Source organism: Rhizobium croatiense (genome assembly GCF_019793465.1).
Classification (GTDB): Bacteria; Pseudomonadota; Alphaproteobacteria; order Rhizobiales; family Rhizobiaceae; genus Rhizobium; species Rhizobium croatiense.
On sequence record NZ_JAILYJ010000018.1, the window covers coordinates 1 to 55,688 of the forward strand.

The 55,688-nt window shown below is 62.1% G+C and carries 53 protein-coding genes and 2 pseudogenes (1 of these 55 running past the window's edge); 27 read left to right on the top strand and 28 right to left on the bottom strand.

Going from position 1 to position 55,688, the window contains the following annotated elements; translation table 11 throughout:
- Positions 1-103: pseudogene (locus K6M89_RS24860) on the top strand (IS110 family transposase); the annotation flags it as partial.
- A gap of 105 nt (positions 104-208) precedes the next feature.
- On the opposite strand, the gene K6M89_RS24865 reads toward K6M89_RS24860, so the two are convergent.
- Positions 209-1,225 (bottom strand): extensin-like domain-containing protein, encoded by a 1,017-nt coding sequence (locus K6M89_RS24865; protein WP_313141809.1) that lies wholly within the window; start codon positions 1,223-1,225, stop codon positions 209-211.
- 8 nt (positions 1,226-1,233) lie between these two features.
- Here K6M89_RS24865 and K6M89_RS24870 point away from each other — a divergent pair, with 8 nt between their 5' ends.
- The 7 genes from K6M89_RS24870 (at position 1,234) to queF (ending at position 8,758) form a co-directional block, all read left to right on the top strand.
- On the top strand, positions 1,234-1,389 hold the full coding sequence (locus K6M89_RS24870) for a hypothetical protein (protein ID WP_222141355.1): 156 nt from the start codon (positions 1,234-1,236) through the stop codon (positions 1,387-1,389).
- Positions 1,390-1,490: 101 nt separating this feature from the next.
- Positions 1,491-3,716 carry a TonB-dependent hemoglobin/transferrin/lactoferrin family receptor gene (locus K6M89_RS24875; RefSeq protein ID WP_313141812.1) on the top strand — a complete coding sequence of 742 codons (2,226 nt, stop codon included), beginning with the start codon at positions 1,491-1,493 and terminating at the stop codon, positions 3,714-3,716.
- Between the two features lie 269 nt (positions 3,717-3,985).
- The gene (locus tag K6M89_RS24880; RefSeq protein ID WP_222141357.1) at positions 3,986-6,175 is read left to right on the top strand and encodes an anthranilate synthase; all 2,190 of its coding nucleotides are present in this window, start codon (positions 3,986-3,988) and stop codon (positions 6,173-6,175) included.
- 98 nt (positions 6,176-6,273) lie between these two features.
- On the top strand, positions 6,274-6,513 hold the full coding sequence (locus K6M89_RS24885) for a hypothetical protein (RefSeq protein WP_097578972.1): 240 nt from the start codon (positions 6,274-6,276) through the stop codon (positions 6,511-6,513).
- A 14-nt stretch (positions 6,514-6,527) separates the two neighbouring features.
- Entirely contained in the window at positions 6,528-7,196 is a 669-nt protein-coding gene (locus tag K6M89_RS24890) for a DUF2161 domain-containing phosphodiesterase (protein WP_097578534.1), read from the top strand.
- A 183-nt stretch (positions 7,197-7,379) separates the two neighbouring features.
- A complete protein-coding gene (gene emfA, locus K6M89_RS24895) occupies positions 7,380-8,294 on the top strand; it encodes a CDF family cation efflux transporter EmfA (RefSeq protein WP_222141358.1) in 915 nt (304 codons plus the stop codon).
- A complete protein-coding gene (gene queF / locus K6M89_RS24900) occupies positions 8,294-8,758 on the top strand; it encodes a preQ(1) synthase (protein ID WP_064684379.1) in 465 nt (154 codons plus the stop codon). The genes emfA and queF overlap by 1 nt, the downstream gene beginning before the upstream one ends.
- A gap of 123 nt (positions 8,759-8,881) precedes the next feature.
- Here the strand turns inward: queF and K6M89_RS24905 are convergent, their stop codons facing one another.
- Positions 8,882-9,664: a DUF2076 domain-containing protein gene (locus tag K6M89_RS24905; RefSeq protein ID WP_222141359.1), complete on the bottom strand. Its 783-nt coding sequence runs from the start codon at positions 9,662-9,664 to the stop codon at positions 8,882-8,884.
- Between the two features lie 229 nt (positions 9,665-9,893).
- Between K6M89_RS24905 and K6M89_RS24910 the strand changes: the two genes are divergently transcribed.
- From K6M89_RS24910 to leuA, 4 genes are all read left to right on the top strand, one after another.
- Positions 9,894-10,478 carry an ATP-dependent Clp protease proteolytic subunit gene (locus tag K6M89_RS24910; protein WP_097578538.1) on the top strand — a complete coding sequence of 195 codons (585 nt, stop codon included), beginning with the start codon at positions 9,894-9,896 and terminating at the stop codon, positions 10,476-10,478.
- A gap of 169 nt (positions 10,479-10,647) precedes the next feature.
- Complete coding sequence (locus K6M89_RS24915) at positions 10,648-11,847, top strand: benzoate/H(+) symporter BenE family transporter (RefSeq protein ID WP_222141360.1); 1,200 nt, start codon at positions 10,648-10,650, stop codon at positions 11,845-11,847.
- Positions 11,848-11,951: 104 nt separating this feature from the next.
- Complete coding sequence (locus K6M89_RS31520; RefSeq protein WP_010027714.1) at positions 11,952-12,077, top strand: hypothetical protein; 126 nt, start codon at positions 11,952-11,954, stop codon at positions 12,075-12,077.
- Positions 12,078-12,234: 157 nt separating this feature from the next.
- Complete coding sequence (gene leuA, locus K6M89_RS24920; RefSeq protein WP_222141361.1) at positions 12,235-13,959, top strand: 2-isopropylmalate synthase; 1,725 nt, start codon at positions 12,235-12,237, stop codon at positions 13,957-13,959.
- Positions 13,960-14,317: 358 nt separating this feature from the next.
- On the opposite strand, the gene K6M89_RS24925 is transcribed toward leuA, so the two are convergent.
- The 4 genes from K6M89_RS24925 to K6M89_RS24940 form a co-directional block, all read right to left on the bottom strand.
- Positions 14,318-15,160 (bottom strand): anti-sigma factor family protein, encoded by an 843-nt coding sequence (locus tag K6M89_RS24925; RefSeq protein WP_097578544.1) that lies wholly within the window; start codon positions 15,158-15,160, stop codon positions 14,318-14,320.
- A 1-nt stretch (position 15,161) separates the two neighbouring features.
- Entirely contained in the window at positions 15,162-15,671 is a 510-nt protein-coding gene (locus K6M89_RS24930) for an RNA polymerase sigma factor (RefSeq protein ID WP_097578546.1), read from the bottom strand.
- Positions 15,672-15,857: 186 nt separating this feature from the next.
- On the bottom strand, positions 15,858-16,418 hold the full coding sequence (locus K6M89_RS24935; RefSeq protein ID WP_222141362.1) for a tetratricopeptide repeat protein: 561 nt from the start codon (positions 16,416-16,418) through the stop codon (positions 15,858-15,860).
- 159 nt (positions 16,419-16,577) lie between these two features.
- Positions 16,578-17,486, bottom strand: a complete 909-nt coding sequence (locus tag K6M89_RS24940) for a metallophosphoesterase family protein (RefSeq protein ID WP_097665560.1) — start codon at positions 17,484-17,486, stop codon at positions 16,578-16,580.
- Positions 17,487-17,556: 70 nt separating this feature from the next.
- Here K6M89_RS24940 and K6M89_RS24945 point away from each other — a divergent pair, with 70 nt between their 5' ends.
- Positions 17,557-18,036: an NUDIX domain-containing protein gene (locus tag K6M89_RS24945; protein ID WP_222141363.1), complete on the top strand. Its 480-nt coding sequence runs from the start codon at positions 17,557-17,559 to the stop codon at positions 18,034-18,036.
- Positions 18,037-18,078: 42 nt separating this feature from the next.
- Here K6M89_RS24945 and K6M89_RS24950 read toward each other — a convergent pair whose 3' ends face one another.
- The gene (locus K6M89_RS24950) at positions 18,079-19,086 is read right to left on the bottom strand and encodes a glutathione S-transferase family protein (RefSeq protein WP_222141364.1); all 1,008 of its coding nucleotides are present in this window, start codon (positions 19,084-19,086) and stop codon (positions 18,079-18,081) included.
- Between the two features lie 172 nt (positions 19,087-19,258).
- Between K6M89_RS24950 and K6M89_RS24955 the strand changes: the two are divergent.
- A pseudogene (locus K6M89_RS24955) lies at positions 19,259-19,912 on the top strand (GNAT family N-acetyltransferase).
- On the opposite strand, the gene K6M89_RS24960 reads toward K6M89_RS24955, so the two are convergent.
- From K6M89_RS24960 to K6M89_RS24980, 5 genes are read right to left on the bottom strand one after another with little or no spacing between them, the layout of a single operon-like run.
- Entirely contained in the window at positions 19,913-20,329 is a 417-nt protein-coding gene (locus K6M89_RS24960; RefSeq protein WP_222141365.1) for a GNAT family N-acetyltransferase, read from the bottom strand.
- A gap of 4 nt (positions 20,330-20,333) precedes the next feature.
- Positions 20,334-22,406, bottom strand: a complete 2,073-nt coding sequence (locus K6M89_RS24965) for a hypothetical protein (protein ID WP_097578557.1) — start codon at positions 22,404-22,406, stop codon at positions 20,334-20,336.
- A 1-nt stretch (position 22,407) separates the two neighbouring features.
- On the bottom strand, positions 22,408-25,224 hold the full coding sequence (locus K6M89_RS24970; protein ID WP_222141366.1) for a DUF4159 domain-containing protein: 2,817 nt from the start codon (positions 25,222-25,224) through the stop codon (positions 22,408-22,410).
- Positions 25,221-26,141, bottom strand: coding sequence for a DUF58 domain-containing protein (locus tag K6M89_RS24975; RefSeq protein WP_222141367.1), 921 nt, complete (start codon positions 26,139-26,141; stop codon positions 25,221-25,223). The genes K6M89_RS24970 and K6M89_RS24975 overlap by 4 nt, the downstream gene beginning before the upstream one ends.
- A gap of 13 nt (positions 26,142-26,154) precedes the next feature.
- The gene (locus K6M89_RS24980; RefSeq protein WP_222141368.1) at positions 26,155-27,165 is read right to left on the bottom strand and encodes an AAA family ATPase; all 1,011 of its coding nucleotides are present in this window, start codon (positions 27,163-27,165) and stop codon (positions 26,155-26,157) included.
- Positions 27,166-27,323: 158 nt separating this feature from the next.
- On the opposite strand from K6M89_RS24980, the gene K6M89_RS24985 reads away from it, so the two are divergent.
- Genes K6M89_RS24985 through K6M89_RS24995 form a run of 3 tightly spaced genes read left to right on the top strand, consistent with a single transcriptional unit; the run spans position 27,324 to position 29,861 of the window.
- Positions 27,324-27,950 (top strand): DUF1285 domain-containing protein, encoded by a 627-nt coding sequence (locus K6M89_RS24985; RefSeq protein ID WP_222141369.1) that lies wholly within the window; start codon positions 27,324-27,326, stop codon positions 27,948-27,950.
- Positions 27,943-28,593: a CoA pyrophosphatase gene (locus tag K6M89_RS24990; protein WP_097578565.1), complete on the top strand. Its 651-nt coding sequence runs from the start codon at positions 27,943-27,945 to the stop codon at positions 28,591-28,593. Before K6M89_RS24985 ends, K6M89_RS24990 begins: the two co-directional genes overlap by 8 nt.
- Positions 28,590-29,861 (top strand): CCA tRNA nucleotidyltransferase, encoded by a 1,272-nt coding sequence (locus K6M89_RS24995; RefSeq protein ID WP_222141370.1) that lies wholly within the window; start codon positions 28,590-28,592, stop codon positions 29,859-29,861. Before K6M89_RS24990 ends, K6M89_RS24995 begins: the two co-directional genes overlap by 4 nt.
- Positions 29,862-29,931: 70 nt before the next feature.
- On the opposite strand, the gene K6M89_RS25000 is transcribed toward K6M89_RS24995, so the two are convergent.
- The 3 genes from K6M89_RS25000 to hemF form a co-directional block, all read right to left on the bottom strand.
- Complete coding sequence (locus K6M89_RS25000; protein WP_010029983.1) at positions 29,932-30,117, bottom strand: DUF1059 domain-containing protein; 186 nt, start codon at positions 30,115-30,117, stop codon at positions 29,932-29,934.
- A gap of 113 nt (positions 30,118-30,230) precedes the next feature.
- Positions 30,231-30,494: a hypothetical protein gene (locus K6M89_RS25005; RefSeq protein WP_064684361.1), complete on the bottom strand. Its 264-nt coding sequence runs from the start codon at positions 30,492-30,494 to the stop codon at positions 30,231-30,233.
- A gap of 102 nt (positions 30,495-30,596) precedes the next feature.
- On the bottom strand, positions 30,597-31,508 hold the full coding sequence (hemF, locus tag K6M89_RS25010) for an oxygen-dependent coproporphyrinogen oxidase (RefSeq protein ID WP_097604566.1): 912 nt from the start codon (positions 31,506-31,508) through the stop codon (positions 30,597-30,599).
- 176 nt (positions 31,509-31,684) lie between these two features.
- On the opposite strand from hemF, the gene K6M89_RS25015 reads away from it, so the two are divergent.
- Positions 31,685-31,945, top strand: a complete 261-nt coding sequence (locus K6M89_RS25015; RefSeq protein WP_010029910.1) for a hypothetical protein — start codon at positions 31,685-31,687, stop codon at positions 31,943-31,945.
- A 3-nt stretch (positions 31,946-31,948) separates the two neighbouring features.
- Here K6M89_RS25015 and K6M89_RS25020 read toward each other — a convergent pair whose 3' ends face one another.
- Positions 31,949-33,595 carry a Na/Pi cotransporter family protein gene (locus K6M89_RS25020; RefSeq protein WP_222141371.1) on the bottom strand — a complete coding sequence of 549 codons (1,647 nt, stop codon included), beginning with the start codon at positions 33,593-33,595 and terminating at the stop codon, positions 31,949-31,951.
- 196 nt (positions 33,596-33,791) lie between these two features.
- Complete coding sequence (locus tag K6M89_RS25025; RefSeq protein ID WP_222141431.1) at positions 33,792-34,253, bottom strand: tRNA (cytidine(34)-2'-O)-methyltransferase; 462 nt, start codon at positions 34,251-34,253, stop codon at positions 33,792-33,794.
- A gap of 386 nt (positions 34,254-34,639) precedes the next feature.
- On the opposite strand from K6M89_RS25025, the gene K6M89_RS25030 reads away from it, so the two are divergent.
- Entirely contained in the window at positions 34,640-36,496 is a 1,857-nt protein-coding gene (locus K6M89_RS25030) for an ABC transporter ATP-binding protein (RefSeq protein WP_222141372.1), read from the top strand.
- Positions 36,497-36,590: 94 nt separating this feature from the next.
- On the opposite strand, the gene K6M89_RS25035 is transcribed toward K6M89_RS25030, so the two are convergent.
- Positions 36,591-36,821: a CopG family transcriptional regulator gene (locus K6M89_RS25035; RefSeq protein ID WP_097578977.1), complete on the bottom strand. Its 231-nt coding sequence runs from the start codon at positions 36,819-36,821 to the stop codon at positions 36,591-36,593.
- A gap of 161 nt (positions 36,822-36,982) precedes the next feature.
- Between K6M89_RS25035 and K6M89_RS25040 the strand changes: the two genes are divergently transcribed.
- Positions 36,983-38,896, top strand: coding sequence for an ABC transporter ATP-binding protein (locus K6M89_RS25040; RefSeq protein ID WP_222141373.1), 1,914 nt, complete (start codon positions 36,983-36,985; stop codon positions 38,894-38,896).
- On the opposite strand, the gene K6M89_RS25045 is transcribed toward K6M89_RS25040, so the two are convergent.
- Positions 38,852-39,784: an endonuclease/exonuclease/phosphatase family protein gene (locus K6M89_RS25045; protein WP_222141374.1), complete on the bottom strand. Its 933-nt coding sequence runs from the start codon at positions 39,782-39,784 to the stop codon at positions 38,852-38,854. The genes K6M89_RS25040 and K6M89_RS25045 overlap by 45 nt on opposite strands.
- Before the next feature lie 285 nt (positions 39,785-40,069).
- On the opposite strand from K6M89_RS25045, the gene petA reads away from it, so the two are divergent.
- From petA to K6M89_RS25065, 4 genes are all read left to right on the top strand, one after another.
- Complete coding sequence (petA, locus tag K6M89_RS25050) at positions 40,070-40,648, top strand: ubiquinol-cytochrome c reductase iron-sulfur subunit (protein ID WP_097578574.1); 579 nt, start codon at positions 40,070-40,072, stop codon at positions 40,646-40,648.
- A 14-nt stretch (positions 40,649-40,662) separates the two neighbouring features.
- On the top strand, positions 40,663-41,943 hold the full coding sequence (locus tag K6M89_RS25055) for a cytochrome b (protein ID WP_097578575.1): 1,281 nt from the start codon (positions 40,663-40,665) through the stop codon (positions 41,941-41,943).
- 25 nt (positions 41,944-41,968) lie between these two features.
- Positions 41,969-42,850 carry a cytochrome c1 gene (locus K6M89_RS25060; protein ID WP_183843294.1) on the top strand — a complete coding sequence of 294 codons (882 nt, stop codon included), beginning with the start codon at positions 41,969-41,971 and terminating at the stop codon, positions 42,848-42,850.
- 262 nt (positions 42,851-43,112) lie between these two features.
- Positions 43,113-43,655, top strand: coding sequence for an adenine phosphoribosyltransferase (locus K6M89_RS25065; RefSeq protein ID WP_097578578.1), 543 nt, complete (start codon positions 43,113-43,115; stop codon positions 43,653-43,655).
- 23 nt (positions 43,656-43,678) lie between these two features.
- Here K6M89_RS25065 and K6M89_RS25070 read toward each other — a convergent pair whose 3' ends face one another.
- Entirely contained in the window at positions 43,679-44,146 is a 468-nt protein-coding gene (locus K6M89_RS25070; protein ID WP_222141375.1) for a MaoC family dehydratase, read from the bottom strand.
- Complete coding sequence (locus K6M89_RS25075) at positions 44,143-44,631, bottom strand: MaoC family dehydratase (RefSeq protein ID WP_222141376.1); 489 nt, start codon at positions 44,629-44,631, stop codon at positions 44,143-44,145. Before K6M89_RS25075 ends, K6M89_RS25070 begins: the two co-directional genes overlap by 4 nt.
- Positions 44,632-44,825: 194 nt before the next feature.
- On the opposite strand from K6M89_RS25075, the gene K6M89_RS25080 reads away from it, so the two are divergent.
- On the top strand, positions 44,826-45,905 hold the full coding sequence (locus K6M89_RS25080; protein WP_222141377.1) for a hypothetical protein: 1,080 nt from the start codon (positions 44,826-44,828) through the stop codon (positions 45,903-45,905).
- 19 nt (positions 45,906-45,924) lie between these two features.
- Here K6M89_RS25080 and ychF read toward each other — a convergent pair whose 3' ends face one another.
- Positions 45,925-47,028, bottom strand: a complete 1,104-nt coding sequence (ychF, locus tag K6M89_RS25085) for a redox-regulated ATPase YchF (protein WP_097578583.1) — start codon at positions 47,026-47,028, stop codon at positions 45,925-45,927.
- Between the two features lie 325 nt (positions 47,029-47,353).
- Here ychF and clpS point away from each other — a divergent pair, with 325 nt between their 5' ends.
- Positions 47,354-47,665 (top strand): ATP-dependent Clp protease adapter ClpS, encoded by a 312-nt coding sequence (gene clpS / locus K6M89_RS25090; protein WP_222141378.1) that lies wholly within the window; start codon positions 47,354-47,356, stop codon positions 47,663-47,665.
- 9 nt (positions 47,666-47,674) lie between these two features.
- Here clpS and K6M89_RS25095 read toward each other — a convergent pair whose 3' ends face one another.
- The 5 genes from K6M89_RS25095 to K6M89_RS25115 form a co-directional block, all read right to left on the bottom strand.
- Positions 47,675-48,136: a GNAT family N-acetyltransferase gene (locus K6M89_RS25095; protein ID WP_222141379.1), complete on the bottom strand. Its 462-nt coding sequence runs from the start codon at positions 48,134-48,136 to the stop codon at positions 47,675-47,677.
- Positions 48,133-48,864, bottom strand: coding sequence for an aminoacyl-tRNA hydrolase (gene pth / locus K6M89_RS25100; RefSeq protein WP_222141380.1), 732 nt, complete (start codon positions 48,862-48,864; stop codon positions 48,133-48,135). The genes K6M89_RS25095 and pth overlap by 4 nt, the downstream gene beginning before the upstream one ends.
- 77 nt (positions 48,865-48,941) lie before the next feature.
- Positions 48,942-49,655 (bottom strand): substrate-binding periplasmic protein, encoded by a 714-nt coding sequence (locus K6M89_RS25105; RefSeq protein ID WP_097578587.1) that lies wholly within the window; start codon positions 49,653-49,655, stop codon positions 48,942-48,944.
- A gap of 24 nt (positions 49,656-49,679) precedes the next feature.
- Complete coding sequence (locus tag K6M89_RS25110) at positions 49,680-52,031, bottom strand: EAL domain-containing protein (RefSeq protein ID WP_222141381.1); 2,352 nt, start codon at positions 52,029-52,031, stop codon at positions 49,680-49,682.
- Between the two features lie 236 nt (positions 52,032-52,267).
- Positions 52,268-52,876 (bottom strand): 50S ribosomal protein L25/general stress protein Ctc, encoded by a 609-nt coding sequence (locus tag K6M89_RS25115; protein ID WP_097578590.1) that lies wholly within the window; start codon positions 52,874-52,876, stop codon positions 52,268-52,270.
- Between the two features lie 402 nt (positions 52,877-53,278).
- On the opposite strand from K6M89_RS25115, the gene K6M89_RS25120 reads away from it, so the two are divergent.
- Complete coding sequence (locus K6M89_RS25120) at positions 53,279-54,829, top strand: hypothetical protein (protein WP_222141382.1); 1,551 nt, start codon at positions 53,279-53,281, stop codon at positions 54,827-54,829.
- Positions 54,830-55,187: 358 nt separating this feature from the next.
- Here the strand turns inward: K6M89_RS25120 and K6M89_RS25125 are convergent, their stop codons facing one another.
- Positions 55,188-55,688, bottom strand: the 3' portion of a protein-coding gene (locus tag K6M89_RS25125; RefSeq protein WP_010035373.1) for a ribose-phosphate pyrophosphokinase. Its footprint extends 432 nt past the window's final position; the window shows 501 of its 933 coding nt (coding positions 433-933); the start codon falls outside the window, past its right edge; it ends in the stop codon at positions 55,188-55,190.

The window sequence follows — 55,688 nt, forward strand, 5'->3', positions numbered from 1 at the left end:
GGCCGGCAAGCCCAAGATCGTCGCAACCGTCGCCACCATGCGCAAGCTGCTCACTATCCTCAATGCCATCATCAGGGACGGACGACCATGGCAAAACGCTTGACAAAAAAGACAGTCGCTCTCCCCGCCGCTGGGGAGAAGAGGATATGCCACCGTCTCGGTTCCACGCCAGCTCCCGCCTGATGACATGTTTCAAGCGCTTGAATCATCAATGGCAGTAGCGATAGCCGCCCTTCCTTTCCATCACATCGAGATGGAAATGGGTCTCGTGGGCGGCGTCGCTTTCGGGGTCCAGCACGGTGGTGAAATAGATGCAGCCGGCTGCGCTGACGGTGCGCTGGAAGGCGCCGGTCAGCGTCGGGTCCTCGCGGCGGGAGCGGACGGCGACGTCTTCGCCTTTCTCGAAATGGAAGCTGGCAATGTCGATGGCATTGCCGCGGGCATGCTCGGAGATCTTGCCGGTTTCAGCGCCGTTGCGCAGACGGCACATATAGGATGTTGCCTGGTTGACGGTCGTGAGGCGCCCCTGTTCCGGCAGGGCGGCGGAGGCGGCCGGGATGACGCTGTCTTTCAGCCAGCGGGCGAGGGCGAGTGCAGCCGGGCAGCGGATCGTCGCCTCCGGCTTGAGCGCAATGCCGGGCAGGGCTTCGGAGACGATGATCGGTTTGTCGATGCCACAGCCGTTGCCGTCGTCGATGCGCGGCGTGTCCTTGAAGACGACGCCCAAAGCTCGGAGTGCGGCCGTGCATTCTGCGTGTTCGGGGTCGCTTTCGGGTTCGATCGTCAGATGCTGCTCTTCGAGCGTCTGCTCGGCAGGCGGCTTGTTCTCTTCCGCCGGCGTCTGCGGGCTTTTTAGCCCGCCCGGCGGCAGCGGCGGGCCTTGCATCGGTTCTGCCGGTTCCGGCTTTGCCTGTTCTGGCTTTGCCGGTTCGGACTTTCCTGGTTCGGTTTGGGGCGACGCTGGCTGGTCCCGCGCCGGTGTCTCCGGCTCCTTCACATCGGGCTTCGGCTGCGGTGCCGGCACATCCGCCGGCGCGGGTGGTTCAGTCTTGTCGGGAAGCGGAGTAGGACTGGCTGCAGCCCCGGTGTCGGGTCGAGGTTGGGGTAAAGGACCATGCGAGGGCAGGCGGGCGCCAGCAAGAAAGGCGGTAGCGGCGAGAAGGATCGCCAGTATCGAAAGTTTTCTCAACGCATCCGATTCCCTGGTGTTGATAGCGGAGGGGATAACGCATTATGGCGGTTTTCGTTGCAATTGCGCAACGTCCTGGAAGATCATTAAAACTTGAAAATAATGTTCAACATAAATTGGTCGATTATGTTGACAATGTTTCTCATGTTTTTTATGCGGCAAAAAGAAGGCGGATTTCTGCTCCGTCTTATCCGAAATAGCCCAGCCAGCCCATCGAGCGTTCGACGCGCCACGACCAGCCAGCCCGGTAATCATCATGAGAGGGTAGGTTATGATCGTCCGGCATTGGCGCTCGCTTCTATTGGTCTGCACGGCAGTTGCAGCGGTTCTTCCTGTTTCGCAGTCTTTCGCGCAGAGCGCTCCGGCCACCACGCCGGAAGCGGCGGCGGATGACAGCACCGTGCTGCAGAAGATCGTCGTCAAGGGCAAGCGCGTGGCGCCCGGCAGCGTCGCCGATACGCCGCTGGCGACCGAGGTCACCCAGAAGCAACTGGAAGAAAAGCAGGTCACCAATTACGACGATATTGGCCGCAGCGTCGATGCGGGCGTCAACTATTCGCGTGCCGATGCGGGCTTCAACCTGCGCGGCCTTTCCGGTGCTCGCATCCTGACGACGATCGACGGCATTCCGATCCCTTATATTTCGAATAGCTCGCGCCAGGGTGCTTTTGCGCCTGCCAACGCCAATGGCGGCGGCGACACTTTCGATTTCGATTCGCTGTCTTCGCTCGATATCGTGCGCGGCGCGGATTCGAGCAAGGGCGGCTCCGGCGTGCTCGGCGGCGCCATTGTTCTCAACACGCTGGAGCCGGAGGATCTCATTCCTGAAGGCCGTGATTGGGGTGCGGTCGTGAAGTCGACCTATGACAGCGAAGACAGGAGTCTTTCCGGCTCGGCTGCCGGTGCCAAGAAGATCGGCGGCACCTCGATCCTGTTCCAGGGCGGCTACCGCAAAGGCCATGAGCGGGCGAACATGGGCAACAATGACGTTTACGGGGCTCTTCGCACCGAGGCGAACCCGGCTGATTTCGACCAAAACAACCTGCTCTTCAAACTGCGCCAGGAGCTGGAAGGCGGTCATCGCATCGGCCTGACGGCGGAACGCTTCCGCCGCGACCTAGAAACCGACCTGCGCCACCTTCAGGGAGGAACCAGCCCTCGCAACTTCATGATCGACAATTATGACGGTCGCGAACAGCGTGACCGCGATCGCGTATCGCTCGACTACGACTATGAAGCGCAGTCTTCCGACGCGTTCTTCAGCAGTGCGCGCGCTACGCTTTATTGGCAGGATTTGAAGAAGGAAGCGGGCAGCGGGGGCCGTACGGCCGCCAATGTTGCCTATGGCCGCAACAACGAGGTCGAAAACGAAACCTGGGGCTTCAGCGGCACCGCGACGAAGGATTTCGAATATTCCGGTCTCAGCCACTCCGTTCGCGTCGGCCTTGACGTCGGCATCTCCAGCTGGAGCCAATATAGCTGGGCTCTGTGCCCCACGTCGACGACTTGCCCGTCGCTGAACAATCAGGCGGAAGTGCCTGACGTCGACAGCCGGAACCTGGGGCTAGTTGTCGAAGACAAGATCGAGATCGGCAATACCGGCTTCACGCTGACGCCCGGCTTCCGCTTCGACTGGTTCAACTACGATCCCTCGACCGGCGACGGTTTTTCCAACAATACCGGCCTTACGCGTTTCGGCGATCTTCGCGACCGGACGGAGGCCGCCATATCGCCGAAGATCCTTGCGACCTACGATCTGACGCCGGATGTAGCGCTCTATATGCAGCTGGCGGTCGGCTTCCGCGCGCCCACCGTCGACGAACTTTACAGCCGCTTCTACAACCCCACGGGCCGCTACGCCCAGCTCGGCAATCCTGATCTGGAACCGGAAATCGGCCGCGGCATCGAAGTCGGCGCCAATTTCGACACGGGCGATGTTACCGGAAGGGTCGCGCTTTTCCACACCCGCTATCAGAATTTCATCGAGACGGTGACGAGCGTCGATGCGACAGGCTTTACTGAGTTCAACTACACGAACGTGGCAGCGGCGACGATCTCGGGGATTGAAGCCAGCGCCGTCAAGACTTTCAACAACGGAATCAATCTGCATGCTTCGCTTGCCTATGCCTATGGCAGGAACGAAGAGACCACGCAGCGGCTGCGCTCGGTGGCGCCGTTCAAGGCGATCATCGGCGGCGGCTGGAGCAATGAGACCTTCGGCTTCGACCTTTCCTCGACGCTTTCGGCCGGTATGCTGACCGACCACCTCAATACCGTCGGCACGACCCCCGATACGACCTTCGATGCGCCTGGTTATGCCATCGTCGATTTGACCGGCTGGTGGACGCCGGAACAGCTGCCGGGCCTGCGCGTTCAAGCTGGTGTCTACAATATCTTCGACCAGGAGCACTACAACGCGCTCGCCGTGCGCGACGTCAATATCAACTCGGCGACGGCGTCGCAGCCGCGGGAGTGGTATTCCGAGCCGGGCCGCACCTTCAAGGTCTCGCTCACCAAGACCTTCTGATTGTCGATACGCCTTCAAGGCTGGGGGAGGGGCGGCTTTCGGGCCGCCCTTTTCATTCGTGCGATCGCCTCTTGCGCGGCGGCTGATCTCAGGCTAACAATTTTCCCCATGATCAAGTCTTTGAACATCGCTGTTTGGTGGTGGGCTCGCTGAGGCGGCCTCGACCAATCGTGTCCAAAGACGACGACGAGTGAGCCGCCCGAAACTTCGAGGCGGCTTTTTTGTTTTATCGCCGCCTGTTGTCCGGGCCCCGATAACGGAGTGGAACTATGGTAACGATCCTGCGGGATGATGGTGCGGAAATCTACGAGACCAAGGGCGGGATATCGGTCACGCGGAAGCGGCGGGCGATCCCCTACAGCGACGCGGTCTCTTCCTATGTCGACAAGCTCGATGAGCGCCGCGGCGCGGTGTTCTCGTCGAACTACGAATATCCGGGCCGCTATACGCGCTGGGATACCGCCGTCGTCGATCCGCCGCTCGGCATCTCTTCCTTCGGGCGCGACGTCTGGATCGAAGCCTATAATGAACGCGGCGAGGTGCTTCTCGGCTTCGTCACCGAGCGGCTGCAGACGGTGCCCGACCTCGTGCTCGGTACTTCCTCGGCCCGCCGCCTTGACCTTTCCGTCAAGACGCCGGACCGGGTGTTCACCGAGGAGGAGCGCTCGAAGATGCCGACGGTCTTTACCGTGCTGCGCGCCGTCACCGACCTCTTCTATTCGCAGGCGGATGCGAGCCTCGGGCTCTACGGTGCCTTCGGCTACGACATCGCCTTCCAGTTCGACGCGATCGATCTGAAGCTGAAGCGGCCTTCCGACCAGCGCGACATGGTGCTCTACCTGCCGGACGAGATCCTCGTCGTCGACAATTACGCCGCCAAAGCCTGGATCGACCGCTACGATTTCGAGAAAGGCGGCGTGACGACCGAGGGCAAGGCCGAGCAGATCGCGCCGGAGCCTTTCCAGCATACGGATGCCATTCCGCCGAAGAGCGACCATCGGCCGGGCGAATATGCCGAACTCGTCACCAAGGCGAAGGAAAGCTTCCGCAAGGGTGATCTGTTCGAGGTCGTGCCCGGGCAGAAGTTCATGGAGCGCTGCGAAAGCAAGCCTTCCGATATTTCCAAGCGGCTGAAGGCGATCAATCCGTCGCCCTATTCCTTCTTTATCAATCTCGGCCATCAGGAATATCTGGTCGGCGCCTCGCCCGAAATGTTCGTGCGCGTTTCGGGACGGCGCATCGAGACCTGCCCGATTTCGGGTACGATCAAGCGTGGCGACGATCCGATCGCCGACAGCGAGCAGATTCTGAAGCTTTTGAATTCCAAGAAGGACGAGTCCGAGCTGACCATGTGCTCGGACGTCGACCGCAACGACAAGAGCCGTGTGTGCGAGCCGGGTTCCGTCAAGGTGATCGGCCGCCGGCAGATCGAGATGTATTCGCGCCTCATTCACACCGTCGATCATATCGAAGGCCGGCTGCGCGACGACATGGACGCCTTCGACGGTTTCCTCAGCCACGCCTGGGCGGTCACCGTCACCGGCGCGCCGAAGCTCTGGGCGATGCGCTTCATCGAGAGCCATGAAAAGAGCCCGCGTGCATGGTATGGTGGGGCAATCGGCATGGTGGGCTTCAATGGCGACATGAACACCGGCCTGACGCTCCGCACCGTGCGCATCAAGGACGGCATTGCCGAGGTGCGCGCCGGCGCAACGCTGCTCAACGACTCCATTCCGGAGGAAGAAGAAGCCGAAACCGAATTGAAGGCCTCTGCCATGCTTTCCGCCATCCGAGACGCCAAGACCGGCAATTCCGGCAAGATCCAGCGCGACGTCGCAAGCGTCGGCAAGGGCGTCAGCATCCTGCTCATCGACCACGAGGACAGTTTCGTCCACACGCTCGCCAATTATTTCCGCCAGACGGGGGCGACGGTTTCGACCGTGCGCACGCCGGTGCCGGAGGAGATTTTCGACCGGTTGAATCCGGATCTGGTCGTGCTGTCGCCCGGGCCTGGAACGCCGAAGGATTTCGACTGCAAGGCGACGATCAAGAAGGCGCGGGCCCGCAACCTGCCGATCTTCGGGGTGTGCCTTGGTCTGCAGGCGCTTGCCGAAGCCTATGGCGGAGAACTGCGCCATCTGGTGCTGCCGATGCACGGCAAGCCCTCACGCATCCGTGTGCTGGAGCCGGGCATCGTCTTCTCCGGCCTCGCCAGGGAGGTGACGGTCGGCCGCTACCACTCGATCTTCGCCGATCCTTCGACGTTGCCGGCTGAATTCATCATCACGGCAGAGAGCGATGACGGCACCATCATGGGCATCGAACATGCCAAGGAGCCGATCGCCGCAGTGCAGTTCCATCCGGAATCGATCATGACGCTCGGCGGCGATGCCGGCATGCGGATGATCGAGAACGTCGTGGCGCATCTTGCGCGCAAGGTGAAGACCAAGGCTGCCTGACGGCTATTCTCTCCGCCCTTCCCGCCAGCGGGAAGGGCGGGTTGACTTTATCGGACAAATCAGAACATTTCCGGAACGATCAACCGGGATATGTCGCCGTGGCTCAAGCCGAGAAGTTCATCGTCCTTCCTTACCGCAAGAACCGTGGCAATCTCGTGCCCGGCGAAATGCGGCAGGCATCGAATGCCGTCAGCGCGGAAAAGATCGCTTCGGCGATGGCCGAGCGTTTCGTCGGCGTTGCGGCCTATGCCGTGATCGTCGACGAGGAAACCGGCGACATGACCTCGCCGCGGCTGCTCGCGCGATATGGCGAGATTGCCGATCTCAACGCTGCCTGAGGCGCGATTTTCCGATGGAGACGTCGCTCTACCTGCCGGTGAAAGCGTTCCTGGAAGCGGCCGGTTATGTGGTCAAGGGTGAGGTCGGCGGATGCGATCTCGTCGGGCTGAGCGATGGTGAGCCGCCGGTCGTGGTCATCTGCGAACTCAAGCTCTCCTTCAATCTCGAACTGCTGCTGCAGGCGGTCGACCGGGCGGCGATGAGCGACGAAGTCTGGATCGCGGCGCGCGTTTCGGCCAAGGGACGCGGCCGAGAGGCCGACAAACGCTACCGCGACCTCTGCCGGCGGCTCGGGATCGGCATGCTCGGCGTCTCCGATGGCGGCGAGGTCAGCGTCATCGTCAGTTCCGTCTCGCCGATGCCGCGCACCAATCCGAAGCGGCGCACGCGTCTCGTCAAGGAGCACCAGCGCCGTCGCGGCGATCCCGCTGTCGGCGGCGGCTCACGTGCGCCGATCATGACCGCCTATCGCCAACAGGCGCTGCTCTGCGCGGCGGCGCTCGACCAGGGCGTGGCGCGGCCGCGGGATATGAAGGCGCATACACCCAATGCCGGCCGGATCCTGCTCGACAATGTCTACGGATGGTTCGAGCGCAAGGAGAAGGGCGTCTACGCGCTGACGACGGCCGGGCAGGCCGCTCTCCTGCGCTGGCCGCAGCCTGTCGCCGATCCCGCTCCCTAGAGCTGAAGCCGGATTCGCGTATCCGACGGCAACAGCTGTGAGGGACGCGTCATTCTCTTTGACAAATCCTGCATCATCGCCCATATCACCCTCAACTGGACCGCCTGCGCGACATTCGCGTGGGCGGTTTTGCATTTCAATGGCTTGGATCCTGCAATTCATTCGCAACCGCAGGAGGACGATATGAGCGACGACGGCGATCTTACGGTTCGGAAGCTGGCGATGTGGGGGATCCCGTTGTCGCTCGGCGTCATGGGGCTGAAGATGGCGGCCTGGTGGGTCACCGGATCGGTCGCGCTGCTGTCGGACGGGCTTGAATCGACGGTGAATGTCTTTGCCGCCTTCATGGCCTTCTTCGTCATCCGCTACGCGCAGAAGCCAGCCGATCACGACCATCCCTTCGGCCATCACAAGGCGGAATATCTGTCCGCCGTCACCGAGGGCGTGCTGATCGTGGTCGCGGCGCTGTTGATCGTCAACGAAGCGATCGGCTATCTCTCCGAACCGCGCATGCTCGATGCGCCGGTACTCGGCCTTGCGATCAATTTCGCGGCCGGCATCGTCAACACGGTCTGGGCGCGGCTGCTGATCCGGGCGGGCCGCAAACATCGCTCGGCGGCCCTGGCGGCGGACGGCCAGCATATCATGTCCGATGTGGTCACCTCGATCGGCGTGCTTGTCGGCCTGCTGCTGGCGCTGGCGACCGGCTATGCGATCTTCGATCCGGTGCTTGCCATTCTCGTTGCCGTCAACATCCTCTATCAGGGCTGGAAGGTGATCTCGCAATCGATCAGCGGCCTGATGGACCAGGCAGTCGATCCGCTGGAGGAGGAGGCGATCAAGCAGGCGATCGCCACCCATGCGGCGGGCTCGATCGGCGTGCATGATCTGAAGACTAGGCGGGCGGGTACCGTCACCTTCATCGATTTTCACATGGTGGTGCCGGGCACTATGTCCGTGCGGCAGGCGCATGATATATGCGACCGCCTTGAGGATGCCATCAGGACAGTGCATGAGGGCGCCAAAATAGCCATTCATGTGGAGCCGGAGGGCGAAAAGGCCCATGGCATCCGCGTCAAAGTCGTCAAGGAGGCATGATGCCGAATACCGATGTTTCCAGCCTGTCGATGCTGGGCCAGCAGACCGAAACCGCCCATTCGCCGGAGGAGGCGGTGCTTGAAAAAGTGCCGTCCAATCATGCCGGCACCGACTACGTCGTGCGCTTCACCGCGCCGGAATTCACCTCGCTCTGCCCGATGACCGGTCAGCCGGATTTCGCCCATATCGTCATCGATTACATTCCGGGTGAATGGCTGGTGGAATCGAAGTCGCTGAAGCTCTTCCTGCATTCCTTCCGCAACCACGGCGCCTTCCACGAGGACTGCTCGATCTATATCGCAAAGCGCATCGTCGAACTGCTCGATCCCAAATGGCTGAGAATCGGTGCCTACTGGTATCCGCGCGGTGGCATTCCGATCGACGTCTTCTGGCAGACGGGCAAGCCGCCGGAAGGCGTGTGGCTGCCGGAGCAAGGCGTCGCCACCTATCGTGGACGTGGGTGAGCTGCGGTCGGGCGCAGCCCGAGCAATCGATCCAGTGAATCGATTTCAGCAGCGAACGCCCTGAGCTTAAGCGAAGGGCCGGGATACGGTGCGGCAACCACTGCCGGTCTCCAAGGCCAAGCCTCACACATCCGTCACGTCGTCGCCCGATGAGTCATTGCTGTAATCGTCGCCATCGTCGTAATCCGCCTGCTGCACATCCCCGTCGTCATTATCATTACCGGCATTGTCGGACGCTTGGCGGGTGTCGTCATTGCCGAAAAAATTGTTGATGACGGTTTCCTCGGTGGGCGCGCTGGCATTGCCGAAAGGATTGGCGCCGAAGGGCGAGCCCCAGCCGAGCGAGGACATGTGGTTGCTGAAGATGCCGCTCAGCGAATTGGCAAGCAGCATGCCGCCGGCAACACCCGCTGCCGTGCCGAGCGCGCCGCGCAGGAAGCTGCCGCCTGCCGATGGCGCATAGGCCTGCTGGCTCCAGGGGCCGGTCGGCTGCTGCGGCATCTGGCGAGTGCTGCTGTCGTAGCCGCGGGGTTCGTCATAGGCGCGGGAGGGCTGGCCCCAGGGACCGGGATTGGCCGGACTGGACGGAACCGGAGCGGGCTGCTGCGTCTGGGTGTTGCCGAAGATCGAGCTCAGGAAGCCGCCGCCCTGTTCGGCCTGGCGGTGTTCGCTCGCGCCGGCTTCCAGCTGGCGGACGTGTTCCTCGAGTTCCTTGATATGGTTGGCGGCCGCCTCCAACCCCTTTTCCTGAACGATCACGGCCTGAGCCAGATAATAGGTGGCGGAGGGCTGTTGCCGCGTCGCCTGGTCGATCAGGGCCTCGGCCTCGCTGTCGCGCGGCGTGGCCGCAGCGGTGCGCACGCGGTCGAACAGGGCGGTCAGCAATTGGCGTTCTTCGGGTGACATGTCTTGTCTCCTGTTATTTCGTACGGCTTTGCCGCGTGAGGGGTGAGGTAGGAAGCGATTCAGGCTTTTCAAAGCCTTTCACCGTTACATTTCAGTAAGGCTTGCGGAACGGCGCGCGGCTTCTTAAGGATATCTCCACCGCTTCGGTGCCTTGTGTTTTTCCCACATTGTTTTAGGCATTGAGTCGCACTATGTGCGAGGAACCCGAATTCATCTCCGAGAGGTTCGAATGAACGACGAAGAACAGGACGACAAGACGAAGGAACTGCCGCTCGGCAAGGAAACGGAGGCGAATCTTTTCAAGTCGCGTTCGATCTTCATCTATGGACCGATCAATCAGGAACTGGCGCAGAAAGTCTGCTCGCAGCTCGTGGCGCTTGCCGCAGCCAGCGACGAGGACATCCGCATCTATGTCAATTCGCCCGGCGGCCACGTCGAATCCGGCGATTCCATCCATGATATGGTCAAGTTCATCAAGCCGAAGGTCTGGATGATCGGCACGGGATGGGTCGCCTCGGCCGGCGCCCTGATCTATGTCGCGGCTCCGAAGGAACGGCGCATCTGCCTGCCGAACACGCGATTCCTGCTGCACCAACCCTCGGGCGGCACGCGCGGCATGGCGTCCGACATCGAGATCCAGGCACGCGAGATCATCAAGATGAACGAGCGCCTGAACAAGATCATGGCGGAGGCCACCGGCCAGCCGCTCGACAAGATCGCCAAGGATACCGATCGCGACTATTGGCTTTCTGCCGAAGAGGCGAAGGACTATGGCCTCGTTTCGCGGATCGTGACGTCACAGGCCGATATCTGAGTTTTCTCAGCCAAAGCCGTCAAAACGCCCTTGCCTGCAGCAGCAGTCGAGGGCGTTTTTATTTCGCCGGCATGAGATGCGGGTGCTGGACGGAAAGGGCTTAGTCCGGGCTTGCGTATACGACGGCCATCATGCTCCATGCGCCATTCCCGCAGCTCGCGAGTCCGGCATGCTCAAAGATTTTTCCGTCCAGGCCCTGTTCATGGGGCTGCTGACCGCCTTCGTCGGCTCCGCCAGCTCCTTTGCCGTCGTCCTCCACGGGCTGCGGGCGGTCGGCGCGACGGAGGCGCAGGCGGCCTCCGGGCTGATGGCGTTGTCGATCTCCATGGGCGTCTGCGCGATCGTGCTCAGCGCCGTGACGCGACTGCCGATCAGCATCGCCTGGTCAACGCCCGGCGCCGCATTGCTGGCAAGCACCGGGGCGATCGAGGGCGGCTTCGATGCGGTGGTCGGGGCGTTTCTCATCTGTGCCGCGCTGATCGTCATCGCCGGGCTGTTCAAGCCGCTTGGCCGCGCGGTCGCCGCCATTTCGGCGCCGCTCGCCAATGCGATGCTCTCCGGCGTGCTGATCGGCCTCTGCTTTGCACCGGTGAAGGCAATCGGCTTCAATCCGTTGTTCGGCCTGCCGATCGTTCTCGCCTGGATCGTCGTTGGCGCCTTCAAGCGCCTCTGGGCGGTGCCGGCGGCATTGGCAGCCTTCGTGCTGGTGCTGACCTTCGGCGTCGACATTCCCGATGGTGCGCTCAGTTCGCTCGAACACTCGCTGGTGCCGGCGGCGGAAATCATCCGGCCGGTGTTCAACCTTGCCGGTTTCGTATCGATCGCGCTGCCGCTCTTCATCGTCACGATGGCTTCGCAGAACATTCCCGGTATCGCGGTGCTGAAGGTCAACCACTACGACCCGAAGCCCGGCCCGCTCTTTGCCGTCACCGGCTTCTTTTCGCTGCTGTCGGCGCCGTTCGGCGGTCACGCCGTCAATCTGGCGGCGATCACCGCGGCCATGTGCGCCGGGCCGGATGCCCATGCCGATCCGAAGCGGCGCTATTGGGCATCGCTAGTCGCCGGCGTCGGTTACATCGTTCTCGGGCTGCTTGCCGGCGCGGTGACGGCCTTCGTCGCCCTGGCGCCTCCCGTTCTGATCGAGGCGGTGGCGGGGCTGGCGCTGGTCGGTGCCTTCTCGTCCTCGGCAATGTCGGCCTTCCAGGCGCCGGAATCGCGCGAGGCGGCAGCGATCACCTTTCTCGTCACGGCATCCGGCGTGTCCTTCGGCGGCATTTCCGGCGCCTTCTGGGGCCTGGTCGCGGGCGGGCTGATGCTTGCGCTGTCGCAGCTGGTGAAGGCCTGGAGAGACCGAACCCAGCCAGGATAAGGCAAGGTGTCGCATTGCTGGACAAACCAACCCCGGTTCGGGAGCGACCAAAAGCCGGGGGCGAGGTCTTGCCAGCTCTGCTGCTCAAGGTTATAAGCACGGCCATGAAGACCTCAGGCGCCAAGATTTCCGACACCATTGCAAGCGGCCGCATCGCTTTGCGTGACGTGTCGCGCGCCCTGACCTCGCTTCTTCTCCTCGGCCTTACGCGCGGTTGCCGGGTCCTTTGAGGAGCGCCCGGCGGCCGAAAGCCCGCCCGGCCATCGCTCCTCGCGACTCACTTTCAAAATTGACGTAACGACCGACGAAGGTCCGCATTTTGTTTATCGCCAAGCCCGATGCGATCGGCTAAGAGGCGGACAAATGCCGGGACGAGGAGACAAGACAATGGACAACACCACCAGCCGATCCTCCGCAGGCGCCAAGGGCATGCCCGATGCCGCGGTGAAGTACCGGCCCTATCCGCAGGTAAGCATTCCTGACCGCACCTGGCCGACGAAAACAATCACCAAGGCGCCTGTCTGGTGCTCGGTCGACTTGCGCGACGGCAATCAGGCGCTCGTCGATCCGATGGGCCATGACCGCAAGGCGCGCATGTTCCATCTGCTGCTGGAGATGGGCTTCAAGGAAATCGAGATCGGTTTCCCCTCCGCTTCGCAGACCGATTTCGACTTCGCCCGCTGGTGCGTCGAGGAGGGCAATGTTCCCGCCGACGTCTCGCTGCAGGTGCTGGTGCAGTGCCGGCCCGAGCTCATCACCCGCACCTTCGAAGCGCTGGAAGGGGCAAACCGGCCAATCGTTCATTTCTACAACTCGACCAGCGAGCTGCAGCGCCGCGTCGTCTTCGCCAAGGACGTCCACGGCATCAAGCAGATTGCCGTCGACGCCGCCAAGATGATCACCGACATGGCAGCCAAGGCCGGCGGCGGCTACCGTTTCGAATATTCTCCGGAGAGCTTTACCGGCACTGAGCTGGAAGTGGCGCTGGAGATCTGCAACGCCGTCATCGAGGTGGTGAAGCCGACGCCCGACAACAAGCTCATCATCAACCTGCCGTCAACCGTCGAGATGGCGACGCCGAACGTCTATGCCGACCAGATCGAATGGATGTGCCGCAACCTCGACAACCGCGAGAACCTGATCGTCTCGCTGCATCCGCACAACGACCGCGGCACCGGCATTGCCGCTGCCGAGCTGGCCTTGCTGGCGGGCGCCGACCGCGTCGAAGGCACGTTGTTCGGCAATGGTGAGCGCACCGGCAATGTCGACGTGGTGACGATGGCGCTGAACATGTTCACGCAGGGTGTCGATCCCGGCATTGACTGCTCGAACATCGAGCGCATCAAGGAGGTGTTCGAATATTCGAACCAGATGGCGATCTCCGAGCGTCACCCCTATGTCGGCGAACTGGTCTATACGGCCTTCTCCGGTTCGCACCAGGATGCGATCAACAAGGGCATGAAGGCTGCACAGGTCGCCAACCATCCGATCTGGGAAGTGCCTTACCTGCCGATCGATCCGCGCGATGTCGGCCGCTCCTACGAGGCGATCATCCGCATCAACTCGCAGTCAGGCAAGGGCGGCATCGCCTATATCCTGCAGCAGGATTATGGGCTCAACCTGCCGCGCAACCTGCAGGTCGAGTTCCGCGAGGACATTCAGCGCATCACCGACGTCGAGGGCAAGGAGCTTCCCTCGAAGCGCATCTACGACCGCTTCATCGAGCGATACGTGACCCAGCCCGAAGCGCGTCTCAAGTTCGTCGATCACCACACCTATCCCGATACGGAGCGCAAGGGGCAGCGGATCGTGGCGGCCGAGATATCAGACAATGGCGAGATCAGGCGCATCGAAGGGCGCGGCAACGGCCCGATCGACGGCTTCATCAACGCGCTGTCGCATTATCTCGGCATCGAGATGTCGGTGGAGGACTATTCCGAGCATTCGCTGCAGCACGGCTCGAACGCGGCGGCGATATCCTATGTCGAGACCTCCTATCCCGGCGGCAAGCTCTTCGGCGCCGGCATCAATACCAACATCGTCGCGGCCTCGCTCGAGGCGATCGTCTCGGCCGCCAACCGCGTGCTCGATGTGAAGGCCGGCAAGGCCTGATGCCGAAACGGGCCAGTCCGCGATCGTCTTGGTACGACGCGGCCTGACGATGCAGTCGGCGATCTTGTTACCGGCCTCGCAAGATTGCCCGTCGCTTGCGCTTCGGGCATCCACTCCTATCGTCGCTTACCCCCGCATCCGCCCTACGGGCACCAGCCTGGGCGAGCCGCGGGTCTCGCCCGTCCTTCGGACCCCCGCTGGGGAAGAGGGAATCGAGACGTTGCCGCATTTCTCTTCTCCCCTCGGGGAGAAGGTGCCGGCAGGCGGATGAGGGGGCGGCTGATGCTGATGGTCGATTTTGCCATTACCACCTCAGCTCCGCTGGCGGTAATCATTCGACCGATGTGCTAGTCGGCGGTCAGATCGCCGTGGCGATCTCCATGGCGAGCTGGCCGAGTGTCGCTTCGGAGGAGGGGCCGGCAAGCACGTAGGAGGTGCCGGCATTGTGCCAGGTGACGAGGCCGACCTCGTCCCTGATCGTCTCCTTGAAGTCGTCGGTCTCCGGCGGCTGCGCGTCCTTGCGGAAGCAGATGGAGATGATGTCGCCGTCGGTGTTGGAATAGACGAGCTGCCCGACAGGGCGGTTGTCGCCGAGAATGACGCGGGCGCCCTGGAACGTCCAGGCCTTGGCGCTGAGATCCGGCACGCGGAAGGGCACGCCGATCGCGGTCGTCAGCCAGCTGGAGATTTCCTCGGCCTGTGAGGCCGGCACTTCGACGAGGTGACGGGGCTGACGGATCAGCAGGCGCTGATAGGCGGTGACATCGCCCAGCCAGTCGCTGGTATTGGCCGGCGCCGTCGACGAGCTCGTGGTGGCGACCTCGTCGACCTCCGGTCCGATGCCGACGAAATAGCCGAGGCCGCAGCCGAGCACGAAGAGGATGAGGGCGGCAGCCAGCGCCTGCGGGCCGGTCGGCGCCAGCTTCACCTGCGGGCGCGTGGCGCGCTGGGCGATCGGCGTCTTCGGCGGCTGCGTGCTCTTGATCGAGCGGACGAGGGCCAGCGGCACCGGCTCCTTCAGGACGTCGTCGAGGCGGCGGCGTCCGAAATCGGCGCCGTGGCGCAATTTTTCGTGCAGCCGGCGCGCATTCTCATCACTTGCCAGGCGCTGCTCCAATTCGTGACGCTGTTCGGGCGAGACTTCGCCATCGAGGAGGGCGGTGAGCTGGGCTTCGAGCGACAATTTCCTGAGATCGAGCAATTCAGTACCTGTGGATCGGGTGGGTGTCGGCAAGCTCGGCGAAATGCAGCCTTGCGGTGGCGAGCTGCGAGGCGACGCTCGCCGCCGGAATGCCCATGATGTCGGCCGCCTGCTGGTAGCTGTGGCCTTCGACGTCGACGAGCAGGAAGATCGAGGAAACGCCGTCCGGCATATCGGCGATCATGCGATGGATGGCGTCGGGATCGACCGCGGCCGAGCGTTCGCGCGCGGCCTCACGAATATCGGTGACGTTGCCGCGGGCGGAGGCTTTCGGCTTGCGCTTGCGGCTGTCGTCGGCCCATTGCTGGCGGGCAAGCGTATACATCCAGCTTTCCAGCCGGCCTTCGCCGCTCCACTGATGACCCCTGGAGATCGCCCGCTGACAGACGGCCTGGACCAGCTCGTCGGCCGCAGTCGTCTCGCCCGCGAGCGTGATCGCGAAGCGGCGAAGGCGAGGCAGAAGGCCGACGAGATCACGGCGGAGGTCGATGGTCGTTGCGGGCTGACGCATTTTCTATCCAGAAGCACTCACAGTGGTTTCGCGGACGAAGCTTCCGCCATCGGACGCAAATCCGGCTTTATTGCCGCCGGTAATGCATGCGCTTTATGGAACAACTCTCCTCCACTTCGCAAGCATCCGGCCGTTTCCAGTCCCCTTTCCCAGGGAATTTTCGTAATCTAGCCCGCAAAGCTTGCGTCAATATGTTCTGTGGCCGTTCAAGCTTTGCAGCAGAGCGCGGTAGGCCCAGGTGCCTTCGCCGCCGCGATCACGGATTTCGACGAGCTGGACGCGGGCGCCCTGGATATCTCCCTGCTCGACCAGCGCCATGCCCATGTAGGAGCGGGCAAGAATATAGTTCTCATCGGCATGCAGCGCCTTGCGGTAATAGGACATGCCGAGTTCCATGCGGCCGGCTTTCCGGTTGGCGTAGCCGAGATAGTTCAGGATGCGCGGGTCGTTTTGATTGCGGGCGAGATTGAGCACGGTGATGGCGTTCTCATATTGGCCGGCATAGGCAAATTCGCGAGCGAAATTGTAGAGGTCATCGTCGTTGAAGCTGCTCTTCTTCGGGGTGACGCATTCCTTCCTGGTCTTGTCCCAGACCTTGCCGCCGGTGCAGGTCTTGGTCGTCTCGGTCTTCGGCGGCGGGTTGGTGTCATCGTTGCCGCCGCCGGCCGCGAAAGCGGCCGTGGCGATGCCGAAGGCAAAGCCTGCGGCAAGCGAGATTCTGCCAAGGCGATGGAAGGAGAAAATCATGGGCGGGCTCCATTCTGAGGCGATGCAGTTGCGCGGATTGTACGCTTACCGCCGAAAATACCAAGAGGGTAAGAAATCTCTATGGCAAATGTTGCGACGATCACTCGATGTCTTCGCAAATCGATTCAAGTGCTGGATGAAAGGAGTCCGGATACGTCGCTAAGGCGCGAAAATATCAACACTTTCCTGAATCACCGCATCGCCGGCCCGGTTCAGGCTGAAGCGCTCGCCACTCAGTTCCCAGGCACCGGGAGAGCCGTCGATGGAGAAGAGGTTGTAGGCTGCGGCCGGCTTGATGCTGCCCGGTCCCTGCGAGGCCGATGCAATGCCGACGACAGGCACCGGTTGCACCTGGCCACGCAGCCAGTGCAGGGTGTTCAGGTGTGTGTGGCCATGCAATACGAGTTCGGCACCGCCGGTGGAAATTACGGCGGCGAAGCGGCGGATGCCGATCATCCGCTTGTAGAAGGTCGTGGCGCCGCGGATCGGCGGATGATGGATCATGACGACACGAAAGAGACCGGCTTCGCCGGCCGCGCGCAGCATGTTCACCGTGTCGCGGGCCTGACGGGCGCCGAAGAAGCCGGAGGCCGCGAAGGGAGGGGTGGCGACCGCCGTCGAGCAGCCGACGATCGCGACCTTGTCGCGGACGCGCAGATAGGGAAAGATGTGGCGGTCTTCCTGCCATTGCGGCGGGGCGAGATCGCCACGGACGTAGTCGTACCAGGCGCGCATCGATTTCTCATAGGCGCCCGGCACATAGGCGTCGTGATTGCCGGGAACGACCGATGTATCGGCGGGATCGCCGAGCGCGCGCAGCCAGGCGGCGGCGGCGCGGATCTCGATGCCGCTCGCCAGATTGACAAGATCGCCGGTGACGGCCAGATGATCGGCCTGATGGGCGCGGATGTCATCAAGCAGCAGATCGAGCGTGCTGCCGAAAAGGTGCTTGCGCCGATTTCGATGCCAGTTCACAAAGCCCGTTATGCGTTTTGAAAACAGCTCTTGGATGGAAAGACGGGGCAACGGCCCGAGATGGACGTCGGAGATATGCGCGAGCTTGAACATGCTACGAGACATAGACCAGCTTATTGACAAATCAAACACATCCGGCGCGATGAAAAGCTGAAACGGAGCGATGGTGGATAAAGAAAACCGGCCCCTTCATATCAGGGCGGCCCTGCGCCTTTTGCATGTCTATTTCTCTTTCGCCCGGAGCATGACAATGGGAGTCAGAGCCGCCTGCTTTGATGCGCAGGGGCGGATTTTTCTCGTGCGTCACAGCTATGTCGGCGGCTGGCATATGCCCGGCGGCGGCCTGGAACGCAACGAGACGGTCGAGGAAGCGCTGGCCAAGGAGTTGCGCGAGGAGGGCAACCTCAGGATCATCGGCAAGCCGCAGCTGATCCAGGTCTATTTCAACACGTCGACCACACGGCGCGACCATGTCGTGTTCTATCGGGTAACCGTCGAGCAGACGGCACCACGTCCGCCAGACTGGGAGATTTCCGACAGCGGCTTCTTTTCGATCGACAGCCTGCCCGCGGGCACGACCGAGGCGACGCATCGCCGTCTTGCCGAACTTCGCGGCGAGCAACAGCCCGACCATCGCTGGTGAGGGCTGCACAGTTTTTTAGGCCGCGGCAAGCTATTTCAAGGCCTACAGCGTCCTCGCGTCTGAAAAGACACGCGGCGCTGTCGCACGTCCATGCGGGCTGACGAGATCGAGCGCCGGGCCGACGGGAACGATGCCGGTCGGATTGATCGTCTTGTGGCTGCGGTAATAGTGCTGCTTGATGTGCGTGAGGTTCACCGTCTCGGCAATGCCTGGCGTCTGGTAGAGATCTCTTAGGTAACCGGAAAGGTTGCGGTAATCGGCGACGCGGCGGATGTTGCACTTGAAATGGCCGACATAGACGGGGTCGAAACGCACCAGCGTGGTGAACAGGCGCCAATCCGCTTCGGTCAACCGATCTCCGAAAAGGTAGCGGCCCTTGCCCAGGCGTTCGTCGAGCATGTCGAGCGTTTCGAACAGCTTGCCGACATTCTCCGCATAGGCCTCCTGGGTGGTGGCAAAGCCTGCCTTGTAGACGCCGTTGTTGACGGTGTCGTAGACGATGGCGTTCAGGGCATCGATGTCGGCTCTGAGATGCTCCGGGTAGAAATCTGCCTTCGACCCGGTTAGCCCGTCAAAGGCGCTGTTGAACATGCGGATGATCTCGGCGGATTCGTTGTTGACGATTGCGCCGGTTTTCTTGTCCCAGAGGACGGGCACGGTCACGCGGCCGGAATAGTGTGGATCCGCTTTGACGTAGATCTGCCAGAGTGTCGCCGCGCCGAAGAGGTGATCCCCGGTGGCCCCGTCACCGATCTTGAACTCCCAGCCGTTCTCGACCATCAGCGGATCGACGACCGAAACCGAAATCAATTCCTCCAGCTTCTTCAGCTTGCGGAAGATCAGCGTGCGGTGCGCCCAGGGACAGGCAAGCGAGACGTAGAGATGGTAACGGCCGGGCTCGGCCTTAAAGCCGCCGCTGCCGGTGGGGCCGGCCGCGCCGTCTGCCGTCACCCAATTGCGGAACTGCGAAGGCAGCCGCTTGAATTCGCCCTTGCTCTCCTTCGTGTCGTACCAGACATCATTCCAGACGCCGTCCACCAGCATTCCCATGATCTTCATTCCCTGATTGCGTGTCGAGCCGAAGTTAGCTGAGATAGCGGGGCTTTGCAGGTGGTAAAGGTTGAACACTGCGTCACGCCGTTCAGGCGCTGCATCAATCAGAGTGCTGCAGCGTCCTCTGCGCGTTTGAAAAGAGGCGGGGCGCTGTGGTGTGCATTTTGCGTTGGACGGCGGAAATTTTTCCTGCTATCGGCCTTTTCACGATTTTAGGATCCCTGCTTGATGTTCATTTCCAGAAACCCGCGACGACGCTGATGCTCCGAACGCCGAAGGCGTGTTCGAGACCCATCAATCTGTCCATCCGGTTTCTGTCATCATGTACAAGCACGATCTCGTCTACCTCACCGAAGACGCGTCACACGACGCCGCCATCGAACACATCAACGAAGAAGCCTTCGGTCCCGGCCGCTTCACGCGGGCGGCCGCACGCATTCGCGAGCAGGGGCCGCATGATCTTTCGCTTTCCTTCATCTGCGCCGACGACGGCGAGACGATCGCCTCGGTACGCATGACGCCGGTGATGGCCGGCACGGTGAAGGGCCATCTGCTCGGCCCTCTCGCGGTTCGCCCCTCGCACAAAAATATAGGCATCGGCCGCGAGCTGGTGCGGATCGCGGTGGAGGCGGCGCGGCGTAAAGGCTCGGAAGCCGTCATCCTGGTCGGCGATCCGCCCTATTACGGCCCGCTCGGTTTCGAGAAGGTCGCCTATAACGCGCTTACCTTTCCGGGACCGGTCGATCCCGGCCGCGTGCTCGTCGTTCCGATCGCCGAGAATGTGCACGAACGGCTGAAGGGCACGATCGCCTGGCGCGCGTGATCAGAGCTTCTTCCGGAGAAAGCTGCGCATGCGGCCTTGCGGAAAATCCTCGAGCTCACCGAAGACCTCATAACCCCGGCGGAGATAGGCGCGCAGGGCCCGCGGGCTGAAGGTGTCGATCCAGGCGCCGTGGCAGCCGCGGGCTTTCGCCTCCTTCTCTGCCTGTGCAAGGATCCTGCCTGCAATGCCGGCGCCGCGCAGCGTCTCGGGAAGATAGAGCATCTGGACGAAGAGCCAGCCCCAGGCGGTAAAGCCGGACAGGCCGCCGGTCACCTTGCCGTCGGCATCGCGGATGAGGATGGCCAGCGGCCGGCGATCCGACGGACCGACATCGCCGGTGTTGAAGGCCGAAAGCGCATCGGTGATCGCCGCCAGTTCCTCCGGTGAGGGCGACGCCGTGAGCTCGAATTCCGCCACGCGATTATCGCCCCTCCCGCCACCACATTGCGCCGAAGGCGAGCAGCAATATGCCGACGCCAGCAAAACCGGCAAAGAGCGGCAGCGTGTTGATGCCCTTCAAGACCGTCTCGCTGGTCATGCGGATCATCATGCGGTCATTGTCGGAGACACGGACCTGGCCGCGCACCGGCAGGATCGGCGGCACGGTGATCGCGCCCTTTTCACTGGCGACGCGGGTCACGAGACCTTTGCTCCTGTCGACGACAGGTTTCAGTACATTTGTCGTCGAGATCATCGCTTTGAATTCCGGCGCATCGACAGCGCCGATATGGACAAGGGTCGACAGTTTGCCGTTGCGGACTTCGAAGAGGCCGATCTCGTCCATCCGCTTCTCCGCCTTGTAGAGGCCGGGTTCGGATTGGGTGAGCGGCAAGGTTTCGGTCTTGCCGGAGGGGTAGCGCACGGTGGCGTTGCCCGGATTGTCGCCGATCGTCTGGCGGGTGATTTCAAGGGTCCGGCCGGAGGCGCGCGCCGTCAGCGCTTCTTCCTCGAGCGCCGGCTCCTTCATCAGCCAATGGGCGATGCGGCGATAGAGCGAAACGTTCGGACCGCCGCCTTCGAAGCCGCGGGCCCAGAGCCAGCCCTGATCGGAGAGCAGCATGGCGACGCGGCCCTGGCCGGCGCGGTTCAGCACCAGCAGCGGGTGGTTGTCGGCGCCGAGCATGATCGTCTCGCCCTGCGGCCGCTCGACGTCGACGCTGCGGAACCAGCGCCCCCAGTGCGGCGGGTCCTCGCCCGAGCCGTCGAGGCCGCGCGTGACGGGATGCTTGCGGCCCTCCTCGGAGAGGCGGGGGTAGAAGGCCTTCTCGATCATCCGGCCGGTCGGCTCTGCCGGCAGCACGGAGGCGAGCGGCGTCATCGCAATCGATTCCGGGCTTGCATGTTCCGGACCGGCGGCGATCAGCAGCGCTCCGCCGTTCTCCACATATTGGGCGATGTTGTCGTAGTAGAGCATCGGCAGCACATTCGCCCGGTCCTGATAGCGGTCGAAGATGATCAGGTCGAAATCCTTGATCTTGTCGATGAACAGCTCGCGTGTCGGGAAAGCGATCAGCGACAGCTCGTTGATCGGCGTGCCATCCTGCTTTTCCGGTGGGCGCAGAATGGTGAAGTGGACGAGATCGACCGAGGCGTCGGATTTCAAGAGGTTCCGCCAGGCACGCTCGCCGGCATGCGGCTCGCCGGAGACAAGCAGCACGCGCAGATTCTGGCGGATGCCGTCGATGACGTGGACGGCGCGGTTATTGGCCGTCGTGACTTCGCCGGGAAGTGCCGCGACCGAGAATTCGAGCACGTTGCTGCCGCCCCCCGGCACCTTGAAGGAGAAAGGCGTATCCCGGCCGGGTGTCGCCTGCAGGGTGGCGATTTCATCACCGTTGAGCTTCACCGTGACGTCGGCGGTGCCGCCGGGGCTCGGGCCGTCGTCGAAGACGCGCAGGACGACCTGTTGCTCCTCGTTGACGATGCCGAAGCGCGGCCCCTTGACGACTTCGATGCGGCGATCGAATTCGTTGGCCTTGCCAGTGATGAGGCCATGGATCGGCGCATCGAAACCGAGCGCCTGATTGGCGGCCGGAACATCATGGACTTCGCCGTCGGTCAGCATGATGGCGCCGCCGATGCGCGACGGCGGGACATCGGCGATGTTGGCCGCCATCGCGTCGAACAGACGGGTCGACGGCACGTCAGAATTGACGTCGCCTTCGACATCGATGAAGCGCGGCTCTATCTGGGGAAAGCGGGCGAGCTGGCCCTTCAGGGCTGCCAGCGCATCGTCGGTCATCTTGACCCGGTCGGGCGTCTGCTGGCTCTGGCTGCGGTCGACGAGAACGGGGACGATCGTCGACAGCTGATCCCGGTCCTCCTGCAGCAGCACGGGATTGGCGAGCGCGGTCAGCAGGGCGAGTGCCGCCAGCGTCCTGATCCAGGCGCCGCGGATGCCACGCCAGATCGCGAAGGCGGCGATGACCGCGCCGACGGCGGCCAGCGCGGCCAGAACCGGCCAAGGCAGAAAAGGTGAAAAGTCGAAGGTCATCTCATTGTCCTAACCGTTCAAGGAGGTCGGGAACATGAACCTGGTCGGTCTTGTAGTTGCCGGTCAGCATATACATCATGATGTTGACGCCGGAACGATAGGCATATTCGCGCTGACCTTCGTCGGAGGGCACGGTCGGCAGAATCGGGACGCCGTTGTCGTCGACCGCCCAGGCGCCGGCGAAATCATTGCCGGTGATCAGGATCGGCGAAACGCCGTCGGCCGTCGCCGCCGATTTTTCCGTCGTTTCACGGCCGCCGCCCTGCCGGGCCTCGATCCAGAGAGGGCTGCCGGCATAACGGCCGGGAAAGCTCGACAGAAGGTAGAAGGATTTCGTCAGCACGTGATCTGATGGCACCGGCTCGAGCGGCGGAATGTCGAGATTGGCGAGAATCGCCTGCAGCCTCTGGCCGTTGGCGCTGACATTGCCGCCATTGTCCAAAGCGCTGATCTGGTCGCGCGTATCGAAAAGCACGGTGCCACCGTTGCGCATATAGGCGTCGATGCGGCTGATCGCCGCCGTCGACGGCATCGGCGCCGTTGCCGAAACCGGCCAGTAGATGATCGGATAGAAGGAGAGTTCGTCCTTGGTGAGGTCTAGTCCGACGGGCGGCGCCGGCTCCAGCGTCGTGCGGAAGGTCAGGAACTGGGTGAGGCCCTCGAGGCCGCGCTCGGATATGTTGTCTACCTCCTGTTCGCCGGTGACGACATAGGCGAGGTGGGTGTTGTCGAGCCTCTGCAAGATGAGGTCGTCGCCGGGCTGAGAGTCGTTGGCGTGCAGCATTCCGGGCTGCAGCAGGAAGCCGGCGCCGAGCGTTATCGCGATCACGCTCATGGTGCGGACAGCCGGGCGCAAGCGCGAGAAGGCGCCGTTCATGAAGAGGACGACCAAGCTGTCGGCCAATAGCAGCAGAAAGGCGGCGAGAAAGAGCGCCGGTTTCGCCGACCAGCTTTCGCCGCCGATCAAGCCTTCGCGCGCAGCTGTCGTCCCTGCCGTGTCGAGCGGCTTCAGTTCGGCGTCTTCCGGCAGCACGTTCAAAGCGGTGAAACCATCTTCTGAACCATAAAGCCCGGGCGGATTGTCGAAATTCGCCGTCGGTTCGGTTCCGGCCTTTGAAGTGAGAGGCCGCGCCGAACCGGTCTCGGAGACAAGCGTGCCCTTGGTCGTCAGCATGCGGAATGGCGGCAGGGTCTCGGCCACACGCGTATTGCCGCGAACCTCCGACGTCACGCCGCCCGAGCGCGATATCTGGAGGAGATGGCGCAGCATGTCGACAAAGGTGCCCGAAATCGGCAGATCCGACCATGTCGCTTCGGCGGTGACGTGGAACAGCACGATCTGGCCGGATGAGAGCGGCTTCATCGTCACGAGCGGCGTGCCGTCGGCGAGGCTCGCCCAGGTGCGTTCGGCAAGATCGGGGGTGGGTTCGGCAAGCACCTGCCGCTTGACGACGACGTCGGCAGGACGTGCTATGCCCGAGAAAGGCCCGAAGTTCGGAAATTCGGCCAGTGACTGCGGTTCGCTCCAGGACAATGTGCCGCCCAGCGCCCGTTCTCCCTGACGCAGGATGACGGGGATGAGAGGGTCGTCTGCCGGCGCTGCGGCCATGCGCGGGCCGGCGAAGCGCAAGAGCATGCCGCCATTCGATATCCAGCGCGTCAGAGGTTCGTAAGTGTCCTCCGGCAGCCGGCCGATATCGGCCATGATGATGATGGAGGGATTGCTGGCGAGAAGTTTCGGTATGGCGACCGAAAGATCGGAATCGCCGGGCTGGATCAGATCCGCATAGGGCTGCAGCGCCCGCTGGATATAATAGAGCGGCGACAGCAGCGGCTGGAACTCATCCCCGCCGGCACCCGACAGCAAGACGACGCGACGGCGTTTGAACGCGTCGTCGAGAAGATGGACCGCGCCAGAGGTCGCGCCGTTGTCGACGCTGATGCGGGCGAAATCGTTGCGCATCTCGAAAGGAGCGGTGATCGAACTGGTCGCGACGCTTTGGCCGGGGCGGAAGTCCGCCCTGCCGTTGGCGATCGAGCGGCCCTGGCTGTCGACGGCGTTCAGCGCCACGGATGCGGCATGCGAAGCGTTGAGGCGCGTGACCTTGACGGTCATGGCATCAGCCGCGTTGTTGGCCGCGGTGATCGCGATCGTCCGCGCGGCGTCACCCTCGATCAGGCGCAGATCGGTGGGCTGGAGTTCGGCCAGCCGACGTACCGTGGCATCGTCGGCCCTGGCGGCGGCGCCGTCGGTCAGAAAGGCGAGGGTGCCGGGCTTGATGTCGTTCAGAGCGGAGTGCAGCGCCTGGAAGGCGCGCTCGCGGTCCGGCACCAGCGGCCGCGGTTCGACGGCGCGCAGCTTGTCGCGGGCGGCCGCGGCGGTGCCGGGCACGGCGTCGTTGGTCGGCTCGGCGGTGAAGGCGATCGACACGGGCATCCCGGCGGATTCGGCATCGTCTATCAGCGCGTCAGCGGTCTGGATGCGGCGCTCCCAGTCGGGTGCGGCGGCCCAGCTGTTGTCGACGAAGAGGACGAGCGGGCCGCCCGATGCGAGCGAGCTGGTACGCGGATTGAAGACCGGATCGGCGATCGCGAAGATGATGGTGGCGGCGAGCAGCATGCGCAGCAGCGTCAGCCACCAGGGGCTCTGGGCTGGCGTCTCTTCACGTTTCAGCACCGATGCGAGGATCTTCAGCGGCGGAAAGATCTCGCTCTTCGGACTTGGCGGCATCAGTCGCAGCAGCCACCAGATCACCGGCAGGGCGATGAGGGCGCCGAGAATGGCGGGATAGGCGAAAGCGAAGGGAAGGGCGTTCACAGCTGCCCTCCATGCGTTGCCTTGGCCGGCATGCCGGACAGATACATGTGCACCGCGACCAGCGCTTCGGAGGCGAGATGATCGGTGCGGTGGGTCGTGAAGGTCCAGCCGAGATGGCGCAGCGACTGGCCGAGGCTCTCCCTGCGGGCGAGGTAGGCGTTGCGATAGACCTCGCGGATATGTTCGGCGCGACCGGAGATCAGCTTGGCGCCGGTCTCAGGATCGGTGAATTCGGTGCGGCCGCTATAGGGGAAGATTTCCTCGGCGGGGTCTGATATCTCGACCACGTGGCCGCGCAGGCCGCGGCGGGCAAGCGGGCCGAGCCGCTCCATGATCGCCGGCGCGTCGTCGAGGAAATCGCCGATGAGGACGAGGTCGCTCCAGCCGCGGATCATCCCCGTTTCCGGCAGGCCGCCGCTCAGCGGCGCGTGCATGAGCGCGGAGGCGAGGCGTTCTGCGGCAGTGCGGGTGGAGGCGGGTTCCATGATGCCGGGGCAGCCGATGCGTTCGCCGGAGCGAGAAAGGATCTCGGCCAGCGCCAGCATGACGACCAACGCCCGGCTTTCCTTGGAGGCGCTGCCATAGCTCGACTTGTACATCATCGAAGGCGACATGTCGCACCAAAGCCAGATCGTATGCGCTGCCTCCCATTCGCGCTCGCGCACATAGGTATGGTCGTCGCGCGCGGAACGGCGCCAGTCGATGCGCGACAGGCTCTCACTCTCGGAATAGGGACGGAACTGCCAGAAATTCTCGCCGATGCCACGCTTGCGGCGGCCATGCCAGCCGGCGATGACAGTGTTGGCGATGCGCTTGGCTTCCACCAGGCAGTCCGGCATCAGGGCGGCCCGCTGCCTGGCGCGGGAAAGGGCATCGCTGCCTGACGTCGGGTTGACGATCTGTCCGATAGATGCCACGCGTCCGGCTTCCTTATCCCTTTGCCTGCTTCACCAGTCCAGCGATGACGTCGCGCACGGACATGCCTTCGGCGCGGGCGGCGAAAGTCAGCGCCATGCGGTGCTGGAGAATGGGTTCGGCAAGCGCGAAGACATCGTCGAGAGACGGGGCGAGACGGCCTTGGTAGAGCGCGCGGGCGCGCGCGCAGAGCATCATCGCCTGCCCGGCGCGAGGGCCTGGGCCCCAGGCGACGTTCTTGTCGGTCGAAGCATTGCCCTGTCCGGGGCGGGCGGAGCGTACCAGCGCAAGGATGGCGTCGACGACCGTCTCGCTCACCGGCATCTGGCGCACCAGGATCTGGATTTCGATCAGCCGCTGCGAATCGATGATCGCCTCCGGCCGGGTTTCGCCGAGGCCCGTCGTCTCGAGCAGGATCTGGCGCTCGGCGGCGAGTTCGGGATAGTTGACGTCGACCTGCAGCAGGAAACGGTCGAGCTGGGCTTCGGGCAGGGGATAGGTTCCTTCCTGCTCCAGCGGGTTTTGGGTGGCCAGCACATGGAAGGGCGCCGGCAGGTCATAGCGCTGGCCGGCAATCGTGATATGATATTCCTGCATCGCTTGCAGGAGCGCCGACTGGGTACGCGGCGAGGCGCGGTTGATCTCGTCGGCCATTAAGAGCTGGGCGAAGACCGGGCCCTTGACGAAACGGAACGAGCGGCGGCCGCTATCGTCCTGGTCCATGACTTCGGAGCCGAGAATATCGGAAGGCATCAGGTCGGGGGTGAACTGGATGCGGTTGGCGGCAAGGCCGAGCACTTCGCCGAGCGTCGTCACCAGCCTGGTCTTGGCAAGGCCGGGAACGCCGACGAGCAGGGCATGACCGCCGGAGAGCACGGCGAGAATGGTGTTCTCGACGACGCTTTCCTGACCGAAGATCACCTTCGAGACTTCTGTGCGGATGGCGGCGATATCGGAGAGCGCCTTCTCGGCGGCGGCGACGATCGCCTTTTCATCGAGGCTGGCTTCGGTCTTCATCATACCCATGGGCATCTCCAACGGCTGAAATCATTCGGCAGCGAATCGGCGGACTTATACATCTGCCTCATACTCGATAGAGTTATGGAGATGCGACGGGCTGACAAGTTCGTTGCGAATGACTATCTCGTGACTTCACTTTGTTAAGGACAAACCGGGACGGAAGAATGGCAACCGAGGAAATCAGCGGACAGGCGGATGCGGCGGGACTTGCCGCGCTGATTTCGCGCGCGTCCGAGGAAAGCAGCGGTAAAAAACGTGGACTTCCGCCGGTCGAGCGGTGGAATCCGCCTTTCTGCGGCGATATCGACATGGAGATCAGGGCCGACGGCACCTGGTTCTACATGGGCACGCCGATCGGCCGGCCGGCTCTGGTGCGGCTGTTTTCAACGGTTTTGCGCAAGGATGAGGATGAGAAGACCTATCTCGTAACTCCTGTGGAAAAGGTCGGGATCAGGGTCGCCGACGCTCCGTTCATCGCCGTGGAGGTGAGCGTGACGGGGGGCCAAGGTCAACAGGTGCTGACATTTCGCACCAATGTCGGCGATGTCGTGGAGGCGGGAGGAGAGCATCGGCTGCGCTTTGCCATTGCGGGCGGCAATGCCGAACTGAAACCCTATCTGCATGTGCGCGGGCGGCTGGAGGCGCTGGTGTCGCGTGCGGTGATGTATGAACTGGTCGCACTCGGCGAGATCCTCGACGTGGAGGGGCGGGCGATGTTTGCGATCCGCTCCGCCGGCGAGGTCTTCCCCGTCATGCCGGCCGACGAACTGGATGCGCTTTCCTATGAATGATGCGATCACCCAACGTTATCCGCTGTTTTCCGCAGCTGAATTCCGCCGCCGTGCGCTCAATCAGAATGGCGGTCCGGTCGACCATGCCTGGCGCGATCACGGCGACCATGTCCTCAACCCCGATATCGTCGCTGAGGTTGAGACCTTCAAGCTGCGCGATGCCGCCGTGCTTGTGCCCGTCGTCGACGGCGGCGAGGAGGCACAGGTGATCTTCACCAAGCGCACGGCGACGCTGCGCAAACATTCCGGACAGATCGCCTTTCCCGGTGGCTCGATCGATCCCGCCGATATCTCGCCCGAAATGGCGGCGGTGCGTGAGACGGAGGAGGAGATCGGCCTTGCCGGCTCCTTCGTCGAGACCGTCGGGCGGCTGCCGAACTATCTCGCCTCGACGGGCTTCCGCATCACGCCGGTGCTCGGCGTCGTGACGCCGGGCTTCGATCTGACGCTGAACCCGGCCGAGGTAGACGATGTGTTCGAAGTGCCGCTTTCCTTCCTGATGAACCCGGCCAATCACAGCCGCGACAAGCGGGTCATCGACGGCATCGACCGGCATTTCTACCGCATGCCCTATGAAACCAGGATGATCTGGGGCATTACCGCGGGTATCGTCCGCACGCTTTACGAAAGGCTTTATGCATGACCGGCATTGCCGACCAAGCATGGTTCCGCGACCCGGCGCTCGGCCGGATCCTCGCACTTCTGAACGCCGATCATGGGGGTGGGGTCGAGGGCGGGGAAGCGCGGGTGGTCGGCGGCGCTGTGCGCAACAGCCTGATGGGCCTGCCGGTCAGCGATATCGACATTGCCACGACGCTGAGACCGGAGGCGGTGATGGAGCGGGCGGCGGCGGCCGGCGTCAAGGCGGTGCCGACGGGCCTGCAGCATGGCACGGTGACGCTCGTCATCGACGGCAAGCCATTCGAGGTGACGACGCTGCGCACCGACGTCGAGACCGATGGGCGCCACGCCAAGGTCGCCTTCAGCACCGACTGGAAGGCAGATGCCGAGCGGCGGGACCTGACGATCAATGCGCTCTACGCGGATGCGGAGGGCGAGGTGGTCGACCTCGTCGGCGGACTTGCAGACATCGAGACGCGCAACATCCGCTTCATCGGCGACGCGGCAAGGCGTATTGCTGAGGACCATCTGCGGATCCTGCGTTTCTTCCGTTTCTTTGCCTATTACGGTTCGGGGCGCCCGGATGCCGAAGGGCTGAAGGCCTGTGCGGCGGCGCGTTCGAAGCTGAAGGCGCTGTCGGCCGAACGCGTCTGGTCGGAGCTCAGAAAACTGCTTGGCGCCGACGATCCCGGCCGGGCGCTGCTCTGGATGCGCCAGGTGGCGGTGCTGACGGAGATCCTGCCGGAGTCGGAACGATGGGGGATCGATGCGATCCCTTCGCTGGTCGCCACCGAAAAGGCGCTCGGCTGGGCGCCCGACCCACTGCTGCGGCTTGCGGCGATCGTGCCGCCCGATGCGGCGCGGCTGGAAGCGCTTTCTGCTCGGCTGAAGCTCTCGAATTCGGAAGCTGCCACTCTTAAGGCCTGGGCGATAACAGCACCGGTCAACGACGAAATGACGTCAGCCGCGTTCGAAAGGCTGCTTTACCGCAACGGTGCGGACGGCATCACGACGCGCCTGAAGCTGGCGCTCGGCGTTGCACGAGGGAAGGCCGAGAGCGATCTCGACGAAATGGCGCGCTCGGCACGGCTCGGCAAGCTCCTGGATCAGGCCATGACGTGGAAGAAGCCGCAGTTTCCCGTGAATGGCGCAGACGTGATCGCAGCCGACATCCCATCCGGCCCGCGCGTCGGCGAACTGCTTGCGGTGCTGGAAAACCAGTGGGTGGAGGAGAACTTCGCTTCCGACAGAGCAGCGTTGCTCGCCCGGCTGCAGCAACTTGCGCAATAGGTATACCGCGTCGCGTCCGGTGGACGCGGCGCAGCTATCGTCGTTGATACCAGGACTTGGCCACCGGCCGTCAGGCGGCGGTCGCCTCGTCGCGGATGCGGGCCTTGATGTTATCAACCATGTTTTCGCGTATGGTGGTTTCGCCGTGAGCGGTCTTCAGATGCTCGACGGCGCGACGGACCACTTCCGCGTCATTATCTGCCCGGGTGTGCCAGGCGCAGCCGGGGACAAGCGTGCCGCATTCGAAAAGTCGCATGGTCTTCTCCTCTGTCTGAAACACAACGGCCATCGCGTTTGCACGCGATTGATGAAATGTGCGGAGCAAGGGAAGGTTCCGGCCGGCATCGGGTGACGACCGGAGAAGGTCTTTCAGTCGGGCATCGCCCAGGCTTTGTAGGTATCCGAGAGATGGCTGGGCGTGTTGCAGTTGGCGGCGTCGTTCTGCAGCTCTTCCGGCGACTTTCCGCCGGCCAGCTGTAGCTTGACCTGCTCGATGAAGCAGGACAGCGGCAGATCCGAGCCGCTCTTGGCCCGCAGTTTCTCGGCGATGCGTATCAGGAACTCGGGCGTGTCGACTGCACGGAATGTTTCCTGGACATCCGTGGACGCAGGCGAGCCGCTTTGTGTCGTCATGACAATCCTCCTCCGATTGTTACGCACGTAATATAAAGTTAGGACTCACTGCATTTTTATGAAGGACCCTCGGCTCGAATTTATCGATGAGATCTCACAGTCTCACGGCCAGCGTACGACGGGCGGCAGCGAGGAGAGAATGGATTCGACGTTGCCGCCGGTTTTCAGGCCGAAGATCGTGCCGCGATCATACAGCAGATTGAATTCGACGTATCGGCCGCGGCGGATCAATTGTTCGTCACGATCTGCTTCCGTCCACAGCTTGTTGAAGTTGGAACGAACGATCTTCGGATAGACCATGGCGAAGGCCCGGCCGACATCGCGGGTGAAGGCGAAATCGGCGTCCCAACCGCCGGATTCCTCGCTCGAATGCAGCCAGTCGTAGAAGATGCCGCCGATGCCGCGCGGCTCGTTGCGATGCTTCAGAAAGAAATAGTCGTCGCACCAGGCCTTGTAGGCATCGTAGTCGGCAACAGCATGATTGCGGCAGGCGATTTCCATGGCCTTGTGGAACAGCTGGCTGTCCTCGTCCTCCTGGGTGCGGCGGCGCGACAGCACCGGCGTCAGGTCGGCACCGCCGCCGAACCAGCGGCTGGTGGTGACCACCATGCGGGTGTTCATATGCACAGCCGGGACGTTGGGGTTGACGGGATGGGCGATCAGCGAGATGCCGGAGGCCCAGAAGCGCGGATCATCCTTGGCGCCGGGTATCTGTGCCCGGAATTCCGGGGAGAATTCGCCGTAGACCGTGGAGGTATGCACGCCGACCTTCTCGAAGACGCGGCCTTCCATCATCGACATCCGGCCACCGCCGCCGGCGCCGTTTTCGCGCGACCAATCCTTGGCGACGAAGCGGCCGGGCTCCTGATCGGAGAGCGGGCCTTCCAACGCGTCTTCAAGCGCCTCGAAGGAGGCGCAGATGGTATCGCGCAGCCCTTCGAACCACTTGCGGGCGGCCTCCTTCTTTTCCTCGATATCGTCAGGCAAGCCGATCGGCAGTTCCGGTCTTTCCATTTGCGCCTCCAGCGGTCGGCCTCCGCTAGGGAAACGACTCGCTCATTCTTGATTGCACCTCGGTTTAGCAGGTGGCGCCGCATCTCGCCAAGCCGGCCGGCGCGGACATGGACAGCGAAGATTCGACTCGCAAATCAAGTATTTCGATACTACCTTTTTCCGAAGAGGTAGGTTTGATGGCAAAAATTCCAGGACCTCCGTCCTTCGACGGGCTGAAGCGCAGAATGGCGAAACACCGGGCGGAAAATCCGACCGCCAAGAGAGACCATTTCGTGCGTCAGACATATTGCCTCGGCTTGATCGACGCACGCGCCAAGGCGCGCGAATGGTTCGACGAATATCCGAAAGCGGCCTATTGGACCGAGGTGGAGAGCTGGCGCCAACTGGATGGCGACCGGATCGAATTCACCATGCGCCGCCTGCCTTCGGCCGACTGACCCTCACTCCGCCGCCGGCCGCACACGGCTTTCGATCAGCAATCCGCTTTCATCCATGATCGGATGCGCTACCGAGACGATATGGGCATTGATCCGCTTCAAGTCGCGCAGCATGTCGAGATGCAGCGAGCTCGTCTGCAGGCTGTCGGCGCGACCGTCGCGCAGGCGTTCGAGATGATGTTCGGCCGACTGCTTTTCCATCCGGCGCACCTCGACCTTCGTCTCCATCATCCGACGCGCGAGATTGAAGTCGCGGGTGACGAAGATGGTCTGGGCGACACGCAGATTGTCGATCGTCAGGTCGAACAGCTTCCTCAATTCCTGATGGCCGTCCTCGGAAAATTTCAGGCCGAGCGAAATCTTCTTCGCCACCTGTTCCGTCAGGCCCTTCTCGATGATGTCGCCCATATGTTCGAGATTGATCGCATAATCGATGACGACGATCGAGCGCCGGGCATTTTCGTCGCTGAGGCCTTCGCGGCCGAGCTTGGAGAGATAAACCTTCACCGCCTGCTGAAGCCGGTCGACGCGCTCCTCGAGGGCGGCGATTTCGGCGAGCTTTGAGGCATCGCTGTGCTCCAGGGCTTCCGAAACCCGGATGAGCATGCGCTCGATCAGGTCGCCGATCCCCAGTACCTCACGGGTGGCGCTGGCAAGGGCGATGATGGGCGTGGAAAGTTCCTGCGCGTCCAGATATTTCGGGGCGCCATCGGGTTCCGGCTGATCCGGCACCAGCCGGGCCATCAGGGTGGCGAGCGGCCGGGAGAAAGGCCAGGCCAGCGCGGCCAGCAGAAGATTGAAGGCCAGATGTGCGTCGACCGGCAGCTTGGCCGGTCCGAAGGGCAACATCTGGATGAGGTCGGCGCCATAGCCCGCCAGTGGCAAGGCGATGAGGCAGCCGAGCGTGCGGACGGTCAGATTGCCAAGTGTCACACGCCGCGCTGAAGCCGGGCCGCCCAATGTCGCTACGACAGGCGGGATTGCGCCGCCGAGATTGGCGCCGAGCACCAGCACGATGACGAGTTCGGCAGAGATAAGCCCGGCCGAGGCGAGCGACAGGATGAGTACCACGACGGCCAGGCTTGACGAGGAAAGGAAGGCAAGGGCCGCCGAAAACAGCAGCGCTACGGGCAGGGCGCCGTTCAACAGGCCGATGAATGCGGCAAGGGCGGGTGAGGTCCGCATCGGTTCCGTTGCAAGGCCGAGGAGATGCAGGGACAGCAGCATCAGCCCAATGCCAATCAGCGCTGCGCCACCGCCCTGACGGGCGCTGGAGCGGCCGCGGTAGAGCGCAATGCCGGTCAGGATTAGAAGCGGGGAGAGCCATTCAATCCCCGTGGCGACGATCCAGGCAGTGATGGCGGTGCCGACATTGGCGCCGAGCAGGACGATCTGCGCCATGCGCGGCCTGATCAGATCACGCTCGACGAAGGAGGCGGTCATCAACGCCGTTGCCGTGGAGCTCTGCAGAGCGACGGTTGCGACCAGGCCTGATACAAAGGACCGAAAGGCGCCGCGCGTGCCGGTCGCAAGTCCTGTTCTGAGCCGGGCGCCGAAGGCCCTGGATACGCCGTCCTTGACCTGCGCGAGGCCGAACAGCAGCAATGCGACGGCGCCGAACAGGTTGATCATGATGACCGTGGAATCCATTTTCTTGTTTTTATTCTTCCTTCATCTGTTGGCGAGACCCAGGCCCGAGTGATGCCTCACCAAGCTATTGAAATCGCAGCCGTCATGCGATATTTTTGATTGCCCGGCTAATAAATATAGGCCAATCTGGCGGATTGGCAATGTCAATTTCCGACACATTCCGGGGCTTCGGCCATTCCGCGAAGGCCGCTGCCGCTCAAGCCCAGACGGTCTGGCGCATCGCTTCGCCGATGATCATCGCGGCCGAGACGGCGACGTTGATCGAGCGCTGGCCTTCGACCATCGGGATCAGGATACGGGCATCGGCCCTTTCATGCACATGGTCCGGGACGCCGGCACTTTCCCGGCCGAGAAGCAGAATATCGTCTGAACGGAAGGTGAAATCGGTGTAGCGATCCGCCGCCTTGGTTGAAGCGAGGATCAGGCGGCGGGTGGTCGTGGCGCGCCACGCTTCGAAGCGATCCCAACTGACATGGCGGGTCAGCGCGGCGGCGGCGATATAATCCATTCCCGATCTTTTCAGGTTGCGATCGGAAACGTCGAAGCCGGCGGGCTCTATCAGATCGACAGCGAAGCCGAGGCAGGCGGCAAGACGCAGGATCGTGCCGGTATTGCCTGCTATATCCGGCTGGTAGAGCGCCAGTCTGAGGTCGGTCATCATGTGCCGTTTGTTTCGTCGGGATGCGGGATACCTAAAGCAACCGGCATTTTGCCGCAACAGGGGCGCATTTTGGCCCGGAAGCGTTCAATTTACGCCATTATGGGGCTGGAAATTTCGCGATTTTCGCGTTATCCATGCACGATCTTCAATCGCCAGCAGGGAGGGCCGACATGAATATTTTGCTCATTATGCGCTTTCCCGCCGTGATGCCGATCAAGGCGACATGGCGCCGCTAGCGCGCATTCCTTCCTGAAATCCCCTTTTGATCCATTGTGCGGCTGTTTCAGCCTCGCCCCTTGAACGTTCGGTTCCCATATGTGCTTGCAGTGCGCTCAGGTGGCGCGAAGCCGGGAGCCGAGACGCTGATGTTTCGGAGCAATTTCATGTTTGGCTGGTTCGAACAGCGACTCAATCCCTTTCCGAGCGAGGAGCCTGTCGCTCCGCCCAAAGGTCTTTTTGCCTTTTGCTGGCACTACAGCAAGCCGGCAGCACCCTGGCTCGGCCTGATGGCGTTGCTGACGGCGTCGATCGCCGTCGGCGAAGTGGCGCTCTTCCAGTTTCTCGGCGACATCGTCGACTGGCTGACCAGTGCCGACCGCGCCACCTTCCTGCAGACGGAGGGCCACAAGCTGTTCTGGATGGCGGTGCTGGTGCTGGTCGGCCTGCCGCTGGCGGCCGGCCTCGATTCCCTCATCATGCACCAGATGCTGCTCGGCAACTATCCGATGAGCGCCCGCTGGCAGATGCACCGCTTCCTGCTGCGCCACAGCATGACGTTCTTCGCCAACGAGTTTGCCGGGCGCGTCGCGACAAAGGTGATGCAGACCTCGCTTGCCGTGCGCGAGACGGTGATGAAGATTCTCGACGTCTTCGTCTACGTCGTCAGCTATTTCCTGACGATGATAATCGTGATTGCGGCGGCCGACTGGCGGCTGATGATCCCGATCCTCGTCTGGCTCGCCGTCTATGTCAGCATCGTCTCTTATTTCGTGCCGCAGCTTCGCAAGATCGCGGCGCAGCAGGCGGATGCACGCTCGATGATGACCGGGCGCGTGGTCGACAGCTACACGAACATCGCCACCGTCAAGCTGTTTTCGCATGCCGGCCGCGAGGAGGTCTATGCCAAGGAGGGCATGGACGAGTTCCTGCAGACCGTGCACAGGCAGATGCGCAAGGTGACGCTGTTCCACATCAGCGTCTACCTGAACAACTGCGTCGCGCTCTTCGTCGTCTCCAGCCTGTCGATCTGGTTCTGGCTGAACGGGGCGATCTCGGTCGGCGCGATCGCCATCGCCATCGGTCTTGCCATGCGTGTCAACGGCATGTCGCAATGGATCATGTGGGAAGTCTCGGCGCTGTTCGAGAATATCGGCACGGTCTATGACGGCATGGAGATGATGAGCAAACAGCACGACATCGTCGACAAGCCGGGCGCGCCTTCGATGACGGCGAAGAAGGGTGCGATCCACTACGAGCGCATCCGCTTCCACTACGGCAAGAGCAAGGGCGTCATCGACAACCTGTCGCTCGATATCAAGGCGGGCGAGAAGGTCGGTCTGGTCGGGCGCTCCGGCGCCGGCAAGACGACCCTGATGAACCTGCTGCTGCGCTTCTACGATCTGGAGGGCGGCCGCATCACCATCGACGGCCAGGATATATCAGGCGTCTCGCAGGAAAGCCTGCGTTCGCTGATCGGGGTGGTGACGCAGGATACCTCGCTGCTGCATCGCTCGATCCGCGACAACATCGCTTATGGCCGGCCGGAGGCGAGCGATGCCGAGGTGATCGAGGCTGCCAGACGCGCCAATGCCTGGGAGTTCATCGAAGGGCTCGTCGACATGCAGGGGCGCCAGGGTCTCGACGCGCAGGTCGGCGAACGCGGCGTCAAGCTCTCCGGCGGCCAGCGGCAGCGCGTCGCGATCGCCCGCGTCTTCCTGAAGGACGCGCCGATCCTGGTGCTCGACGAGGCGACTTCGGCGCTCGATTCGGAAGTCGAGGCGGCGATCCAGGAAAACCTCTTCGCTCTGATGGAGGGCAAGACGGTGATCGCGATCGCTCACCGGCTGTCGACGCTGACGGAGATGGACCGGCTGATCGTGCTCGACAAGGGCCGGATCATCGAGGCCGGCTCGCACGGCGAACTGATCGAGAGCGGCGGCGTCTACGCCGACCTCTGGAACCGCCAGTCCGGCGGCTTCCTCTCCGATCACACCGAGGATGCGGAAGAGGCGGCGGAATGATCAAAAGGCCCTCCCTGGGAGAGCAGGGAGGGCCTTTTGAATTGTTAAACTGATTTCTAGTTGCCAATAGGGAACAGGGCGCCGTTTCCCCTGTTCAAAGGCTGTCGGCCCAGTCGATCACCCGGTCGTGTTCGACGACGACGATGGTGTTGGCGGCCGCGAGCGTGCGCAGCGTGGCGATGCGGCGGCGTTCCTCGCTGTCGAGCCATGTGGTGATGGCCTCGGCGACGATCACGTCGCGCGGCAGCGCCAGGTCGGCGGCCAGGGCATCCAACCTTGCTGCGAGCGGAAGCGGAATATGCGCATCGAGCATTTTCGTTTCCATGGCCTTCCCTCCGTTGAAACGCGATCCTATCGTCAGATTGTGACGGGTCGGCGGGCAATCAATGGCGATGCCGCCGATGTTACCGATCATTACAAAAATATAAGATTGCGTCCGCTTTTCATTCCCTTTGCCGCTTCCCACAATCCGCCTATATCGCTTCCATGTTCTTGCGACCCATCTTCCGCCTGTTCGAGACCTGGATCGATCCGTTCCGCCCGCGCGCCAATCTTCAGCCGCCGCAGACAACGCTCGGCTTCATCTGGTTCTATATCGGCCAGACGAGGACGCCGTTCATCGCCATGCTCATACTCGGCGGCGCATCGGCGGCAATCGAAGCCGCACTTTTCTGGTTCGTCGGACGCGTCGTCGATATTCTCGCCAGCATTACGCCCGGCGCCGGCTGGAGCGGTCTTCTTGCGGCCCACGGCGGTGAGCTGTTCGGCATGCTCGCTCTCATCGGGCTCGTGCGCTTCGTCGTCGCCTTTCTGATTGCCCTCGTCGATCAGCAGGTGATCACGCCGGGCTTCTACAATCTAGCACGTTGGCAATCTTATCTCCACGTCTCAAGACAATCATTGTCCTTCTTTCAAAGCGATTTCTCCGGGCGCATCGTCACGAAGGTCTGGTCAGCCGGCCAGGCAACCGGCGATCTCGTGACCTCGCTGATGGAAAGCGTCTGGTTCGTCGGAATTTATGCCGTGACGACACTTGTGCTCGTCGCCCGGCTGGATTTTTCGCTCGCCGCCGTCGTGCTGTTCTGGCTCGGCGCCTTCAGCCTGCTTGCCCGGCATTTCGTCCCGCGGATCCGCCATCATTCCCGCGAGACGGCGGAAGCCGGATCGATGGTGAACGGGCGGATGGTCGACTCCTATAGCAATATGCAGACGCTGAAGCTGTTCGCCCGCGACGAAGAGAGCGACCGCTACATGCGCCAGGGCTTCGATATCTATCAGGATACGGTGCTGCGCTTCACGCGATTCATCACCGGCGTCAGGGCCTCGATGGCGTTGCTTTCCGGCCTGATGATCGTGACGATGGCGGGCTTGAGCGTCGATCTCTGGCTGCGCGGCCTGGTCAGCGCCGGCGCGGTGGCATTCTCGCTGGCACTGGTGCTTCGGCTGAATTTCCTGCTCGGGCGGCTGATGACGCAATTCAACGGCATCATGCGCAATCTCGGCACCATCCAGAATGCCGCCGAGCTGATCTCGCAGCCGCTCGGGCTTGTCGATCGCCCAGATGCGCAGAGCCTGGTGATCCGCCGGCCCGGCATTCGTTTCGACAATGTTTGCTTCCGCTACGGCAAGGGGCAGGAGCCGGTCGTCGACAATTTCTCCCTGACCATCCACCCCGGCGAGAAGGTCGGGATTGTCGGCCGTTCGGGCGCTGGAAAATCGACGCTGATGAACCTGCTGCTGCGCCTCTACGACCTCCAGGAGGGTCGCATCCTCATCGACGGCCAGGATATATCGGCCGTGACGCAGGAATCGCTCCGGATGCAGATCGGCGTCGTCAGCCAGGATACTTCGCTGCTGCATCGTTCGGTGCGCGACAATATCCTGTTCGGCCGACCGGATGCGGGCGAGGAGCGGCTGGTCGAGGCGGCCCGGCGCGCCGAAGCCATCGACTTCATCGCCCGCCTGCAGGATCAGCAGGGCCGCAGAGGCTTCGACGCGCATGTCGGCGAGCGCGGCGTCAAATTGTCGGGCGGCCAGCGGCAGCGCATTGCCATTGCCCGGGTGATGCTGAAGGACGCTCCGATCCTGGTTCTCGACGAAGCGACGTCGGCGCTCGATTCGGAAGTGGAGGAAGCGATCCAGTCCAATCTGCATCGGATCATGGAGGGCAAGACTGTGCTTGCGATCGCCCACCGGCTGTCGACGATTGCTGCGCTCGACCGGCTGATCGTCGTCGATCTCGGCCGGATCATCGAGGAGGGCAGCCACGATGACCTGCTTCGCCAAGGCGGGCTCTATGCCGAACTCTGGGCGCGCCAGTCCGGCGGCTTCCTCGCGGCGGACGAGGATCTCGGCTCAGGGATCGATGGCGAATTCCGCCATGAGGCCAAAATGATTTGATCCGTAGCTGTCGGCGATGCGGCGAACCGATTTCAGCCGCAGGGGCGCCCTCGCAAAGACGTGGTCGATCGGAATGCCGAAGGCGCCGGCGGCGATCGGCCAGGTTGCGGGTTCCAGCGATACGGTGGCGAAGTCTTGTTTACGCAAAAGGTCCTGTACGCCCGGCGTCAGGATAGACGAGTTGAAATCGCCGGCCAGCACCAGCGGTCCCGGCAGGGTGGGGGCGATCGCGGCGAGGTCCTCGAGCTCCAGACCGTAGAACTCGTCGTAATAGGGTTTGGTCAGATGCGCGGTCAGGAAATTGACTCTGCGTCCGTCGAAATCGACCGTCGAGATCGTCAGCCGGTTACGCCACAGCAGGCCGAGATTGCGGATGCGCGGCTCGATGAGCGGGCGCTTCGACAGGACCAGCGTATCGCATTCCTGCATGCCGGTGCCGCAGCCGACATAATAGGGATAGGTTTTCAGAAGCCGCGGCAGTTCCGACAGAACCGGCTCGGCCTCGAGCATGTTGACGACGTCGGCGCCTGAGGCAATCGCCATGTCGGCGATCGCGGCACCGTTTGCGAAATTATCGTTTTCGATATTGAAGGCCATCAGCCGGAAAAGAACCGGGCGGTTATCATCGACGGCGGGCTGGGCAAATTCACGGGTCATCACGATGCCATGGACGGCAAGAGCCAGTGATATGCCGAGCGTCAGCAGGCCGTACCAATGGCGCTTGACAAGCAAGGCCGCGAGGGAGGCGAGCGCCGCGGCCGCCGCCAGATGGAGCTGGAAGCTGAAAAAGAAGGAAAGCAGATAAAAATCGGTGACATACCGCAACGAGACGATGGCGAGGACCAGGGTCGTGAGGACGCTGAATACGCAAAAAATCGTGTCTCTCATCCGCTTCGGTCCGGCTCGCTGGCGTGATTGCGACTGCGCCTATCACGGCGGCTTTTTTGTTGCAATGCAGCATGCCGGCAAGCTCGTATTTGCCTTAAAAAATTCATCCGAAATTTCCCGCGACATTGTGCCCTCATCCCCTTGTCAAGGCTGGACATAATTTGCGATCAAGCTTAGAACGCGCCGGATTGCCGGGGAATCTATGGCCGAATTGTGTCCAGAGGGATTCGTTGGTAGAGGGGCAGGGCGGAATTCCGCGATAATTGCGCAGAGGATGGTTAAGCCGTGAGCGAACACGAAACGACAAGCGGGGCTTCGACAGAGCCCACTCGCCGTGATTTCCTTTATCTCACCACCGGTATGGCTGGCGCTGTCGGCGCCGCTGCGGTTGCGTGGCCGTTCATCGATCAGATGCGCCCGGACGCCTCGACGCTGGCGCTGGCTTCCATCGAAGTCGATGTCGCAAGCCTCGAGCCCGGCATGTCTTTGACGGTGAAATGGCGCGGCAAGCCGATCTTCATCCGCAACCGCACGCCGGAAGAGGTGAAAGCCGCAGCCGATGTTCCGCTCGGGGATCTCAAGGATCCGGTGGCCCGCAACGCAAACCTTCCTGCCGACGCTCAGGCAACAGGCGTCGACCGCTCTGGCGGTGAAGGCAAGGAAAACTGGATCGTCATGATCGGTACCTGCACCCATCTCGGTTGCGTTCCGCTCGGCCAGGCCGGCGAATACAATGGTTGGTTCTGTCCCTGCCATGGCTCGGTCTACGATACGGCCGGCCGCATCCGGAAGGGTCCCGCGCCCGAGAACCTGGCGATTCCGACCTTTTCATTTGTGTCCGATACCAAAATCAAGATCGGTTGAGGGGAGACTGATTCATGAGTGGCCATTCCAGCTACGAACCATCAACCGGCTTCGAGAAATGGGTCGATGCGCGCCTGCCGCTGCCGCGCATGGTCTATGACAGCTTCGTGGCATATCCGGTTCCGAGAAACCTGAACTATGCCTACACGTTCGGCGCCATGCTCTCCGTCATGCTGGTCGTGCAGATCCTGACGGGCATCGTGCTCGCCATGCATTACACCGCCGACACCGCGATCGCCTTCAATTCCGTTGAAAAGATCATGCGCGACGTCAACCACGGCTGGCTGCTGCGCTACCTGCATGCCAACGGCGCATCCTTCTTCTTCGTCGCCGTCTACCTGCATATCGCCCGCGGCCTCTATTACGGTTCCTACAAGGCGCCGCGCGAAATTCTCTGGATCCTCGGCGTGGTCATCTACCTGCTGATGATGGCGACCGGCTTCATGGGCTACGTCCTGCCCTGGGGCCAGATGTCCTTCTGGGGCGCGACCGTCATCACCGGCTTCTTCTCGGCCTTCCCGATGATCGGTGAATCGCTCCAGCAGTTCCTGCTCGGCGGCTTTGCCGTTGAACAGCCGACGCTGAACCGCTTCTTCTCGCTGCACTACCTGCTGCCCTTCATGATCGCCGGCGTCGTCGTCCTGCACATCTGGGCGCTGCACGTCACCGGCCAGACGAACCCGACGGGTGTCGAGGTCAAAACCAAGACCGATACCGTGCGGTTCACGCCCTATGCGACGATGAAGGATGCGCTCGGCGTTTCGGTCTTCCTGCTGGTCTATGCCTATTTCGTCTTCTACATGCCGAACTTCCTCGGCCACGCCGACAACTACATCCCGGCCGACCCGCTGAAGACGCCGGCTCACATCGTTCCGGAATGGTACTTCCTGCCGTTCTACGCGATGCTGCGTTCGATCACCTTCAACATCGGCCCGATCGACTCCAAGCTCGGCGGCGTGCTGGTGATGTTCGGCGCGATCATCGTGCTGTTCTTCCTGCCCTGGCTCGATACGTCGAAGGTTCGCTCGGCGGTCTACCGTCCCTGGTACAAGCTGTTCTTCTGGCTGTTCGTGATCAACGCGATCATCCTCGGCTGGCTCGGCTCACAGCCGGCGGAAGGCAGCTTCGTGATCGTTTCGCAGATCTGCACGCTCCTCTACTTCGCCTTCTTCCTGGTTGCCATGCCGGTGCTCGGCCTCGTCGAGACGCCGCGCCGCATACCGAACTCGATCACCGAAGCGGTGCTCGAGAAGCGCAACAAGACAGCTGCCGCCAGTGCAGCGGCCAATGCGTAAGCGCGCGACGGAAGGGAACAGAAACATGAAAACGCTTGTTGCAAGCATTCTCTCGCTCGCTGTCGTTGCCGGTCTCAGCGGCGCGGCTCTGGCCGAGGAGGCGCCCGCCAACGGTGCGGCTCCGGCTCATCACGCGGAAGGTGAGACGCCGCATTATCCGCTGAAGCACCCGAAGGAGGAGGAATGGTCTTTCGCCGGTCCGTTCGGCCATTACGACAAGGGCCAGCTCCAGCGTGGCCTCAAGGTCTACACGGAAGTCTGTGCAGCCTGTCATTCGATGACGCTCGTGCCTTTCCGCACGCTCGGCGATCTCGGCTATTCCGAAGCACAGGTGAAGGCTTTCGCTGCGAATTATGAGGTTCAGGACGGTCCTGACGCGAGCGGCGAGATGTTTACCCGCAAGGCGGTGCCTTCCGATTACTTCCCGTCGCCTTTCCCGAATGCTGAAGCCGCGGCCGCTTCCAACAATGGCGCGGCTCCGCCCGATTTCTCGCTGATCGCCAAGGCCCGCGCCGTCACCCGCGGCTTTCCGCAGTTCGTTGTCGACATCTTCACGCAGTATCAGGAAAGCGGCCCCGACTATATCTATTCGCTGCTGACCGGCTATGAAGAGCCGCCGGCGGGTTTTCAGGTGCCGCAGGGTGGACATTACAACCCTTACTTCAATGCTGCCGCCGTCCTCGCCATGCCGAAGCCGCTCTCCGATGGCCAGGTCACCTATGACGACGGCGCACCGGCGACCGTCGACCAGTATGCCAAGGACGTCACCGCTTTCCTGATGTGGGCTGCCGAGCCGCATCTGGAGGAGCGCAAGCGCACCGGCTTCATGGTGATGATCTTCCTGGCGATCTTCAGCGTGCTGATCTACCTCACGAAGCGCTCGGTCTACGCCAACAAGGAGCATTGAGCCTTCCTTGTCCGAATTCGAAAGGCGGCTCACGGGCCGCCTTTTTGTTGTCGGCGATTCCATTGGCTCGCTGACGTATCCTCTCCGAAAGCCGCTTGTGCGCCCAGCCTCATGCGTCTCAGCGACGCCACGTCCTTTCTGACGCGCAAAGGGCGCGTAGCGCCTTGAACTGCCGGATAATTTTATCCCTAAATCGATTTCGATTTGAGGAATTATGCAGTAGGGTGCGGCCGTTTCATGCCCTCGCAGATATGGACTTTCCATGGACAATACGACGTCGGAGCTCGCAGCCAGCATCCGTTCCATCCCCGACTATCCGAAGCCCGGAATCATTTTCCGTGACATCACCACGCTGCTCGGCAATCCCCGCGCCTTCCGCAGGGCGGTCGATGAGCTCGTGCAGCCCTATGCAGGAACGAAGATCGACAAGATCGCCGGCATGGAGGCGCGCGGTTTCATTCTCGGCGGCGCGGTGGCGCACCAGCTTTCCTCGGGCTTCGTGCCGATCCGGAAGAAGGGCAAGCTGCCGCATGACACCGTTCGTATCGCCTACAGCCTGGAATATGGCGTGGACGAGATGGAGATGCATCGCGATGCGATCGAGCCCGGCGAGAAGGTGATCCTGGTCGACGATCTGATCGCCACCGGCGGCACAGCCGTCGGGGCGACCAAGCTGCTGCGTCAGATCGGCGCGGAGGTGGTCGGCGCCTGCTTCGTCATTGATCTGCCCGATCTCGGCGGCCGCCGGAAGCTGGAAGAACTCGGCGTCAGCGTGCACACGCTGGTCGAATTTTCCGGACACTGAGCCCGCCCTCGCTGCTGGCGGCCTCAGTCGTACTCGAGGACGCCGCTTTCGAAGCGCATGACGGGATCGCCGTTCTGATTGACGCCTTCGCAGAGGATGGTGTTGAGGCGCCAGCCCGGCCGCGACGCGAGTGGCCGGCTGGAGAGGAGGGCGACGGAGTAGGTCACGACGTCGCCTGGGAAGATCGGCCGCAGCCACTGCAGTTTCTGGAAGCCCGGCGAAGGGCCGAGGTTCGGTGCCGCCAGCCCTCTCTGCGCGAGGGCGACGCTCTGACTTTTCCAGAAGGCGAGGAAGGTGCGCATCCAGGCGGCAGTCGTGTGCCAGCCCGAAGCGCAAAGGCCACCGAACAGGGTTTCTTTGGCGGCTTCCTTGTCGACGTGAAAACGCTGCGGATCGTAGCGCGTCGCGAAGTCGATGATGTTTTCCTCGGTGAAGACGTAGCTGCCGATCTCGGCCTTTTCGCCGACGGCGTAAAGTTCGGACATTCTCATGCTGTACTCTCCGGGCTCATGCTGATGCCTGGGGCAGGGCGCATGCGGATCATGACCGAGTTTTCCGAGAGACAAACGAGTTCGCCGCGCTGATTTTCCACCTCGTGGCGGAACTTGGCAATGCCGATGCCGGGGCGCGAGCGCATCGGCCGGGCTTCAAGCACGGTCGAGTGACCCTGCAGCGTGTCGCCTGAAAGCACCGGCTTTCGCCATTCCATCAGATCGATGCCGGGCGCACCCTCGCAGAGCGCGTTCAGGATGTAACTGTCGGCCATCATGCGCATCAGCATCGCGGACGTATGCCAGCCGGAGGCGGCAAGACCGCCGAGAATGCTGGCGCGGCCGGCAGCCTCGTCGAGATGCATCGGCTGCGGGTCGAATTCGCTGGCGAATTCGATGATCTCCCCGGCGCTTACCAGCTTCGGGCCGAGGAGAAAGCGGCGACCGGGCTCAAAATCCTCGAAGGAAAGCTTTTCTGCCGACATTCGCTCCTCCGTCATATGCAGCGCCTAGAACAGGATGATTTTAGGCCGATTCGGCCCAAAAATCTGAATCCTGTTCTACATTAAAGAGTTAGAGCATGATGTCGCCCGAAAACCGCTCACACTTTTCGGCGTCATGCTCTAGTGCTTACAATAGCACCCGCGCGGGCTCAATGATTCCGGGGAGATAAACCGGCATGACGGAACTGAGGTCGATACTCGACGAGGCGGCGCGCCAGGGATTGATTTCGCCGGAGGCGGGCGGGCGGCTTCTGCCTTTCCTGACTGAGCGCGGCGTGGCGGTTGTCGAGCCGCAGCCGACAGCCGCCGAGGGACCGGCCTGGTCGGACACCGAGACGCCGCGCTTCGTGCGCGGGTTTCACGACGTGCTGATCACCATCGGCGTCGTCGTGGCACTCGGCGGCCTCTGGGGGCTTTCGGCACTTTATGCCGTACTGCCCGCGATCATCGTCCTTTCGGAAATCCTGGTGCGCCGCCAGCGGCTCGCTCTGCCGGCCGTCAGCCTGACGATCGCGCTGTTCTGCTGGACCTGGCTGCTGATGTCGCGATTCTTCCCGCCGTGGACGCCGACCGCTACATCATTCGGAGCGGAGGCGACGCAGTTCGTCGCCGGTTTCCCGATCATTCTCGGCGCGTATTATGCCCGCTACCGCGTACCGCTTTCGCTGGCGCTCTCTATCATGTCGGTGCTTGCCTTCGTCCTCACCCTGCTTTTGCGCGTGGTACAGTGGGCAAGCGGCAATCCGGCGTTTTTCCTCGATCACCCCATCGTGCTGGCGCAGGTTGCCCTCGTCTGCGCGCTCGGACTGTTTGCGATGGCGCTCTATTTCGATCTCGGCGACCGACTGCGGCGGACAACGCGTTCGGATATCGCTTTCTGGCTGCATCTCGGCGCGGCGCCGGCGCTGCTCTACAGCACTGTTTCCCTGCTGTCGTTCGGGGGAGACGTTCGCATCTTCGACGTCGCGAACATGTCGTCGCGGACACCCGTGGTCGTCGCGACCGTGGCGATGCTGATGCTGATCGGTCTCATCATCGACCGGCGCGCCTTCGTCACTTCGGGACTGCTGTCGCTCGGCGTTGCGATCTTCGGCGTCTTCCGGGAGGGAAGCGCCACGGTCGACACCTATATCTCCACGACGCTGATTATTGTCGGCGCGATCGTATTGATCATCGGCACCGGCTGGATGCCGCTTCGGCGGCTGGTGCTCAGGGCACTGCCGCCGGCCATCGCAAACAGGCTGCCGCCGGGTTAAGGCGGCAGCGGTCTTTTATTTAGGTGTTGAAGCGGAAGTGGATGACGTCGCCGTCCTGGACGACGTATTCCTTGCCTTCGTCGCGCGCCTTGCCGGCATCCTTGGCGCCGACTTCGCCGTTGAATTTGATGTAGTCGTCATAGGCGATGGTGTTGGCGCGAATGAAGCCGCGCTCGAAATCCGAATGGATGACGCCGGCGGCCTGCGGCGCCTTGGTGCCGCGCTCGATCGTCCAGGCGCGCGTTTCCTTCGGGCCGACGGTGAAATAGGTGATGAGGTGGAGCAGCTTGTAGCCGGCACGGATCAGCCGGTCGAGGCCGGCCTCGTCAAGGTCGAGGGCGGAGAGGAATTCCTTGGCCTCATCCTCGGGCAGCTGGGCGACCTCAGCCTCGATCGCCGCCGAGATGACGACGGTTTCGGCACCCTGTTCCCTGGCCATGGCGGCGACGGCCTCGGTGAATTCATTGCCGGTCGAGGCGTCGCTTTCGGCGACGTTGCAGACATAGAGCACCGGATGCGAGGTCAGCAAGTTGAGGCCCTTGAGGATGGCGATCTCCTCGGCATCGAGCGTCGACAGCAGCGTGCGCACCGGCTTGCCCTCGTTGAGCAGCTTCAGCGAAGCTTCCATGATCGGCAGCATCGCCATCGACTCCTTGTCCTTGCCGGTGGCGCGCTTGCGCGTCTGCTCGGTGCGGCGCTCGAGGCTTTCGAGGTCGGCGAGCATCAGCTCGGTCTCGATCGTCTCGGCATCGGCAACGGGATTGATACGGCCTTCGACATGGGTGATGTCGCTGTCTTCGAAGCAACGCAGCACATGCACGATGGCGTCAACTTCACGGATATTGGCAAGGAACTGGTTGCCGAGGCCTTCACCCTTCGAGGCGCCGCGCACCAGGCCGGCGATATCGACGAAGGAGATGCGGGTCGGGATCAATTCCTTGGACTTGGCGATGTCGGCAAGCTTGCGCATGCGCGGATCAGGTACGGCGACTTCGCCGGTATTCGGCTCGATGGTGCAGAAGGGATAATTCGCCGCCTGTGCCGCCGCCGTCTTGGTGAGCGCGTTGAAGAGGGTCGATTTGCCGACGTTCGGCAGACCGACGATGCCGCATTTGAAGCCCATGGCTAAAACCTGCTGTTCTTGAATTTCTTGCTGGTGCCTATGGGATAAAGGAGCAATATGGTCAAGTCTTAGCGAGCTTTTAACGTTGCTCACTTGCCCAAGGAACGGTGCCGGCCTATTTTCGAGGGCGATCGCGGTTTCGATGCATTACGGATTTCGTCAGATGCACGGTCGCTCCTGCCGGCCGCACATCCGGCCTCAACCCGGCGGCCAATTTCCTCCTGATCGAGGCGGGCAGCCACGGCGCACCGTCGAAAATTCGTCATCGACAATGATTAGTTGTTTTGAAGATTCCTGACCATGTCATCAACGGGTGGATTTTCCGATGAGTGACAACGACGTTGCCCTGAAGCCGAAGACCAAGGTGAAGCCGAAGCTGGACAAGCCGAAGCTCTACAAGGTCATTCTCGTCAACGACGATTATACGCCGCGCGAATTCGTCATCGTCATCCTGAAGGTCGTCTTCCACATGAGCGAGGAGACCGGCTATCGAGTGATGATGACGGCGCACAAGCTCGGCTCCTGCGTGGTCGTGGTCTGCGCCAAGGACATTGCCGAGACCAAGGCCAAGGAGGGCATCGATCTTGCCAAGGAGATGGGCTTTCCGTTGATGTTCACGACGGAGCCCGAGGAATAGCAGCCGAGCTCAGGCTCGGCGGATCTGATAGCCGGTCTTGTCCTGGATGAAGCCGCAATTCTCGTAGAAGCGGAGCGTCGCAGGATTCTTGGAGCCGGTCAGCAGCATCACTTTGTAACAGCCGGCCTTCCAGGCTTGCTCTACCGCATGACCGATGACGGCGCCGGCATAACCGTGCCGGCGGTGGTCGGTGTGGGTGACGACGTTTTCGATGAGCGCATAGGAGGCGCCGCCCCGCGTCAGGTTCGGCACGACGATCAGCGTGGCGGTGGCGGCGGCGACATCGCCGGCAAAGGCAATGAAGACGGTCATGCCGGGATGGGCGAGGATGGCGGAGAAGCGCTCTTCTGCCATGGCCTTATCGAGAACGGGATCTGTCGGGTTCAAATGGCGGTAGAGGACGGCCAATCCCGGAAGATCGCCGGCAGTTGCGGGGCGGATGGCGAAATCCTGGTCCGGCACCCGCCTCATTCCCCCTTATTGCCGAACATCTTCTTCAGCATCTCGGCCATCGGCCCGGTGGTGGGGAGTTTCGGCTGATTGCTGCTGCGGGCCTGGCGAATATGCGACTGACCGGCCGGCTTCTTTTCGCCATCCTTGCTTTCTCTGCGCGGCTTTTCCTCCTCGGCCTGACCGCCGAGCGCCAGCGCGATCTTGTTCATCAGCTGCGAATCCTCGTTGCGCACCAGCATCTCGGCATTGTCGGCGAGCGTGTCGAGCAGCGGTTCCAGCCAGTCCCTGTCGGCCTTGGCAAAATCCCCGAGCACATGGTTCTGCACCATTTCCTTGACGCCGGGATGGCCGATACCGAGGCGCAGGCGCCGATATTCCTTGCCGCAATGGGCGTCCAGCGACCTGATGCCGTTGTGGCCGCCATGGCCGCCGCCGGTCTTCAGCCGCGCCTTGCCAGCGGGAAGGTCGAGCTCATCATAAATCGCGACAAGGTCGGCCGGCTGGAGCTTGTAGAAGCGCATCGCCTCGCCGACGGCCTCGCCGGAGAGGTTCATATAGGTCTGCGGCTTGATCAGCAGCACCTTCTCGCCGGCGAGTTCGCCTTCGGCGATCTCGCCCCTGAACTTTTTCGACCAGGGCGAAAAGCTGTGGCGCCGATGGATGGCGTCAACGGCCATGAAGCCAATATTGTGACGGTTGCCGGCGTATTTGGCGCCGGGATTGCCGAGACCCGCGATGATCAGCATGGCCTGTCTTCCTCGCTTAAGCTTTCCCGCTGTTCACCACCCGGAAAACCGCACAATGTCAAGCGGAAAGGGCAGCATCAGTCCGACAGGTTCATGCCGTATTTCAGGAAGATCTTTTTCTGGTCACCATCGGCGATCAGCTTGTCGAGAGCGGCCTGCATCTTGGCGCGCAGATCGTCCGGAAAGCTCTTTTCGCAGGCAATGCCCATCGGCTGGGCGGAGAGCACCGTCACCATCTCCACCGGCTGATCGGCCTTCAGCTTGTCGAAATAGAGTTCGGAGATCGGCATCATGTCGATGCGGCCGCTCAGCAGCTTGCGCAGCGTCGCGTTGAAGTCGCTGGCGACGTCGAGCTTGGTGAAGCCCTTCTCCTTCAGGGTCGTCTCGGTGTAATCCTCGCGCTGCGTGCCGATCGTATATTTCTTCGCCTCGTCCAGATTGCCGGCGATGACGCCGGAGCCCTTGCGGGTGATCAGGATATTGCGATCGATCAGCAGCGGCTCGATCCATTTGAACAGCGGGTCGCGGGTGCTGTTGTGGGCGGTGGCGAAAACGCAGGTCATCGGCGCCGTGCGGGCGAGGCCGAAAGCGCGCGCCCAGGGCAAGACCTCGATCGTGTAGTCGACGCCGATCGCGGCCATCACCTTTTCGACCTGCTCGACGGTCGCGCCCTTGATCTCCTTGCCTTCGCGATAGTTGAAGGGGGCGTAATCCTCGGTCGTGAAATTGATTGTCTGCGCATGGGCGGCGCAGGGCAGCGCCAGGCATGCGAGAAGCAGGAGCTTTTTCATCGGATCATCTCCTTGGTTCTTCGTTTACGAGGCGCGCGCGACGGCCGATTGCGGGGCCATCAGTTCCTCGATGAGCTTGGCTGCGTGCTGTGGGCGATGGAAGAGGTAGCCCTGGCCATAGTCCAGCCCCATCTGGTGGAGCGTGCGGCATTCCTCTTCGGTCTCGATGCCCTCGGCGATGACGGTGCAGTTCATTTTGTGGGATAGCGTGGTGATGCCTTCGATCAGCATGCGGCTCTTCTGGCGGACGTCATCGTCGCCGTCGTTGATCGCGCGGGTGAAGGACTGGTCGATCTTGATGATATCGACAGGGAAGCGGTTGAGGTAGCTGAGCGACGAATAGCCGGTGCCGAAATCGTCGAGCGCGATGCGGCAGCCGAAGCGGCGAAGCTCGGTGACAATCATGCGAATCTCTGGGTTGTCGTGCATCAGCACGGCTTCGGTGATTTCGACGACGATGCGTTCGGGGCGGATGCCGTGGCGACCGACAATGGCGGCAAGCCGGGCGGGCAGAGCCGGCTCGAACTGAAGCGGCGAGAAATTGATGGCGAGATAGGTATCCTGCATGCCGGATATGCGGGAAATCTTGGCGAGATGGGCGATCGCCCTTTCCATGATGACATTGCCGACGCGGACGATTTTCCCTGTCTCCTCGGCGACGCTGACGATCTCGGCCGGCGGCATCAGGCCCTTCTGCGGATGGTTGAGGCGCATCAGCGCTTCAAAACCGGCAATACCGCGGCCGTTCAAGTTGACGATCGGCTGCAGGAAGGCCTCGAACCAGTTCTCGGCAAGACCGGCTTCGATATTGGCCTCGATTTCGGCGCGGCTGCGGGCGCGGTCGAGCATGGCGTTGTCGAAGAGTTGCGCGCCATTTTTGCCGTCGCGTTTCTTGGCATACATCGCCATGTCGGATTTCTGCAGCAGTTCGGATGCGGCCGCGGCATGATGCGGGTAGATGGCGATGCCGATCGAAGCGCTCAGATGCATGTCCGGGGCAAATGGCGTTTCGAAGATCGAGGCAATCTGCCCGCACATTACCTTGGCGCGCTTTTCGGCGTCCTTCGCCGGCAGCAGGATGGCGAATTCATCGCCGCCGAGACGAGCCGCCTCGTCGGAGGGAGCAAGATGGGTCTTCAGGCGCTCAACCAGCTCGATCAGTGCCCTGTCGCCGGCGGCATGGCCCATATTGTCGTTGATCCACTTGAAGCGATCGAGATCGACGAAGAGGCAGGCAAGTTCCTGGCCGGCGGCGTCTGCCGCAGCGATCTTGCTGTCGAGCACGGCTTCGAAACCCTGGCGGTTGAGAAGCCCGGTCAGGTGATCGGTGATTGCCTGGCGATGGTTGCGATCCTCGGAGGCCTTGAGCTCGGTCACATCGGTCATCACCGACAGTGAAAGGCGATCGTGAGCGCCGGCGCCGGCTTCCGATTCCATGATAAGGACGTCCATGGTGCGGCCGTCCAGGCAGACGAACTTGACGGTAACCGCCATGCCGCTTTCGGCCCGGCGGCGCTTGACGAACTTGTCGCGGGTATTTGCCGTGACGAGATCGGCGAAGTTGCGGCCGATGACGGCGGCGCGATCATAGCCGGTGGCAAGCAGCCAATAGTCGCTGACGGCGGTAATGCGGTCTTCCTCGTCGAGCGAGAAGAGCATGGCGGGGGTGAGATTGTAGATATCGGTGGCGCGGCGATGGGCGAGCTTCAGCTCCTTCTCCTCGCTTTCGAGTTTGGTCTGCATCTCGTTGAAGCTGCGGGCAAGCCGTCCCATCTCGTCGTTCGACTGCCAATCGACGTGATGGCGGGAGCCGAGCTGGCGGGTCGCCTCGATCGCCGCCGTCAGCCGCATCAGTGGCTGGATGACGAAGAAGCGGTTGCCGATCAGCGCGGTGCCGAAAACGGTCAAAACCGCGAAGATGAAGATCGAAATGAAGACGACCTCTTCCTGCTTCAGGCCCGAAAACAGGCCGAGGGCGGGATAGTAGACGCTGATGCTGCCGAGATTCTTCGGCCCATCGATGGTGTTGTAGATGATGGCGCGCGACACCTGCACGAGCTTGCCATCGAAGGAGCGCGGAATGGTGGACTGGCTGACGTCGAGCTGGCCTGACTGGTCGCGCACTTCGACCTTGACGATGGCGCCCTGGGAAACGACCGTCGCGCTGATCTGGGTGACGCTTTCTTCATCGAGGTCCCAGAGGGGCTTTGCCAGCGCCTGGGCATTGGCGACAAGAAGAACCGAGATATGGTCGCGTATTTCCTTGTCGGCTCGCTCCGAGGAAAGAAAAAGAAAGAGAACAAAGAGAGGAGCGACAAAAACAAGCAGCGCCCCGCAAACAATCCCAAAAAACCTGTTCTCAACGGAATTGTTCATGGTTCCGTCTACTCCCCCAGACCGGCCATATTTGCTGTCGCGCGTTCGGGCCGGCTTCTTCGCAACTGACGGGGCATGCTTTCACGAATATATTAAATTTGCAGAAACGGAGGTCTTTGCCAGGCAATGAAAAGCCCGCTTTCCCAGTGAACCGGCTCCTGAAAGTTGGACGACAACCTTTCAGGAGCCAGTTCACGGGAAAGCGGGCCGTATGCTTTACAAATTGGTCGAAGCGATCAGGCTTCGGCTTCGCCTTCTTCGGCGCTTTCATCGACACCGGCAGCCGGAGCAACGATGGTCGCGATCGTGAAGTCGCGGTCGATAACCGTGGTCACGCCCTTCGGCAGGGTGACTTCCGAAATGTGGATGCTGTCGCCGATCTTCTTGCCGCTGAGATCAACGTCGAAGAACTCAGGGATCGCATCGGCCGGGCAATGAACTTCGACCGAGTGGCGGACGATGTTCAGAACACCGCCGACCTTGAGGCCCTGGGACTTCTCTTCGTTGATGAAGTGAACCGGGATTTCGACGGTCACCTGGGTGTTGCCGGAGACGCGGAGGAAATCGACATGCATCGTGAAATCGCGGACCGGATCGAGCTGGTAGTCCTTCGGCAGAACCTTGTACTTCTTGCCGTCGACTTCGATGGTCGCCACGGTGGTCATGAAACCACCGGCGTGGATGCGCTTCGTCACCTCATTGGTGTTGAGAGCGATGGCAATGGGGGCCTGCTTGTCACCATAGATGACAGCGGGAATCAAACCGTTGCGGCGAAGTTCACGGGCGGACCCCTTACCAACCCGTTCGCGCGCCTCGGCCTTGAGCTCGTAAGTTTCCTGGCTCATGGCTATTCCTTTCGAGGTTATTTGGAGAGTTCGGCGGCGGCCAAAAGGCTTGTTCCGTCGAACCGGAGGCGGGTTTCCCCATCCTCATCCGCGTTGCCTCCAAGGGTGTCTACACGGACCGGTGGCCTATATTATAAGTCGCTCGGAAACGCAAGTTGCGGATTCAGGCTGGGCAGACGGCCCTGCAGCTGTCAACGGTAATGTCCTCAAAGGAGCCCCGCGGCCATTCCCAGGGCGCGCCGGGGCCTCGGCTTGAAAAGACGAACATCGTTGAAATCACCTCAAAACCGCGTCCCGTCCAGATGGCAAATCGTCAATGGCTGCTACCACTTGGCTTGACATTGGCGCGCTTCGCATCTTTGGATGCCGCATTCAAAAAAGCGGCTGAGGAGAAACCCGACCATGCGTCTCAAACTTGTTACGGCAACGAGCTTGCTTGCCCTTTGCCTTTATGCCACGGCCGAGGCCGTGGAGATCAATCAGGATGGCGCCAACACCGTCAGGGACACTCTGACAAAGTTGCTTCCCGATGATCTGGCGAAGAGCGGCTTCATCACCGTCAATCCGGCAGGCACGCGCTACGAGATCATCTACGATCTGGCGAAGCTGCTTGCAAAAGTGGATCCGGCGACCTTCACGATCAACGGCCTTACCCCGTTCTCGACATTCGCCACGCCGCTCGACAATGGGCTTTGGAACATCGAAGGCGACGACAGGTTCAACGTCTCCGGGCATTTTAAAGACCCGGATCAGAAAACAACGAATTTCACCTATTCCATCGCTTCGATCGTCTATAGCGGTGTTTTCGACCCGGCAATCAGCTATCTGCGCTCAGGCACCTTTGCGGTCAAGGACGTCAAGGTCGCCAGCAAGTCCGAAACCGAGGAAGTTCATGCCGCCATCGCCAGCATGGACCAAAAGCTGAGTTCGACGGACAGTGCAGGCGGCAACGGACGTATCGATTTTGTCGGCAGCGCCTCGATGTCTGGTTTTGTCGAGCAAGTTTCCGGCCTGCAAATGCCGCCCATCGAAATTCGTGCCGGCTCAATCAATGTCGATGCCAAGGTGAACGGCCTGCCGGCGAAGCAGATCCGCGACGTGGTCTTCTTCGTGCTCGACCATGCCGATGAGAAGGAATTGAGCTCGGAAAATACCGACAAGATAAAGACAATAGCGAAGGAAGCTTTTCCGCTTCTGACCTTGTTCAGCGAGACGATCGGAGTCAACGATCTGTCCATCACAAACGAGATGGGCAAGGGCGGCGCCAAGGCATTCGGCTACACCGTCGCCATCGAAGGGCCGAGCGATGCCATGCGTTTCGGCTTCGGCATGAACGCGCAGGAGATCAGGCTCGACACCCCGCTGATGCCGGCAAACTACTCGACCTTCATGCCGACCAGCTTCGATCTGCAGCTTGCCGTGCCAAATCTGGACTTCGCCAGCTTTGGCAATGCGTTGATGGCGATGGATTTCAAGGACAAAGCGCCGGAAAAGAGCGGCGAAGAAATGGGCAAGACGCTCTTCCGGGACGGTCGGTTTGCCGTCGAGTTTCCCAGGATCAGTGCCAAGTCTGGGGTCTATGACGTCGACATGACGGGCAAGATCGAAGGGCGGGTCGACACCGAGAAGGACTATTCGATGGAGGCGATCATCCTTGCCCGCGATCTCGACAAGACGATCGCCGCGGTTCAGGAACTTGCCAAGACCGATCCCGATCTCAACCAAGTCTCCTTCGGCATCATGATGGCGAAGGGCTTCGCCAAGACCGATCCCGACGGCCGTTCGCGCTGGGACATCAGCATCAGCCGCGACGGTTCCGTGGCGGTCAATGGTCAGCAGATCAAGGGACCGGATGGTCCGGATCAGGATGAGGGGTTGGAGCCGGACCAGGAGCAGGAACCGGAACCGGATCAAGGTCAGGACGCGGTACCTGCGCCGCCGCAGCAGCCTTGAGCGCTTTCAATCGGGATAAGAAACAAAAGAGGCCGGCCTTGTGCCGGCTTCAGCTTTTTGACCACAAAAAAGCCGGGACCGCTGACAAAGTCATCAAACCCCTCTTTCGTCATGTTCGGGCTTGTCCCGAGCATCTGCCGCCGGTCGATAGGGCAGCAGATCCCCGGCGCAAGGCCGAGGATGACGCCGAGTAGAGAGCGGAGTTGCGCCTCACGCGACAAGCTTCGCCGGACGATCGGAACGACGGTTTATTCTGGGCTTTCGTTTCCAGCAATTCATGCTGCTCGGTGAGCATGCGTGGGAATAGTCTGGTCCATCTGATGCAGAAATTGAAAGAGCCGGTCGGATGCCGGCTCTTTTAATCGAACAGGCTGGAGACGGATTCTTCCTGGCTCGTACGGCTGATAGCTTCGCCGATCAGCGGAGCGGTCGTCACGACGCGGATATTATGGGCGGACTGCACGGCCGTCGTCGGCTGGATCGAGTCGGTGATGACAAGTTCGCGCAGCTTGGACGAGGTCACGCGGGTGACGGCGCCGCCCGACAGCACGCCGTGGGTGATATAAGCGGTGACGCTGGAAGCGCCCTTGGCGAGCAGCGCATCGGCCGCATTGCAGAGCGTGCCGCCGGAATCGACGATATCGTCGATCAGCAGGCAGTCCTTGCCGGTGACGTCGCCGATGATGTTCATGACTTCGGATTCACCCGGCCGGTCGCGACGCTTGTCGACGATCGACAGAAGACAGTCCAGTCGCTTGGCGAGCGCACGGGCGCGAACGACGCCGCCGACGTCAGGCGAGACGACCATGACGTTGCTGAGATCATAGTGGCTCTTGATGTCGCGCGTCAGGACCGGCAG

Excerpts from the sequence above, each read along its gene's own strand:
- K6M89_RS24870 (WP_222141355.1), top strand. The coding sequence starts at position 1,234 with ATGGCGGTTTTCGTTGCAATTGCGCAACGTCCTGGAAGATCATTAAAA.
- K6M89_RS24880 (WP_222141357.1), top strand. The coding sequence starts at position 3,986 with ATGGTAACGATCCTGCGGGATGATGGTGCGGAAATCTACGAGACCAAG.
- K6M89_RS24890 (WP_097578534.1), top strand. The coding sequence starts at position 6,528 with ATGGAGACGTCGCTCTACCTGCCGGTGAAAGCGTTCCTGGAAGCGGCC.
- emfA (WP_222141358.1), top strand. The coding sequence starts at position 7,380 with ATGAGCGACGACGGCGATCTTACGGTTCGGAAGCTGGCGATGTGGGGG.
- queF (WP_064684379.1), top strand. The coding sequence starts at position 8,294 with ATGCCGAATACCGATGTTTCCAGCCTGTCGATGCTGGGCCAGCAGACC.
- K6M89_RS24905 (WP_222141359.1), bottom strand. The coding sequence starts at position 9,664 with ATGTCACCCGAAGAACGCCAATTGCTGACCGCCCTGTTCGACCGCGTG.
- K6M89_RS24910 (WP_097578538.1), top strand. The coding sequence starts at position 9,894 with ATGAACGACGAAGAACAGGACGACAAGACGAAGGAACTGCCGCTCGGC.
- K6M89_RS24915 (WP_222141360.1), top strand. The coding sequence starts at position 10,648 with ATGCTCAAAGATTTTTCCGTCCAGGCCCTGTTCATGGGGCTGCTGACC.
- K6M89_RS31520 (WP_010027714.1), top strand. The coding sequence starts at position 11,952 with ATGAAGACCTCAGGCGCCAAGATTTCCGACACCATTGCAAGCGGCCGC.
- leuA (WP_222141361.1), top strand. The coding sequence starts at position 12,235 with ATGGACAACACCACCAGCCGATCCTCCGCAGGCGCCAAGGGCATGCCC.
- K6M89_RS24930 (WP_097578546.1), bottom strand. The coding sequence starts at position 15,671 with ATGCGTCAGCCCGCAACGACCATCGACCTCCGCCGTGATCTCGTCGGC.
- K6M89_RS24935 (WP_222141362.1), bottom strand. The coding sequence starts at position 16,418 with ATGATTTTCTCCTTCCATCGCCTTGGCAGAATCTCGCTTGCCGCAGGC.
- K6M89_RS24940 (WP_097665560.1), bottom strand. The coding sequence starts at position 17,486 with ATGTTCAAGCTCGCGCATATCTCCGACGTCCATCTCGGGCCGTTGCCC.
- K6M89_RS24945 (WP_222141363.1), top strand. The coding sequence starts at position 17,557 with ATGGTGGATAAAGAAAACCGGCCCCTTCATATCAGGGCGGCCCTGCGC.
- K6M89_RS24950 (WP_222141364.1), bottom strand. The coding sequence starts at position 19,086 with ATGGGAATGCTGGTGGACGGCGTCTGGAATGATGTCTGGTACGACACG.
- K6M89_RS24965 (WP_097578557.1), bottom strand. The coding sequence starts at position 22,406 with ATGACCTTCGACTTTTCACCTTTTCTGCCTTGGCCGGTTCTGGCCGCG.
- K6M89_RS24980 (WP_222141368.1), bottom strand. The coding sequence starts at position 27,165 with ATGGGTATGATGAAGACCGAAGCCAGCCTCGATGAAAAGGCGATCGTC.
- K6M89_RS24985 (WP_222141369.1), top strand. The coding sequence starts at position 27,324 with ATGGCAACCGAGGAAATCAGCGGACAGGCGGATGCGGCGGGACTTGCC.
- K6M89_RS24990 (WP_097578565.1), top strand. The coding sequence starts at position 27,943 with ATGAATGATGCGATCACCCAACGTTATCCGCTGTTTTCCGCAGCTGAA.
- K6M89_RS24995 (WP_222141370.1), top strand. The coding sequence starts at position 28,590 with ATGACCGGCATTGCCGACCAAGCATGGTTCCGCGACCCGGCGCTCGGC.
- K6M89_RS25000 (WP_010029983.1), bottom strand. The coding sequence starts at position 30,117 with ATGCGACTTTTCGAATGCGGCACGCTTGTCCCCGGCTGCGCCTGGCAC.
- K6M89_RS25005 (WP_064684361.1), bottom strand. The coding sequence starts at position 30,494 with ATGACGACACAAAGCGGCTCGCCTGCGTCCACGGATGTCCAGGAAACA.
- hemF (WP_097604566.1), bottom strand. The coding sequence starts at position 31,508 with ATGGAAAGACCGGAACTGCCGATCGGCTTGCCTGACGATATCGAGGAA.
- K6M89_RS25015 (WP_010029910.1), top strand. The coding sequence starts at position 31,685 with ATGGCAAAAATTCCAGGACCTCCGTCCTTCGACGGGCTGAAGCGCAGA.
- K6M89_RS25020 (WP_222141371.1), bottom strand. The coding sequence starts at position 33,595 with ATGGATTCCACGGTCATCATGATCAACCTGTTCGGCGCCGTCGCATTG.
- K6M89_RS25025 (WP_222141431.1), bottom strand. The coding sequence starts at position 34,253 with ATGACCGACCTCAGACTGGCGCTCTACCAGCCGGATATAGCAGGCAAT.
- K6M89_RS25030 (WP_222141372.1), top strand. The coding sequence starts at position 34,640 with ATGTTTGGCTGGTTCGAACAGCGACTCAATCCCTTTCCGAGCGAGGAG.
- K6M89_RS25035 (WP_097578977.1), bottom strand. The coding sequence starts at position 36,821 with ATGGAAACGAAAATGCTCGATGCGCATATTCCGCTTCCGCTCGCAGCA.
- K6M89_RS25040 (WP_222141373.1), top strand. The coding sequence starts at position 36,983 with ATGTTCTTGCGACCCATCTTCCGCCTGTTCGAGACCTGGATCGATCCG.
- K6M89_RS25045 (WP_222141374.1), bottom strand. The coding sequence starts at position 39,784 with ATGAGAGACACGATTTTTTGCGTATTCAGCGTCCTCACGACCCTGGTC.
- K6M89_RS25055 (WP_097578575.1), top strand. The coding sequence starts at position 40,663 with ATGAGTGGCCATTCCAGCTACGAACCATCAACCGGCTTCGAGAAATGG.
- K6M89_RS25060 (WP_183843294.1), top strand. The coding sequence starts at position 41,969 with ATGAAAACGCTTGTTGCAAGCATTCTCTCGCTCGCTGTCGTTGCCGGT.
- K6M89_RS25065 (WP_097578578.1), top strand. The coding sequence starts at position 43,113 with ATGGACAATACGACGTCGGAGCTCGCAGCCAGCATCCGTTCCATCCCC.
- K6M89_RS25070 (WP_222141375.1), bottom strand. The coding sequence starts at position 44,146 with ATGAGAATGTCCGAACTTTACGCCGTCGGCGAAAAGGCCGAGATCGGC.
- K6M89_RS25075 (WP_222141376.1), bottom strand. The coding sequence starts at position 44,631 with ATGTCGGCAGAAAAGCTTTCCTTCGAGGATTTTGAGCCCGGTCGCCGC.
- K6M89_RS25080 (WP_222141377.1), top strand. The coding sequence starts at position 44,826 with ATGACGGAACTGAGGTCGATACTCGACGAGGCGGCGCGCCAGGGATTG.
- ychF (WP_097578583.1), bottom strand. The coding sequence starts at position 47,028 with ATGGGCTTCAAATGCGGCATCGTCGGTCTGCCGAACGTCGGCAAATCG.
- clpS (WP_222141378.1), top strand. The coding sequence starts at position 47,354 with ATGAGTGACAACGACGTTGCCCTGAAGCCGAAGACCAAGGTGAAGCCG.
- K6M89_RS25095 (WP_222141379.1), bottom strand. The coding sequence starts at position 48,136 with ATGAGGCGGGTGCCGGACCAGGATTTCGCCATCCGCCCCGCAACTGCC.
- pth (WP_222141380.1), bottom strand. The coding sequence starts at position 48,864 with ATGCTGATCATCGCGGGTCTCGGCAATCCCGGCGCCAAATACGCCGGC.
- K6M89_RS25105 (WP_097578587.1), bottom strand. The coding sequence starts at position 49,655 with ATGAAAAAGCTCCTGCTTCTCGCATGCCTGGCGCTGCCCTGCGCCGCC.
- K6M89_RS25110 (WP_222141381.1), bottom strand. The coding sequence starts at position 52,031 with ATGAACAATTCCGTTGAGAACAGGTTTTTTGGGATTGTTTGCGGGGCG.
- K6M89_RS25115 (WP_097578590.1), bottom strand. The coding sequence starts at position 52,876 with ATGAGCCAGGAAACTTACGAGCTCAAGGCCGAGGCGCGCGAACGGGTT.
- K6M89_RS25120 (WP_222141382.1), top strand. The coding sequence starts at position 53,279 with ATGCGTCTCAAACTTGTTACGGCAACGAGCTTGCTTGCCCTTTGCCTT.